Origin of the sequence: Sodalis sp. C49, from assembly GCF_046352915.1 — a bacterium.
Taxonomy (GTDB): domain Bacteria; phylum Pseudomonadota; class Gammaproteobacteria; order Enterobacterales; family Enterobacteriaceae; genus Acerihabitans.
Genome location: NZ_CP163303.1, coordinates 57,672 through 115,342, shown reverse-complemented (window position 1 = coordinate 115,342; position 57,671 = coordinate 57,672). Strand labels below are relative to the sequence as shown.

General features: G+C 59.8%; 48 protein-coding genes and 1 pseudogene (2 of these 49 cut by a window edge). 27 read left to right on the top strand and 22 right to left on the bottom strand.

Annotated elements, in window-relative coordinates:
* Positions 1-744, top strand: the 3' portion of a protein-coding gene (locus tag ABUK12_RS00465; protein WP_410014439.1) for a dihydrodipicolinate synthase family protein. 180 nt of this gene lie to the left of the window's left edge; 744 of the gene's 924 nt are visible here — the last part of the coding sequence; its start codon lies beyond the left edge, outside the window; it ends in the stop codon at positions 742-744.
* Here the strand turns inward: ABUK12_RS00465 and ABUK12_RS00460 are convergent.
* Positions 739-2,052: a glutamine amidotransferase-related protein gene (locus ABUK12_RS00460; protein WP_410014438.1), complete on the bottom strand. Its 1,314-nt coding sequence runs from the start codon at positions 2,050-2,052 to the stop codon at positions 739-741. The genes ABUK12_RS00465 and ABUK12_RS00460 overlap by 6 nt on opposite strands.
* A 129-nt stretch (positions 2,053-2,181) precedes the next feature.
* Between ABUK12_RS00460 and ABUK12_RS00455 the strand changes: the two genes are divergently transcribed.
* Entirely contained in the window at positions 2,182-3,390 is a 1,209-nt protein-coding gene (locus ABUK12_RS00455) for an aminotransferase class I/II-fold pyridoxal phosphate-dependent enzyme (RefSeq protein ID WP_410016779.1), read from the top strand.
* A gap of 86 nt (positions 3,391-3,476) precedes the next feature.
* On the opposite strand, the gene ABUK12_RS00450 is transcribed toward ABUK12_RS00455, so the two are convergent.
* Positions 3,477-4,409 carry a sugar-binding transcriptional regulator gene (locus ABUK12_RS00450; RefSeq protein WP_410014437.1) on the bottom strand — a complete coding sequence of 311 codons (933 nt, stop codon included), beginning with the start codon at positions 4,407-4,409 and terminating at the stop codon, positions 3,477-3,479.
* 234 nt (positions 4,410-4,643) lie between these two features.
* Here ABUK12_RS00450 and ABUK12_RS00445 point away from each other — a divergent pair, with 234 nt between their 5' ends.
* From ABUK12_RS00445 to frdD, 10 genes are all read left to right on the top strand, one after another.
* Positions 4,644-5,588: a tagatose-bisphosphate aldolase gene (locus ABUK12_RS00445; RefSeq protein ID WP_410014436.1), complete on the top strand. Its 945-nt coding sequence runs from the start codon at positions 4,644-4,646 to the stop codon at positions 5,586-5,588.
* Positions 5,589-5,688: 100 nt separating this feature from the next.
* Entirely contained in the window at positions 5,689-6,219 is a 531-nt protein-coding gene (locus ABUK12_RS00440; RefSeq protein WP_410016778.1) for an AAA family ATPase, read from the top strand.
* 233 nt (positions 6,220-6,452) lie between these two features.
* Entirely contained in the window at positions 6,453-6,896 is a 444-nt protein-coding gene (locus ABUK12_RS00435; protein ID WP_410014435.1) for a PTS sugar transporter subunit IIA, read from the top strand.
* 202 nt (positions 6,897-7,098) lie between these two features.
* Positions 7,099-7,398, top strand: a complete 300-nt coding sequence (locus ABUK12_RS00430; protein WP_410014434.1) for a PTS sugar transporter subunit IIB — start codon at positions 7,099-7,101, stop codon at positions 7,396-7,398.
* Between the two features lie 50 nt (positions 7,399-7,448).
* Positions 7,449-8,714 (top strand): PTS sugar transporter subunit IIC, encoded by a 1,266-nt coding sequence (locus ABUK12_RS00425; RefSeq protein ID WP_410014433.1) that lies wholly within the window; start codon positions 7,449-7,451, stop codon positions 8,712-8,714.
* Between the two features lie 17 nt (positions 8,715-8,731).
* The gene (locus ABUK12_RS00420; protein WP_410014432.1) at positions 8,732-9,037 is read left to right on the top strand and encodes a hypothetical protein; all 306 of its coding nucleotides are present in this window, start codon (positions 8,732-8,734) and stop codon (positions 9,035-9,037) included.
* 380 nt (positions 9,038-9,417) lie between these two features.
* On the top strand, positions 9,418-11,223 hold the full coding sequence (gene frdA, locus ABUK12_RS00415) for a fumarate reductase (quinol) flavoprotein subunit (RefSeq protein WP_410014431.1): 1,806 nt from the start codon (positions 9,418-9,420) through the stop codon (positions 11,221-11,223).
* Complete coding sequence (locus tag ABUK12_RS00410) at positions 11,216-11,950, top strand: succinate dehydrogenase/fumarate reductase iron-sulfur subunit (protein ID WP_410014430.1); 735 nt, start codon at positions 11,216-11,218, stop codon at positions 11,948-11,950. The genes frdA and ABUK12_RS00410 overlap by 8 nt, the downstream gene beginning before the upstream one ends.
* Before the next feature lie 16 nt (positions 11,951-11,966).
* The gene (gene frdC / locus ABUK12_RS00405; RefSeq protein WP_410016777.1) at positions 11,967-12,362 is read left to right on the top strand and encodes a fumarate reductase subunit FrdC; all 396 of its coding nucleotides are present in this window, start codon (positions 11,967-11,969) and stop codon (positions 12,360-12,362) included.
* 13 nt (positions 12,363-12,375) lie between these two features.
* Positions 12,376-12,726, top strand: a complete 351-nt coding sequence (gene frdD / locus ABUK12_RS00400) for a fumarate reductase subunit FrdD (protein ID WP_410014429.1) — start codon at positions 12,376-12,378, stop codon at positions 12,724-12,726.
* A gap of 99 nt (positions 12,727-12,825) precedes the next feature.
* Here frdD and hybG read toward each other — a convergent pair whose 3' ends face one another.
* The 8 genes from hybG to hybO are packed head-to-tail and all read right to left on the bottom strand — an operon-like array spanning position 12,826 to position 19,658.
* On the bottom strand, positions 12,826-13,113 hold the full coding sequence (gene hybG / locus ABUK12_RS00395) for a hydrogenase maturation factor HybG (RefSeq protein WP_410014428.1): 288 nt from the start codon (positions 13,111-13,113) through the stop codon (positions 12,826-12,828).
* A 17-nt stretch (positions 13,114-13,130) separates the two neighbouring features.
* Positions 13,131-13,472 carry a hydrogenase maturation nickel metallochaperone HypA gene (gene hypA, locus ABUK12_RS00390; protein WP_410014427.1) on the bottom strand — a complete coding sequence of 114 codons (342 nt, stop codon included), beginning with the start codon at positions 13,470-13,472 and terminating at the stop codon, positions 13,131-13,133.
* Positions 13,465-13,995: a hydrogenase-2 assembly chaperone gene (gene hybE / locus ABUK12_RS00385; protein ID WP_410014426.1), complete on the bottom strand. Its 531-nt coding sequence runs from the start codon at positions 13,993-13,995 to the stop codon at positions 13,465-13,467. The genes hypA and hybE overlap by 8 nt, the downstream gene beginning before the upstream one ends.
* The gene (locus ABUK12_RS00380) at positions 13,982-14,554 is read right to left on the bottom strand and encodes a HyaD/HybD family hydrogenase maturation endopeptidase (RefSeq protein WP_410014425.1); all 573 of its coding nucleotides are present in this window, start codon (positions 14,552-14,554) and stop codon (positions 13,982-13,984) included. Before ABUK12_RS00380 ends, hybE begins: the two co-directional genes overlap by 14 nt.
* Positions 14,554-16,257: a hydrogenase 2 large subunit gene (gene hybC, locus ABUK12_RS00375; RefSeq protein ID WP_410014424.1), complete on the bottom strand. Its 1,704-nt coding sequence runs from the start codon at positions 16,255-16,257 to the stop codon at positions 14,554-14,556. The genes ABUK12_RS00380 and hybC overlap by 1 nt, the downstream gene beginning before the upstream one ends.
* Positions 16,235-17,434, bottom strand: a complete 1,200-nt coding sequence (gene hybB, locus ABUK12_RS00370; protein ID WP_410014423.1) for a Ni/Fe-hydrogenase cytochrome b subunit — start codon at positions 17,432-17,434, stop codon at positions 16,235-16,237. Before hybB ends, hybC begins: the two co-directional genes overlap by 23 nt.
* Positions 17,421-18,527, bottom strand: a complete 1,107-nt coding sequence (hybA, locus tag ABUK12_RS00365) for a hydrogenase 2 operon protein HybA (protein WP_410014422.1) — start codon at positions 18,525-18,527, stop codon at positions 17,421-17,423. Before hybA ends, hybB begins: the two co-directional genes overlap by 14 nt.
* A gap of 3 nt (positions 18,528-18,530) precedes the next feature.
* Positions 18,531-19,658, bottom strand: a complete 1,128-nt coding sequence (gene hybO, locus ABUK12_RS00360) for a hydrogenase 2 small subunit (RefSeq protein WP_410014421.1) — start codon at positions 19,656-19,658, stop codon at positions 18,531-18,533.
* 514 nt (positions 19,659-20,172) lie between these two features.
* Between hybO and ABUK12_RS00355 the strand changes: the two genes are divergently transcribed.
* From ABUK12_RS00355 to ompF (ABUK12_RS00320), 8 genes are all read left to right on the top strand, one after another.
* Positions 20,173-21,786 carry a sensor histidine kinase gene (locus tag ABUK12_RS00355; protein WP_410014420.1) on the top strand — a complete coding sequence of 538 codons (1,614 nt, stop codon included), beginning with the start codon at positions 20,173-20,175 and terminating at the stop codon, positions 21,784-21,786.
* 4 nt (positions 21,787-21,790) lie between these two features.
* Complete coding sequence (gene dcuR / locus ABUK12_RS00350) at positions 21,791-22,513, top strand: two-component system response regulator DcuR (protein WP_410014419.1); 723 nt, start codon at positions 21,791-21,793, stop codon at positions 22,511-22,513.
* 286 nt (positions 22,514-22,799) lie between these two features.
* On the top strand, positions 22,800-24,140 hold the full coding sequence (locus ABUK12_RS00345) for an anaerobic C4-dicarboxylate transporter (protein WP_410014418.1): 1,341 nt from the start codon (positions 22,800-22,802) through the stop codon (positions 24,138-24,140).
* Positions 24,141-24,220: 80 nt separating this feature from the next.
* A complete protein-coding gene (gene fumC, locus ABUK12_RS00340; RefSeq protein WP_410014417.1) occupies positions 24,221-25,618 on the top strand; it encodes a class II fumarate hydratase in 1,398 nt (465 codons plus the stop codon).
* Positions 25,619-27,510: 1,892 nt separating this feature from the next.
* Complete coding sequence (gene glpA, locus ABUK12_RS00335; protein ID WP_410014416.1) at positions 27,511-29,184, top strand: anaerobic glycerol-3-phosphate dehydrogenase subunit A; 1,674 nt, start codon at positions 27,511-27,513, stop codon at positions 29,182-29,184.
* Positions 29,174-30,460: a glycerol-3-phosphate dehydrogenase subunit GlpB gene (gene glpB / locus ABUK12_RS00330; RefSeq protein ID WP_410016776.1), complete on the top strand. Its 1,287-nt coding sequence runs from the start codon at positions 29,174-29,176 to the stop codon at positions 30,458-30,460. The genes glpA and glpB overlap by 11 nt, the downstream gene beginning before the upstream one ends.
* Positions 30,444-31,643, top strand: a complete 1,200-nt coding sequence (gene glpC / locus ABUK12_RS00325; protein ID WP_410014415.1) for an anaerobic glycerol-3-phosphate dehydrogenase subunit GlpC — start codon at positions 30,444-30,446, stop codon at positions 31,641-31,643. The genes glpB and glpC overlap by 17 nt, the downstream gene beginning before the upstream one ends.
* Before the next feature lie 702 nt (positions 31,644-32,345).
* The gene (ompF, locus tag ABUK12_RS00320) at positions 32,346-33,437 is read left to right on the top strand and encodes a porin OmpF (RefSeq protein ID WP_410014414.1); all 1,092 of its coding nucleotides are present in this window, start codon (positions 32,346-32,348) and stop codon (positions 33,435-33,437) included.
* Between the two features lie 26 nt (positions 33,438-33,463).
* Here ompF (ABUK12_RS00320) and robA read toward each other — a convergent pair whose 3' ends face one another.
* A complete protein-coding gene (gene robA / locus ABUK12_RS00315) occupies positions 33,464-34,375 on the bottom strand; it encodes an MDR efflux pump AcrAB transcriptional activator RobA (RefSeq protein WP_410014413.1) in 912 nt (303 codons plus the stop codon).
* Positions 34,376-35,086: 711 nt separating this feature from the next.
* Here robA and ompF (ABUK12_RS00310) point away from each other — a divergent pair.
* On the top strand, positions 35,087-36,178 hold the full coding sequence (gene ompF, locus ABUK12_RS00310; RefSeq protein ID WP_410014412.1) for a porin OmpF: 1,092 nt from the start codon (positions 35,087-35,089) through the stop codon (positions 36,176-36,178).
* Positions 36,179-36,440: 262 nt separating this feature from the next.
* Here ompF (ABUK12_RS00310) and ABUK12_RS00305 read toward each other — a convergent pair whose 3' ends face one another.
* The 8 genes from ABUK12_RS00305 to ABUK12_RS00270 form a co-directional block, all read right to left on the bottom strand.
* Complete coding sequence (locus tag ABUK12_RS00305; RefSeq protein ID WP_410014411.1) at positions 36,441-38,141, bottom strand: EAL domain-containing protein; 1,701 nt, start codon at positions 38,139-38,141, stop codon at positions 36,441-36,443.
* A gap of 200 nt (positions 38,142-38,341) precedes the next feature.
* Positions 38,342-39,877, bottom strand: a complete 1,536-nt coding sequence (locus ABUK12_RS00300; RefSeq protein WP_410014410.1) for an FGGY-family carbohydrate kinase — start codon at positions 39,875-39,877, stop codon at positions 38,342-38,344.
* A 38-nt stretch (positions 39,878-39,915) separates the two neighbouring features.
* Entirely contained in the window at positions 39,916-40,776 is an 861-nt protein-coding gene (locus tag ABUK12_RS00295; protein ID WP_410014409.1) for a class I fructose-bisphosphate aldolase, read from the bottom strand.
* Complete coding sequence (locus ABUK12_RS00290) at positions 40,760-42,571, bottom strand: glycerol-3-phosphate dehydrogenase/oxidase (RefSeq protein ID WP_410014408.1); 1,812 nt, start codon at positions 42,569-42,571, stop codon at positions 40,760-40,762. Before ABUK12_RS00290 ends, ABUK12_RS00295 begins: the two co-directional genes overlap by 17 nt.
* A complete protein-coding gene (locus ABUK12_RS00285) occupies positions 42,565-43,560 on the bottom strand; it encodes a sugar-binding transcriptional regulator (protein WP_410014407.1) in 996 nt (331 codons plus the stop codon). The genes ABUK12_RS00290 and ABUK12_RS00285 overlap by 7 nt, the downstream gene beginning before the upstream one ends.
* Positions 43,561-43,596: 36 nt before the next feature.
* Positions 43,597-44,598 carry an ABC transporter permease gene (locus tag ABUK12_RS00280; protein WP_410014406.1) on the bottom strand — a complete coding sequence of 334 codons (1,002 nt, stop codon included), beginning with the start codon at positions 44,596-44,598 and terminating at the stop codon, positions 43,597-43,599.
* Between the two features lie 35 nt (positions 44,599-44,633).
* Positions 44,634-46,136, bottom strand: a complete 1,503-nt coding sequence (locus tag ABUK12_RS00275; RefSeq protein WP_410014405.1) for a sugar ABC transporter ATP-binding protein — start codon at positions 46,134-46,136, stop codon at positions 44,634-44,636.
* 99 nt (positions 46,137-46,235) lie between these two features.
* Entirely contained in the window at positions 46,236-47,261 is a 1,026-nt protein-coding gene (locus ABUK12_RS00270) for a substrate-binding domain-containing protein (protein ID WP_410014404.1), read from the bottom strand.
* Between the two features lie 486 nt (positions 47,262-47,747).
* Between ABUK12_RS00270 and ABUK12_RS00265 the strand changes: the two genes are divergently transcribed.
* The gene (locus ABUK12_RS00265) at positions 47,748-49,043 is read left to right on the top strand and encodes an NCS2 family permease (RefSeq protein ID WP_410014403.1); all 1,296 of its coding nucleotides are present in this window, start codon (positions 47,748-47,750) and stop codon (positions 49,041-49,043) included.
* Positions 49,044-49,197: 154 nt separating this feature from the next.
* On the opposite strand, the pseudogene ABUK12_RS00260 reads toward ABUK12_RS00265, so the two are convergent.
* A pseudogene (locus ABUK12_RS00260) lies at positions 49,198-49,791 on the bottom strand (DNA-3-methyladenine glycosylase family protein); the annotation flags it as partial.
* A 153-nt stretch (positions 49,792-49,944) separates the two neighbouring features.
* On the opposite strand from ABUK12_RS00260, the gene ABUK12_RS00255 reads away from it, so the two are divergent.
* Entirely contained in the window at positions 49,945-50,895 is a 951-nt protein-coding gene (locus ABUK12_RS00255) for an L-lactate dehydrogenase (RefSeq protein ID WP_410014402.1), read from the top strand.
* A gap of 98 nt (positions 50,896-50,993) precedes the next feature.
* The gene (locus ABUK12_RS00250) at positions 50,994-51,179 is read left to right on the top strand and encodes a hypothetical protein (RefSeq protein ID WP_410014401.1); all 186 of its coding nucleotides are present in this window, start codon (positions 50,994-50,996) and stop codon (positions 51,177-51,179) included.
* Positions 51,180-51,901: 722 nt separating this feature from the next.
* Here the strand turns inward: ABUK12_RS00250 and ABUK12_RS00245 are convergent.
* Together ABUK12_RS00245 and ABUK12_RS00240 are read right to left on the bottom strand one after the other, a co-directional pair.
* Positions 51,902-52,255 (bottom strand): DUF496 family protein, encoded by a 354-nt coding sequence (locus tag ABUK12_RS00245; RefSeq protein ID WP_410014400.1) that lies wholly within the window; start codon positions 52,253-52,255, stop codon positions 51,902-51,904.
* 129 nt (positions 52,256-52,384) lie between these two features.
* Positions 52,385-53,464, bottom strand: a complete 1,080-nt coding sequence (locus ABUK12_RS00240) for an FUSC family protein (protein ID WP_410014399.1) — start codon at positions 53,462-53,464, stop codon at positions 52,385-52,387.
* Between the two features lie 582 nt (positions 53,465-54,046).
* Here ABUK12_RS00240 and ABUK12_RS00235 point away from each other — a divergent pair.
* The 3 genes in view from ABUK12_RS00235 to ABUK12_RS00225 are tightly spaced (at most 7 nt apart) and all read left to right on the top strand, a layout consistent with a single transcriptional unit that may run on beyond the window.
* Complete coding sequence (locus ABUK12_RS00235) at positions 54,047-54,802, top strand: gluconate 2-dehydrogenase subunit 3 family protein (RefSeq protein WP_410014398.1); 756 nt, start codon at positions 54,047-54,049, stop codon at positions 54,800-54,802.
* Positions 54,803-54,809: 7 nt separating this feature from the next.
* A complete protein-coding gene (locus ABUK12_RS00230) occupies positions 54,810-56,576 on the top strand; it encodes a GMC family oxidoreductase (RefSeq protein ID WP_410014397.1) in 1,767 nt (588 codons plus the stop codon).
* Positions 56,573-57,671, top strand: the 5' portion of a protein-coding gene (locus ABUK12_RS00225) for a c-type cytochrome (RefSeq protein WP_410014396.1). 125 nt of this gene lie beyond the right edge of the window; the window shows 1,099 of its 1,224 coding nt (coding positions 1-1,099); it begins with the start codon at positions 56,573-56,575; its stop codon lies off the right edge, out of view. The genes ABUK12_RS00230 and ABUK12_RS00225 overlap by 4 nt, the downstream gene beginning before the upstream one ends.

The following is a 57,671-nucleotide window of genomic DNA, read 5'->3' as shown; positions in this document are numbered from 1 at the left end:
AGCGCCGATGAGCGCGCCCGGTTATTTCGCCACGTCATGGACGTGGTGGGCGACCGGGTGCCGGTGATGCTGTGCAGCGCCGGTTCCGACGCGCGCACGGTGCGCGATTTAACGGCGCTTGCCGGCGAATTGGGCGGCCTGCCGATGGTGACGCCGCCGTTTGTCTCCGAAGTGACCGACGCGCAGATCGTGAGTTTTTTTAAACAAATGGCCCCGCTTTCACGCACCGGCATCCTGGTGTATAACGCGCCGGGCATTGGCATCACGCTGCCGCCGGCGGTACTGGAACAGCTGGCGGATATCGGGGGAGTGGTGGGCATTAAGCAAGGCGATCTGAATCCGACCGCCATCGACCAGATCGCCAACCGCCTCTCCGGCCGCCTGCGGCTGTTCTGCGCCTCCGATCTGGCGTTCCTCGGGCCGATGATGTGCGGCTTCGACGGCATCAGCAGCACCAACAGCTGCGCGCTGCCGGAAATCATTCTGGCCGCCTATCGCGCGCTTGAGCGCGGCGACGCCGCCACCGCCCGCGATCTGCATAGCCTGTGGTATCCCTACCGCGCCCTGGCCCGCCGCCACGGCCAGCCGCAACTGGTTAAGGCCGCCATGAACCTGCGCGGCTTCGACGGCGGCCATGTGCGCGCGCCGCTTCTCGATCTGGAAGCGGACGTCATCGCCCAGGTGGCGGCTGAACTGGCGCGCCTGGCCGCCGACCCGCGCGCCGGCGTATCGCCGGCGTTATAGCCCCGCCTCCCGCCGCCGCGCCGCCGCGGTTAAAAACGCCATCAGCAGCGGATGCGGCCGGCGGCGGGAAGACGAGAGCTCGGGGTGGCCCTGTACCCCCAGATAAAATACATGGCGGGTAAATTCTATACCGTCGGTAATGGCGCCGCTGGCATCGGTGGCGCTGAGGCGCAGGCCGGCGATGTCCAGATCCCGCTTCAGCGCCGGGTTAAGGTGGAAACGGTGGTTATAGCGCAGGGTTGACCGGTCGCCGAGCAACTGCTGCATACGGCTGCCGGGCTCGCTCAGCATCATATGGTCGCCCAGGCGGTGCCGGGGAAGACCGGCCGTTTCCGCCAGCGGAACAAAGGATTTTACCGGCGCCAGGGGATCGGCCTCGGCCAGATTCACCCCGGTGGAGCCCAGCATGCGCTGGGCCACCGCCGTCGCCATGGTTTGCATGCCCAGGCATAAGCCCAGGGTGGGAACAGCGTTATCCAGGGTATAACGCGCCGCGGTTATCTGCCCGGCCACGTTGGCCATGGCGGCGCCGCCGGGCAACAGGACGCCGTGCGCGCGTTTGAGGATTTCGCCGCAAGGCTCCTGCGGCGAGGCAAACAGGATATTAAGCCGCAGCGCCAGGGCGTCGGCGGCATCGCCGAGCGCGGCGACGGCGGCGGGATAGGCCTCCAGCTGATCCCGCCGCGTGCCGAGCAAAACGATGGCCAGCGGCGAAGCGGCGGCCCCGGCCAGGCTGTGGGGCGCGGCGGCGGGAGCATCCCGCCCGTTGCCCAGGCCGGAGTCGACGGCGGGTAACGCCCCGGTTGGGGCCACGCCAGGCACGATCGCGATAGCGTCGTCAGGGGAAGTTTCCCGCCAGCGGCCAAAGCCGTCGCGGCGCCATTGCCCCCAGGCGCTTTCGATGGCGCCGTTGCGGCGAAAAACCAGGCCCTGGGACGACATATCCACCCGGATCAGCTGATAGTCCACGGCAAGACGGCTTAGCGCCCGCAGCCGGCCGGGCAACCCGGCCAGCTGCGCCGGACCGAGCGGGATCACCCAGTCCCGTCCGGCCGGCAGGGCGGCCAGTTCAGACCAGCGCTTCGGCGTATCTATGGTGTCGCCGCTCAGGCGTTCGTGCCATATCAGTCCGCTGGTGACCAGCGCGCCGGCGGCTATCGCGTGCTGGCAGGCGTCGGGATAGAGGGCGGTATCCCATGCAATGGCCAGGTGCGCCAGCGGCAGGCGCAGCCGACGCGCCAGGATGGCGGCCATGGCCCCATAGAGCGCCGGTTCCGGCGTGTCGTGCGCAACAAAGAGCAATGTCATGGCGATAAGTCCTTAATGGTCGGAACACGGCAAAAAAAGTCTGGGCAATCCGCCTGCAGACGTGATAGCTTAAATTGATTTTATTGTATCATATAATACAATTTTATTATTTCATAGATAGGGGAAATGATGTCAGCTGAATTACTTGCGCCTCGCTTACGCCGGGTGAGACCATCGCCGACCGCGGCGATTTCCGATCAGGTCCGCGCGCTAACCGCCGCCGGCGTGGATGTGATTAACCTCGGTGAAGGCGAGCTCGACTTCGATACACCGGCGCACATCAAACAGGCAGGCATAGATGCGATTGTACAAGGTGAAACAAAATACACAGCCGTTCCCGGCACGGCGGCCCTGAAAAAAGCCATCATCGCCAAATTCAGCCGCGAAAACGGCGTCGACTACGCGCCCCAGGAGGTCATCGCGGGCAGCGGCGCCAAGCAGCTGATCTTCAATGCCCTGCTGGCGACGGTCTCGGCCGGCGACGAAGTGATCATCCCCGCCCCTTATTGGGTATCCTATCCGGATATGGTGGCGCTGGCCGAAGGCGAAGCCCGCATCGTACCCTGCGCCGAGGCCCACGGCTGGAAACTGCGCCCGGCCGATCTCGCCGCCGCCATTACGGCCAGGACCCGCTGGCTGATACTGAACTCCCCCAACAACCCCACCGGCGCGGTCTACTCGCGCGCCGAGCTGAAGGCGCTGGCCGCGGTGCTGCTCGACAATCCGCAGGTGCTGATCATGGCCGATGATATCTACGAGCATATCTGCCATGCGGCGGGCGAATTCGTTACCCTGGCGCAGGTAGAGCCCCGGCTGAAAGATCGGGTGCTGACGGTAAACGGCGTATCGAAAGGCTATTCGATGACCGGCTGGCGGCTGGGCTATGCCGGCGGCCCGGACTGGCTGGTGGCGGCCATGCAGATATTGCAATCGCAAAGCACCTCCAATCCCAGCTCCATTTCACAGGCCGCGACGGTGGCGGCGCTGGAGCAGGGCCTGGGATTTATGGACGCCTGGATGGCGACCCTGGCCAGGCGCCGCGCCGTCATCATGGCCTGCGTCAACGCCATCGACGGCCTGGCGGCGGCGGTACCGCCGGGGGCATTCTATGTGTTCGCCAACTGCGCCGGCATGATCGGCAAAAAAACACCGGCGGGCGCCACCCTCGCCAGCGACAGCGATTTTGCCGCCTATCTCCTGGACGCCGGCCATGTCGCTACCCTGCAAGGCTCGGCCTTCGGCGCGTCGCCTTACCTGCGCATCGCCTACGCCATCGACGATAGCCGCCTGAGCGAGGCCTGCGAACGCATTACCCGCGCGTGCCGCGCCTTACGCTGAAGACACGGCGCGTCGTCCTCCTTGCCAGCGCCCCGTTGCGCCGGGCGCTGGCTTTTATCCCCCGTCCCCGTCCCGGCAAAGGCCGGTTAACCCGCCGGCAGCCGGTCCAGTATCGCCTGGGCGGTGTTCACATCGGTCACCAGGGAATTGATCATGCCCGATCGCACCGCGCCGATAATGCCGGCGGCCTTTTCCGGCGTGGCGGCCACGCCGATGGTCAGCGGCGTGCGCCTGAGCTGTTCCGGCGAGGCGGCGATCATGCGCGCCTCCCCTTCCCAGTGCAGCACCTCGCCGGTCTCGGTCACGTAATGACGCAGCACGTCGCCGGCGGCCCGGCTCAGCGTCTTTTCATCGGCGATGGCGGTGGTGGATTCGCCGGGTTTGGGCGCATGGGTCAGACCGATGCCGACAATCGCCACATCCAGCCGATCCCATAACGAGATAATATCCTGCACGCTGCGATCGGCGAGAAACGCGTCGCGCAGTTCGGCGGACGATATATAGGGCGCATGCAGGAAATAGGGCTTGCCTTCCATTTGCTCGGCGGCGCGCCGGACGAACTCCGTAATCTGGAAATGGGGGGCGGCCTGCTGCATACCGCCGTTCAGCGCCACGGTCAGGATGCCCGGCAACCGCGGCATGCCCGTCAGGGTCACCTCCCGCACCGCCCTGCCCCAGCCGATGCCCAGCACCGATCCGGCGCCCAGCCCCGCCTGTTCCAGCAGCGACGCCAGCGGCGCGGCCAGCGAGCCCAGGACATTGGCCGGCGGCGCGTCGACGACAAAGGCCTTTTTTAATCCCAGGCGCTTAATCAGGTCCGCCGTCATATTCTCGGGCGAAGAGAGCGCCACCACCTCGATGCGCACGATGCCGGCGGCGCGCGCCTTGTTCAGCAGCCGCGAAATGGTGGCGGTGGAGACATCGAACTTGCGCGCAATTTCCACCTGGGGCATGTCGGACTCGTAATGCAGCTTCGCCACCATATGCATCATGGCGCGAGTAGCTGCAAGATCTTGCAAAATTGGCTCTTTCAGCTTGAAATTCCTTTCTGTAATGTATTACACTCATCTCTGTCGATGGGGAATTATTGCGCAATATGCGGGAAATTGCAATCGTTCCCCAGGGAGAAACCCCTTATAAACCGCAGCATTGGGACCATTTTCTCCCATTTAATCAAGGACGATGATGACAAAGGGTAACAACGTATCACCGCGTTTTTTGTCTGTAATAAATTTCAGGTAAAGGAGAAATTCATGTCAAAAATGTCCACCTCAGAATTACGCAGCTATCAACAAATCTGTGGCAGCAACGGCGCCATGTTGGTTATCGCCTGCGATCAGCGAGGTGCCATGCGCAGCCTGCTATCCAACGATCCCGCCCGGCAGGCGCAGATTTCCGAACACGAACTGGGACTGATCAAGGCCGATATCACCCGTTACCTGGCAAGCAAGGCGTCATGCGTGCTGGTCGATCCGGTCTGCGCCGTGCCGCAACTGGTGGACGACGGCATCATTGCGCGCGACACGGCGCTGCTGATAGGCCTCGACGCCTCCGGGTTCGACACCACGCCCGAAGGCTACCGGCTGTCGCGGCTGGTTGACCATATCAACGCCCGGCGGGTGCGCGAGCTCGGCGCCACCGGCGGCAAGATCATGGTGTATCTGCGCTCGGATCGCGCCGGGGCGAACCAGCACAATATCGCTATACTGCGCCGATGCATCGAGGATTTCACCCGCGAGGATTTATTGTTGGTGGTTGAGTTCCTGACGTATAAACTCGATGATGAAACGGACGAGGAATATAAGCAGAAAATCCCGGAGCTTATCTATGGCGGCACGAAAATCTGCCTGGAATGCGGGGCCAAGGTGCTGAAATTACCCTATCCCGGTTCGCCGCAGGCCTGTGCGGACATCACCCGGCTTGCCGGCGACGTGCCCTGGGCCGTGCTCTCGGCGGGCGTCGATCACGCCACCTTCCTGACCCAGGTGGCGGACGCCATGAGCAAGGGCGCCTCCGGCGTCATTGCGGGCCGTTCGTTATGGAAAGATTGTATTTCCCTGGACCGTGAGGCCACCCGGCAAAAACTGGAAACGCTGGCTATTCCCCGGCTGAACGAAATTCAGGCCGTGATTAAACAATATTTTCACGCGACCCGGCCGACGAGAGACGCGTTAACGGAGCAGGTAAAACATGTCTGACAAGGGCGCGGCGACCGACAGCATCCGGTTTTCTCCTGCTAATGGCGCCCAGGCGTCGCATCAGGACCGGCCGGAAAGTGACAACGGCAAGCGGATTATCATGATCAACGGTATCCCCGCCTCCGGTAAAAGCACCCTCGCCGCAGGCCTCTCCCGGCAGTCCGGCTGGCTTTCGTTATCCCTGGACGGGATCAAAAACCCGTTTCTGCAGCATCTGGGCGGTGTCGACCGCACGATGAACCGTACCCTTGGCAAAGCCAGTTACCAGGTCATCTGGTCCATCGTGGCGCAGGCCCCGGCGGGAAGCACCTTTATCATAGACGCCTGGTTTGGCTTCCAGCCCCGGGAGCTATTAGCGCATTATCTGGCGCACGCCGGCGTGACGCGCCTGGTCGAAGTGTGGTGCCGGATTTCCGCGCAACTGGCGGCCGCCCGCTATGCCGCGCGCCTGGCGGACAGATTGCCCGGCCATCCCGGCGCGGAATATCTACCCGAACTGCGGGCGCTGGCGGAACGCGCCGGACCGATGGCATTAGGGCCGATCTTTAGCGTCGACCAGGACCAACCGCAGGATACCCGCGTTATTTACGACTGGATAATGCAAACATTGCCGCGCGCCGCGGTGATATAACCACAAACTGTAAGGAGATAACGCACGCCTGGCCGAATATAATAGAACATTGCTGCTTAAAAAGGCCTTCTTCATATATAAAGAAAGCCCGTAATAGTATTTGGCATTATTTTTCAAAACAACTCTTTATTATTATTTACAATATTGTAGAAATAGATAAAGATGGATCACAGTTTTTATAAGGAAACAGAAACATACTAGTATATATCTATACCTAGCTAAAAAGGGTCTTTATGTTAACGGACTGGATTAACGAAAGTAACGTTCGCTTAATTAATCAGGCGAAAGACTGGCAAAGCGCAGTGGCGTTATCGGTGCAGCCGCTTATCGATCAGCATGCGGTTGAGAGCCGTTATCTCCAAGCTATTTACGCCATGCATGAACAAATAGGCCCTTACTATGTCTTGGGCGAAGGCATTGCCATGCCCCATGCCCGGCCGGAGGAAGGGGTAATTAAAACCGCCTTGTCCTTGGTTATCGTTTCGCAAGGCGTGACCTTCGGCAGCGAAGATAACGATCCGGTGTACGTTATTTTTGCCCTGGCGGCCGTCGACAGCCATTCACATATTGAAATGATTGCGAGCCTGTCAAAATTATTTTGCGATGAGGAGGCGGTAAATACCTTAAAACATGCGCGGGATGAACAAGAGATTTTGGCCATACTGCGCCATTTTTAACGTATCACCCTAAGGGGCGATAACCATCAACCCAGGCGGCCATCAACGTCGGTGGGCCAGGCGCATGGCCGGTTAATGGCTATTCAGGATGGGCAGGCCGCAGGCTGTCCGCCGGAAGCGGTATTGAGCTATCGTCATCGGCGTCATGCCGGCCCGATGGCGGCGGTTACCCTACAGATGAATCACTTAAGGAACCTGTATTATGAAAAAATTATCAATTCTGGCGGTATGCGGGGCGGGACTGGGCAGCAGTTTTGCGTGCGAAATGAGTATTGAGGCCGCGTTGAAAGATCTGGGCGTGGATGCCGATTTGTCTCATTGTGATATTTCCAGCGCCACGTCAAGCAGGGCGGATATAATAATGACCGGCGAAAACTTCCGATCACAGTTCCAGCATTATACGATAAATGCCACTATTATTTACCTTAAAAGATTGGTTGATAAAAACGAAATAAAAGAAAAACTAACGCCAGTATTACAGGAAAAAGGCTACCTGGCTTGATATTGATTGATTGATAATCCGATTGTTGCAAACCCTACAGGGGACTTATTATGTCTTTCCTCCATTTTATTGTCAACGATGTGCTCGGCCAGGCGTCGATACTGATATCATTGATCGCCATGATTGGGCTTATCGCGCAAAAAAAGAGCCCCGGACAGGTTATTACCGGCACGCTTAAAACGCTATTAGGATTTTTAGTCCTGCTGTCCGGCGCCAATATTATCGTCAATGCGTTAAACTTCCTCGGCGATGTTTTCCAGAAAGGATTCCATATGCGCGGGGTGGTCACCGACGTGGGTTCCATTGCCGGCATCGCCCAACAAACCCTGGGACGGGAAACCGCCCTGATCATGGTCCTGGCGTTTGTAATTAATATTCTTATCGCCCGTTTCACCCGTTATAAATATATTTTCCTCACCGGCCAGGCCTCGCTCTGGATGGCCACGGTATGCTCGGTTATCGGTTACATGGGCGGGCTGCGGGGGACGGAATTAATCCTTATCGGCGGCGTTATCGCCGGCGTCATGGCGGTCGGCATGCCGGTGCTGGCGCAGCCCATTGTGCGCAAGATAACGGGATCGGACGATATTGCGCTGGGCCATTTCTGCACTATTGGTTATATCGTGCAGGCGGGCGTGGCGAAGCTCACCGGCGATGTCGGCAAAAGTACCGAGGATCTGGAGCTGCCCCAGTCGTTTTCCTTTCTCCAGGATACGTATCTCTCCATGATGGTGGTGATGATCCCGGTCTACCTGATTCCGTCCATCGCCGCGGGCCCCTTGGTGATCGCCCCTTATGCCCACGGCGTTAACTACCTGGTCTATGCCTTCCTGCAATCGGTACAGTTCGTGGTCGGGGTTTATGTCCTGCTGGCGGGCGTCAGGCTGCTGCTGGCGGAAATCGTACCGGCGTTTCGCGGCATCGCGCTGCGCATCGTGCCCAACGCCATTCCGGCGCTGGACTGCCCGGTGCTGTTCCCCTATGCCCCCAACGCGGTGATTATCGGTTTTATTTCCACCACCATCGGCTCGGTTATCGGCATGTTCCTGTTCCCAAGCATGGGACTGGCGATGATCCTGCCGGGCATGCTGACCAATTTTTTTGCCGGCGGCACCGCGGGTATTTTCGGCAATGCCGTCGGCGGACGGCGCGGCGCCATCATCGGCGGCGTGTTCCATGGGTTGTTTATTACCCTGCTGCCCGCGTTGCTATTGCCCCTGCTCGGCCAGTATGGGTTTTCCAACGTCACGTTCAGTGATTCGGATGTCATCAGCGTCGGACTGGTGTTCGGCCATATTCTTAACTTTTTCCATTAACCGTACGCGGAGGATCCATGGTCTCGTCTATTGATACTATCCTGGCGCAGGGGCTGGCGCCGAAAGAATGCGCCAAAGCGCTTAACGAACTGGGCAAGACGCTGTTTGAGCGGCAGGACACGGACGCCGCCATCGCCTGCTGGGAAAAGAGCGTCGCGTGCTACGGCAAGCCCGGCCCCGCCCAGGCGCAGCTGATGAAAGCCTACAACCTGAAACGGCGCCAGTGCTCGGAGCGCGGCGACAGCGCGGGCATCGAGGCGTTTTCCCAGAAAATCGATGCGCTGATGCAGCAAAGCAAGGACGCCATCCGTTATGGTTTTTAACCGCCGGCGGCCCTGACGTCAAAATAACCCTGCCGGGACGGCGGCGCGCCCCGGCGGGCAGTTGCCGTTCCCTGTCCGCGCGCGACATCAATAGCTGAATGCCAATTATTCCGCTTTGCCGTCAATTTAACAAAATGATTTCACTTCTCTTTTTTTTTGTTGATCTACATCATACCTGTATTCATCCACACTCGCATTATTGCCCATACGGAATATATTATTATTATCTGAATGTACGGCATCATTAGAAGAATCAAATTAATTAGTGTGCTTAATTTAGTTAATTAAAAATTTTCAGTTATTTTAATTATTAAAGTCAATTAAATATCCCGCTGCGTTTTGTTGATTTTAATGCAATGTCCGATGAGCAGGAGAATAAAGTGCAAACCTTTAACGCCGATATCGTCATCGTCGGGGCGGGGGGCGCGGGTTTACGCGCCGCCATTGCCGCCGCGCAGGCCCATCCCAACCTGACTATCGCCCTGGTATCGAAAGTATACCCCATGCGCAGCCATACCGTGGCCGCCGAGGGCGGGTCCGCCGCCGTCACCCAGGATCATGACTCTTTTGACTCCCATTTCCACGATACCGTCTCCGGCGGCGACTGGCTGTGCGAGCAGGACGTGGTCGATCATTTTGTCCGCCACTGCCCGGAGGAGATGACCCAGCTTGAACTGTGGGGCTGCCCCTGGAGCCGCAAGCCCGACGGCCGGGTGAACGTCAGGCGTTTCGGCGGGATGAAAATCGAACGTACCTGGTTCGCCGCCGATAAAACCGGTTTCCATATTCTGCATACGCTGTTCCAGACCTCGCTGAAATATCCGCAGATCAAGCGCTTCGACGAGCACTTCGTGCTGGATATCCTGGTGGACGACGGCCAGGCGCGCGGACTGGTGGCCATCAATATGATGGAAGGCACGCGCATCTGCATCCGCGCCAACGCCGTGGTCATGGCCACCGGCGGCGCCGGCCGCGTTTATCGCTATAACACCAACGGCGGCATCGTCACCGGCGACGGTATGGGCATCGCCCTGCGTCACGGCGTGCCGCTGCGCGATATGGAGTTTGTTCAGTACCACCCCACCGGCCTGCCCGGCTCCGGCATCCTGATAACCGAAGGCTGCCGCGGCGAAGGCGGCATCATGGTCAATAAAGACGGCTATCGCTATTTGCAGGACTACGGCATGGGGCCTGAAACGCCGCTGGGCCATCCGGAAAACAAATATATGGAACTGGGTCCGCGCGATAAGCTGTCCCAGGCGTTCTGGCACGAATGGCGCGCCGGGCGCACCATCGCCACGCCGCGCGGCGACGTGGTCTATCTCGACCTGCGCCATTTGGGCGAGAAAAAGCTGTTGGAACGGCTGCCGTTTATCTGTGAACTGTCGAAAGCCTATGTCGGCGTCGATCCGGTGAAGGATCCCATCCCGGTACGCCCCACCGCCCATTACACCATGGGCGGCATTGAAACCGATCAGCAATGCGAAACGCGCATCCGCGGTCTGTTTGCCGTCGGCGAATGCTCCTCGGTGGGCCTGCACGGCGCCAACCGTCTCGGCTCCAATTCCCTGGCCGAGCTGGTGGTGTTCGGCCGCCTGGCGGGCGAACAGGCCGCGGCCAGCGCGGCGGCCGCGCCGGCCGCCAATAACGCCGTCCTCGACGCCCAGGCGCGGGACGTGGAAACCACCCTGCAACGCCTGATGGACCAGCGGGGCAATGAAAAATGGTCGGCCATCCGCGACGAGATGGGCCTGTCGATGGAAGAAGGCTGCGGCATCTACCGTACGCCGGAGCTGATGCAAAAAACCATGGATAAGCTGGCCGAGCTGAAAGAGCGGTTTAAACGGGTTACCATTACCGATACCTCCAGCGTGTTTAATACCGATCTGCTCTACACCATTGAGTTGGGCAACGGACTGGAGGTGGCCGACTGCATGGCGCATTCGGCGTTCCACCGCCGGGAATCGCGCGGCGCCCACCAGCGGCTCGATGAGGGCTGTACCGAGCGCGACGACGTGAATTTCCTCAAGCATACCCTGGCGTTTTATAATCCCGACGGCGCGCCGCGTCTGGAATACAGCGACGTGAAGATCACCACCCTGCCGCCGGCCAAACGGATGTACGGCGGCGAGGGCGCCGCGGCCGCGGTACAGGATAAAAAGGATAAGGAGCAGGCCAATGGCTGAGATGAACACGCTGAAGCTTGAGGTAATGCGTTATAACCCCGAGCAGGATCAGGCCCCCCATCCCGTGGTGTACGACGTGCCTTATGACGCGCAAACCTCGCTGCTGGACGCGCTGGGTTATATCAAGGATAACCTGGAGCCGGACCTGTCCTTCCGCTGGTCGTGCCGGATGGCCATTTGCGGGTCCTGCGGCATGATGGTGGACGATGTGCCGAAGCTGGCCTGTAAAACCTTTTTGCGCGAATATCCCCACGGCATGAAGGTCAAGGCCCTGGGCCACTTCCCCATCGAGCGCGATCTGGTGGTGGACATGACCCATTTTATCGAGAGCCTGGAGGCGATTAAGCCCTATATCATCGGCAATAACCGCCAGCCGTCGGAAGGCACCAACCTGCAGACCCCGGCGCAGATGGCCAAATACCATCAGTTCAGCGGCTGCATCAACTGCGGCTTATGTTATGCCGCCTGTCCGCAGTTCGGGCTGAATCCGGAGTTTATCGGCCCGGCGGCCATTACGCTTGCGCACCGGTACAATCTGGATAACCGCGACCACGGCAAAAAGGAGCGGATGGCGCAGCTGAACGGCGAAAACGGCGTCTGGAGCTGTACGTTTGTCGGCTACTGCTCGGAGGTGTGTCCCAAACATGTGGATCCCGCCGCCGCCATTCAGCAGGGCAAAGTGGCGAGCACCCAGGACTTTATGATCGCCATGCTGAAACCTCGCTAAGGGAGTGATTAACATGATAACAACCAAACGCAAGCCCTACGTTCGCAGCATGCCGGCCAACTGGTGGCAGAAGCTGGGGTTCTACCGTTTTTATATGCTGCGCGAAGGCACCGCCGTACCGGCGGTCTGGTTCAGCCTGGAACTGATCTACGGACTGTATGCGCTGAAGGCCGGCGAGGCGAACTGGGACGGGTTTGTGCATTTCCTGCAAAACCCGGTGGTGCTGGCGCTTAACCTGCTGACGCTGCTGGCGGCGCTGCTGCATACCAAAACCTGGTTTGAGCTGGCGCCCAAGGCCACCGTGCTGGTCGTCAAGGATGAAAAGGTCGGTCCGGCGCCGTTTATCGCCACGCTTTGGGGCGTTACGCTGGTGGTGACGGTGGTGATACTGGCCGTGGCCCTTGTCGTTTAATCAGGAGAACGCTATGAATCAAAATCCGAAACGCGCCGATGAACCGGTTTTCTGGAGCCTGTTCGGCGCCGGCGGCATGTGGAGCGCCATCGTCGCGCCGGTGATAATCCTGCTGGTGGCCTTTTTGCTGCCGCTGGGCTGGTATCCGGGCGAGGCGCTCAGCTATCCGCGGGTGCTCGCGTTCAGCCATACCCTGATAGGCCGCCTGTTCTGGCTGCTGATGATTGTCCTGCCGCTGTGGTGCGGGCTGCATCGCATTTATCACTGCACGCATGACCTGAAAATTCATGTGCCGGCCGGCAAATGGGTGTTTTACGGACTGGCCGCCATCCTGACCGTGGTGACGCTGGTGGGCATTTTTTAACCAGGGCAAGTTAACCTACCCCCTATCCGCACGTTAATCAGCAACGCCCCGCCACCCGTATCCCGGGTGGCGGGGCGTTGCCGTTATCGGGCGTTGTTTTTAGCCCACTACCCGCCGCTTCCCATCCTGTCTCATTTCGTCGAGCTCCAGGCCGACCATTTGCATGGACTGCAATGCCGCCAGCGTCTCGCGCGCCTCCTGCTCATCGAGCAGGCTCATGGCGAATCCCACATGAACCAATACCCACTGGCCGACCAGCGCGGCGGGTTCGCCTTCGCATACCAGGGCGATATTTACCGCGCGCTGCACGCCGCAGACCTCGATACAGGCCGGCTGGTGAATATCGGCCCCCACGGCCACGATCTTACCGGGAATGCCTATGCACATACTCTCTCCAAGGGATATTACTCCAGCTCCAGCTGCCTGACGCGCAGGCTGTCGCCGCCGTTAACCTGCAACGCGTGACCGCCGCAGCGCGGGCAGCCCGCGCCATGGTGCGTTATCTCGACGGCGGCGCCGCATGACCAGCACCAGGCCGGCGCCGGCCGCACGTCAAGGTGCAGCGCGCTGCCTTCGGCCAGCGTGCCGCGGCACGCCGTGCCGAACGAAAAACGCAGGGCGCTTTCCTCGATGCACGACAGCGCGCCCAGTTCCAGCCAGACCCCGGTCACCCGCCGCGCCCCGTGCGAGCGGGCCTGCTGGTCAATCAGCGCCAGCGCCTCGTAGCACAGGGAAAACTCATGCATCCGGGGCGCCGCCCCGGCCGCGGGTGAGCCAGGCGCGGCGATCGGCGTCCGGCGGGCTGTCGCCGTCACGCACCGGCAACGACAACGCCATTTTCACGCAGTGTTCCGCCAGGGCGACCGCCCCGGCGCCGGTCAGCCCGGCATCCAGCGGCGACATCAGGGAACAGGAGAGATACGGCCCCCGTCCCGCCAGCTCGCCGCTGATAAAGGTGACATTGCCGCACGGCAACGCCAGCGCCCGCCGCGCGCCGTTTTCCATCGGCGGCCATTCCTGGCCCGGCCCCGGCAATACCCACAGGCTCAGCATCCAGGGGGTCAGCAGGCATCCCAGCCACTGCTGTTCAAACAGGGTGAAACCGCAGGCGCGCACCGGCACCGCCGGACGGAAAAACGGCAAATCGCGCATGCGCTCATCGGCGATGCGCCGGAACAGCGGCTCCAGCCACGACGCGGGCGCGTCGCCGACGGCAGCCGCGGCCTCATTAGCCCTTGTCCGGGCGGGAGGATCTTCATACCGCGGCATGGGTATCTCCCTTATCAAAAGGGTCATTGTCGTCGGGCCGGGAAAAGGGGCCGGCGTCAGCGCCGGGGGGGGCGTCGCTGGCATCCCGCGCCGACACGGTCACGCCGCTTTGCTCCAGCGCGGCAATCACCTGCCCCAGCGCCGGTTCCACCGCCCGCGCCACGCAATCGGTCAGGCCGATGCGCATGGTCAGCGCTTGCGGCTCCACGCCCACCAGGGTCAGGCGGCGCGGAAACGCGTCCAGCAGGCGCAGCGCCATCAGCGCATCGGCCAGTCCCAGCTGATGCGGCGACAGCTTTTGCGTCAGGAACGCGGGCACCTCATCGTCGCGCAGCACCACCACCGCGCCGGGGGCATGGCCGGCGAGCACCGCGTCGGCCACGATCAGATGATCGCGGCCGGACAGGGTTTCCAGCAGCTCCATGCCCGAGGTGCCGCCGTCCAGGATGTCGATGGCGGGCGTGAACCGGTAACGGCGCGCCAACGCTTCAACGATGCGCACCCCCACCGCTTCATCGCTCAGCAGCAGGTTGCCGACACCCAGCACCAGAATACGCATCACAGCACCTTTACCCGGTTCACTTCCCGGCCGGTCGCGTCCACCAGGTGCACAGCGCATGACATGCAGGGGTCGAAGGAATGGATGGTGCGCACCACTTCCAGCGGCCGGGCGGCGTCGGCCACCGGCGTGCCCACCAGCGACTGCTCGTAAGGCCCCGGCACGTCCTGCCCGTTGCGCGGGCCGGCGTTCCAGGTGGAGGGGACCACCGCCTGGTAATTGGCAATCTTGCCATCCCTGATAACCACCCAGTGCGACAGCATGCCGCGCGGCATTTCGCCGAAGCCTACGCCGCGCAGTTCCTTATCCAGCGGAATGTCCGGCTTGATAAAGGTCTGGTGATCGCCCCGGCCGATATTGTCCACCAGCAGTTGCCACATCACGCTCAGCGAGTCTTTCAGCACGCAGCAGTGCACGGTGCGGCCGATGACCCGCCCCAGGGTGGAATGCAGATCGGCCTCGCGCAACGTGTTGCCGGTAAGATGGCGATAGGCGGCGCCAAGCTGCGAAAAGTGGGTTTGCGCGCCCTCGTGGCCCGCCGCCAGCCCGCACAGCAGCCAGGCCAGCGGACCGACCTCCACCGTCTGGCCGTAGAATATCGGTGATTTTACCCAGGAATATTTACCGTCCTCCTGCCAGCCGGTGTACTGCGGCCGGGTACGGCCCTCCCAGGGGGCCAGCGGCTCGTCGTCCTGGTACCAGGCATGTTTGGCGCTTTCCTGGATGCCGTCCATCAGGAACGGGTCGGTATGGCTGGCAATGGGGCGGAAACGGGCGGCGTCGCCGTCCTCCAGATAACCGCCCGTCAGCCAAAAGGTCTCGCCCTTGCCATCCAGCGGCAGCTCCGGCACGCTCAGGTAATGCCGCGCCCCGCGCCCCAGCGTCAGCCACTGTGGATAGTGGGCGGCGATCACCACGCAGTCGACTTTATACACCTGCTCGATAAAGTCGCCCAGCCGGTCGATAAAGGTTTTGACATACATCAGCCGTTCCAGGTTCAGCACGCTGGGCATATCCGGGTTGATGGCGTTGGCGACGCCGCCGACGGCCAGGTTCTGGATATGCGGCGTTTTGCCGCCCAGCATGGCGACGATGCGGTTGGCGTCGCGCTGGCATTCCAGCGCCTGCAGGTAATGAGCCACCGCAATCAGGTTGACTTCCGGCGGCAGCGCCATGGCCGGATGCCCCCAATAACCGTTGGCGAAAATGCCCAGCTGACCGCTGGCCACCAGATCCTTGATCTTTTGCTGTACCCTGGCGAACTCCGCCGCGCTGTTCAGCGACCAGGTGGACAGGCCTTTGAGTAGCGTTTCGGCTTTCACCGGATCCGCCTTGAGCGCCGAGGTAATATCCACCCAGTCCAGGGCCGACAACTGGTAAAAATGCACGATATGATCGTGGATGCTGTGGGCCGCCAGGATCAGGTTGCGGATATACTGGGCGTTCACCGGCACGCTCATGCCCAGGGCGTGTTCCACCGCGCGAACCGAGGCGATGGCGTGCACCGTGGTGCACACCCCGCAGATACGCTGGACAATCATCCAGGCGTCGCGCGGATCGCGGCCCTGGAGAATTTCTTCCATGCCGCGCCACATGGTGCCCGACGACCAGGCCTTGACCACTTTTCCCTGTTCAATTTCGCAATCAATACGCAGGTGGCCCTCGATACGGGTAACAGGATCAATGGTGATGCGTTGGCTCATGCTCTACCTCAATCGGACGATCGTGATGGCGGTCCGCCGTCCCGGACAGGACCGGCAACAGGCGAATCAACATTATGTAAGCACAGACTTCGATAGCGACGAAGCCCACTGAAATCAGGATTTCACCCACGGCGGGGAAATAGCGGTAACCGCCGCCGGGATTGAAGGCGATCAGGGAATAATCCAGGCGCCACAGCGCCGCGCCCGACAGCATGCACAGCCCGCCGATAAACAGCGCGCGGGCGTCCCGGCGGCAGCGTCGCAGGCAGAGCATCAGCAACGGCGCCAGCATCAGGCCGATTTCCGCCCAGAACAGCGCGGCATAGCGATCGCCCGCCCATAAATAGCCGGTCTTGCCGCGCCAGATCACTTCCGCAAAGCGCAGCAGGATGAAGATCGTCAGGAAAACGGCGATAATGCGCGTCAGGCGCGTGAACAGCGGCGTTTCGTCCGCTCCGCGGCCCGCAAGCCCCGCCCGCACCAGCGAACCTTCAAACACCACCATCGAAAACCCCATGATAAAGGCGGTCAGCAGCGAAAACAGCGGCAGCATTTCGTCGCTTTGCCACAGGGGATGCACCTTGATGCCGGCGGCAATCATCAGCGACCCCATGGAGGATTGATGCATGGTGGGCAGCAGAACGCCCAGCGACAGGATCAGGAACATCCCTTTATCGAGCCATTTGCGCGGGGCGTGCCATCCCCACTTTTCACACAGTACCGGCGCGAACTCGAGCGCCATGATGCCGATGTAGATGGTCATGCATACCGCGGTTTCAAACAATACCGACGAGGTATTGAAATAGCCGGGAAGATAAAAGTACGGCAGGTTCCAGTAGCGGCCGACGTCGATGGTGATGGACAACCCGCCCAGCGAATAGCCGAACAGGCTGGCCAGCAGCGCCGGACGCATCAGCGGGTGGAATTCGCCGCGGTTGAAGACGTAGACCGCCCAGGCCAGCGCCCACCCGCCGCAGGCCAGGCCGGTGCCCACCAGCAGGTCGAAGGCAATCCACAGGCCCCAGGGATAACCGCCGTTCAGGTTGGCCACCGAGCCGATGCCGAACAGCAGTCGCCTGAGGATAAGCCCCGCGCACAGTATCACCAGCGGCGCCAGGTACATAATGGGCCTGGCGAACAGACGTCCGCCCAGCGGGCTGGCCTTATGCATCGTCATGATTATTCTCTCCTGGTGGCGCTACGCGCGTCGTTTTGGCGCCTGACGCCTCCCGCCCGCCCGGCGCATCGTCGCCGGCCGCGCCGGATAGATCAGGCCCGGCGGCCTTATCGTCGCCGTCGTGTCCGTCGCGGGTATTGCGCCGCACCAGCAGCGCCAGCCCGGCAAATACCGCCAGCGGCAATACCATGCCTTTATACAGCGAATGCTGGATATGCTCCGAGCGCGCGCCGGTGGACAACTCCGCCAGCACCGGCAGGTCGAGATTTTGGTACGGCACCCCGGCCAGCACCAGCACCTGGGTGCCGCCTCCTTCTTTCTCGCCGTAGATATGCGGTTCATACCGCGGCAGGGCGCGCGCATAGCGATCCCCATCCCCAAGGGTCTGGCGGGGATACAGATATTCAACGCCCGGGGTCAGCGCCAGACGCTGGCGGGCTTCGGCCAGCAGCGCTTCCCTGGTGCCGAAAATCACCGCGCCGGTGGGACAGACCTCGACGCATCCGGGCAAGCCGCCGTTATCCAGCCGGGCGACGCCGGGCTGGTTGCACAGCTCGCATTTATGGATTTGGCCCAGCGGATTGTCATAATCGTATTTCGGCACGTTAAACGGACAGGCCACCATGCAATAACGGCAGCCGGTGCAAATATCGGCGTTGTAGTGCACCACGCCGGTCGTGGGGTGTTTTTTCAGCGCGGACACCGGACAGACCGATACGCAGTTCGGATCTACGCAGTGCATGCATTGCTTTTTGATATAGGCGTAGCCGTCCTGGGCCTGATCCTTATTTTTGCCGGTGCCGGAGGTCCACACCTGGATAATATTGTTGGTATACGGGCTGAGCTTGTCATTATCCGACCAGGTGGCCGCGCCGCCGGCATAGGTTTTCCCCGCGGCTGGCCTGGGAGAATGATTGACCTGCTGGCATTTTGTCACGCAGGCCTGGCAGCCCACGCAGAGCGTGGAATCGTACAGCATGCCCAGCGCGCCCGGAATGGGCGGTTTATTCTGCGCCTGCGCCAGCGCGGCGGCGGGTACGCCCGCCAGCAAGGCCCCGGCGCAGGTCAGTTTAAAAAAATGACGTCGGTTCACGGCTCACTCCTCCCGGGACGAAGCGTCGGTCCGATCCCGGCGCTGTTTATTCTGCGCCCGGCCCAGTTCACGCACCGTCATCAGGCCGACGCCCGCCACCACCCCCAGCACGCCGCCGATAAGGCCGGTGGCGGTGGCGGAGCGCGGCGCCCCTTCCGGCTGATGGACGGCGGGTTTTTCCGCCCTGGGGGTGGGGTTTTCCACATTTGCCAATTGGAAAATCCCCTTGGTAAAGCCGATGCCCTGCTCATTGCAGCCATAACAGGGATGGCCGATGCCCACCGGCCAGATACCGCCGCCCACATCGCAAAACTCCAGGGTCGGGCAGTTGCCGTAGGTCTCCGGTCCTTTACAGCCCAGATGGTACAGACACCACCCCTGGCGATGCCCCTCGTCGCCGAATTCCCGGGCAAAACGCCCCGCGTCGAAATGCGGCCGCCGCTCACAGTTTTCATGAATCAGACGGCCATAGGCAAAGGTGGGCCGCCCGGCGGCGTCAAGCGCCGGCGCGCGCCCCCAGGTAATGATATGGGCCACCGTCGCCAGGAAATTATGTGGATTGGGCGGGCAGCCCGGGATATTGATAATGGTTTTGCCCGGCAGGGCCTGCTGCAGGCTGACCGCCCCGGTGGGATTGCTGCCCGAGGCCGGCACGCCGCCCCAGGCGGAACAGGACCCGATGGCGATAATGGCGGCGGCGCCCTCGGCGCATTCACGGATATGCTCGACAATAGGTTTGCCGGCCACCATGCAGTACACGCCGCCGTCCTTGAGCGGGATGGAGCCGTCCACCACCAGCACATATTTGCCGCGGTACCGCTCCACCGCGCGCTGCTTATTGTCCTCGGCCTGGGCGCCGAAGGCGGCGGAGAGCACCTCATGGTATTCCAGGGAAATATCGTTAAGCAGCAGGTGTTCCAGCGTCGGATGCGTCGCGCGCAGCAGGGACTCGGTGCAGCCGGTGCATTCCTGGGCGCCGATCCAGATAACCGGCGGCCGCGTCGGCTGCGCCAGGGAGCGGGCCATTTCGCCGGCCGCGCGGCTGCTCAGGCCCATGGTGGCGGCCAGGGCGGCGCACAGTTTTAAAAAGGTACGGCGATCAACCCCCGGGGGAGTAATGCGGGTATTCATAGTGGTTTTGGGCCTCTTACATGGCAACGCTGCTCAAGCACGGCTGCGTCATTGAGACCCTGAAATTATTATGAGAGGGTTAAATTGATCTCTATCAATTTAGGGCCAAATGACAATTTATATTTTTATTATTTGTGACCAAGAACATTTTTAACCAATATTATTTCAAAATGTTTACTCTAAAATTTTACTTTATTTGTTTTTTGTTAGGCTGGACCTCTATGCATTATATTTCCACGACGCACGCCATTAAATAACTATTCTGTTATTTTATTAAGTAAAATAATCCTCTACCGGAGATTATTTTCAGCCACGGCATAATCAGGCGCTGGTTTTATGCGCGCCCGCCACTATTTTTGCCGGGAGTGTGAAGCAGACCCGCGTCAGAAGCAAGCAGAGTCTTTACCATCTTATTCATGGCGCGGCGTAATGATAGCGGCAGCAAAATACCCCTCCTTCAGCCTTATTTTGTCGTATCATCCCGGGCAAGACGATTGGCGAACACGGAGAACACATGGCCAGAGACACCCGCAAAGCGCCGCTGACATTGAGCACCTCCGTCATTCTCATGGTATCGGGTGTCATCGTTTCCGTGCTGGTGGTGGTCCATATGCTGTTTTTCAGCCAGATAAGCGAACTGGCCGAGAACAACGTGCGGGATAAAGCCTTCGCCATCGCCCGCACCCTGGCGCAGGATCCCGAGGTGGTGCAGGGCCTGGGCGGCCAGGGCAATCCGGGCGCCATTCAGCAGGTGGCCGAAGCCGCGCGGATACGCAACGACCTGTTTTTTGTCGTGGTCACCGATATGAACCGGATACGTTATTCGCATCCGAATGCCGAACTGCTGGGTAAACTCTATGTCGGCGACGATATACTGCCGGCGCTCCAGGCGCGGGAACACCAGGCGATTAACCAGGGCACGCTGGGGCGGGCGCTGCGTATCTATACCCCGGTCTATAACGCCGCGCAGCGGCAAATCGGCGTGGTGGCGATTGGCATTTCACTGGATACGGTACAGACCATCGTCAACGGCAACCGCTGGAACCTGCTGTGGACCGCGCTTATCGGCGCCGCCGTGGGCGGTATCGGCACCTGGCTGCTGGTCAAGGCGCTCAAGCGTATCATGCTGGGATTCGAACCCCATGAAATCGCGCAACTGTTCGAGGAGCGCAACGCCATGCTGCAATCGGTCAAGGAAGGGGTGATTGCCGTCAACGCCGACGGCCAGATTACGCTTATCAACGACGAGGCCAAACGGCTGTTCAAACAGCACGGCCCCTGGGAAAACCTGCTGCTGGACGCGGCAAGCAAGAATTGGCCGGCGCAGCTCTATTTACGCAACGTGCTGCAAACCGGCAAGCCCCAGCGCGACCGGGAAAGCCATATCAACGGCAGCGTGCTGCTGACCAATACCGTGCCGGTGATCGTGGGCGAGGACATCGTCGGCGCTATTGCCACGTTTCGCGATAAAACCGAGGTGGCGCGCCTGCTCGAGCGTCTGGACGGCATGTCGGCCTATGCCGATACCCTGCGGGTGCAATCCCACGAATTTATGAACAAGCTGCATGTGATTCTCGGCATGCTGCATTTAAAAAGCTACCAGGCGCTGGAATCCTATATCCTGAAAACGGCCAATAATTATCAAAATGAAATCGGCACCCTGATTCGTATCGTCAAATCGCCGGTGATCGCCGGTTTCCTGCTCGGTAAGATTAACCGCGCCCGCGACCTTGATATCGGCCTGGTGATTACCGAGGACAGCTGGCTGCCCGATACCGATGATAACGACACCACCGCCTGCCTTATCACCGTATTGGGCAATGTGATTGAAAATGCCATGGATGCCCTGTCCGAGAGCGAAAAAGGCACGATCACCGTCAGTTTCCTCTATCGGGATGATATGCTGCTGCAGTGCACGGTGAGCGACGACGGCCCCGGTATCGACCCGGCCGTGGGGAACACGGTCTACCAGCGCGGTTTTTCCACCAAAGGCACCGGCCGCGGCATCGGCCTTTATCTTGCCCGGGAAGGCGTGGAACGGCTGGGCGGATGGATGGAATTTACGTCTGAACCGGGGGTGAGCACCCGCTTCGACATCACTTTGCCATATCGGATAAAAACGGGGTAACCCTATGATAAATACTCTGATTGTCGACGATGACGCCATGGTGGCCGAATTGAACAAATGCTACCTGAGCCAGGTCAGCGGGTTTCAATACCACGCCACCGCCTCCACCCTGCAGCAGGCGCGGTCGCTGCTGATGGCGGCCGGGGATAAAATTGATTTGGTGCTGCTGGATATTTATATGCAGCAGGATAACGGCTTGGATCTGCTGCCCATCATCCGTGAAATCAGCGAGCAAACCGATGTCTTGATTATTTCCTCGGCCACCGATGTCGGCACGGTGAAAAAAGCGTTCAAATACGGCGTGGTGGATTATCTTATCAAGCCCTTTCAGTTCGCCCGTTTTGAACAGGCGCTGGTCAGCTACCGCGAGGAGGTCAATTTACTCGACCTGCGCGAAAACTGCGCGCAGTCCGATATCGACCATTTAATTCACCATAAAACCGCCGACGCCGATCACGGCCATAAAAAATTGCCCAAAGGCCTGACCGTTATTACCCTGCGCACCATCGGCGAGTGGATTGAGCAAAGCAAGGATCGGGAATTCTCCACCGAGATGCTGGCCAACGCCATCAATATCTCCAAGGTCTCCTGCCGCAAATACCTGATATATTTGGCGGAGGCGGATATTCTAACCACCACCATTTTTTACGGCTCCATGGGGCGCCCGGTCTATTTTTATCGCTTATTGCCGGAAAAACTGGAGGCGCTGCGCCAGTGTTTCCAGTAAATGCCGCCCGCCGCATCATACCGGTGCGGCGGCGGCGGGTTTCGCCAGCAATAGTGTTTAATTCCCGCCCTTAAATCAAATTAATTATTTCACATCATAAGCATTAACATCTAAACAACAATATGATTTGCCTAAATAAGATTGGCTATAACATAAAAATATTAAATCATATTATTAACTAAAAAAAGCGTCGGTATGTGATTCAGCACAATCATTGTGGTTTTAAACGGAGTTATTTGTTAAGCAGTGAATTTAAATAAAGTTATTAAACAAAGGAAAAGTACAAATGGCATTTTTTATTCAACTGGCCGTTATTCTGGCCTGTCTGTTATACGGCGCCAGAAAGGGCGGTATCGCCCTCGGCCTCCTGGGCGGTATCGGGCTGGTTATCCTGGTCTTCGTCTTCCATCTCGAACCCGGTAAACCCCCGGTCGACGTCATGCTGGTGATTATCGCCGTGGTCGCCGCCTCCGCCACCCTGCAAGCCTCCGGCGGCCTGGACGTCATGCTGCAAATCGCCGAGCGACTCCTGCGGCGCAACCCCAAATACGTCTCCATCGTCGCCCCCTTCGTCACCTGCTGCCTGACCATCCTCTGCGGCACCGGCCATGTGGTCTACACCATTTTGCCCATCATCTACGACGTGGCGATTAAAAATAATATCCGCCCCGAACGTCCCATGGCCGCCAGCTCCGTCGGCGCCCAGATGGGCATTATCGCCAGCCCCGTGTCGGTCGCGGTGGTCTCCCTGGTGGCCATGCTCGGCAATGTGTCTTTTAACGGCCGCCACCTCGACTTCCTCGACCTGCTGGCCATCACCGTTCCCTCCACCCTGTGCGGCATCCTGGCCATCGGCATTTTCAGCTGGTTTCGCGGCAAGGACCTGGATAAGGACGAGGTGTTCCAGAAATTTATCGCCGACCCCGAAAACCGCCACTATGTCTACGGCGATACCGCCACCCTGCTCAACCAGAAGCTGCCGCGCAGCAACTGGGTGGCGATGTGGATTTTCCTCGCCACCATCGCCGTCGTCGCGCTGCTGGGCGCGATGCCGCAGCTGCTGCCGGTGTTCGGCGGCAAACGGCTGTCGATGGTATTGGTTATCCAGATGTGCATGCTGTTTTCCGGCGCCCTGATTATCATCGCCACCAAGACCAACCCGGCGGCCATCTCGAAAAACGAAGTCTTCCGCTCCGGCATGATTGCCATCGTGGCGGTCTACGGCATCGCCTGGATGGCGGAAACCATCTTCGGCGCGCACCTGGCCGAAATCGAAGCCAGCCTCGGCGCCATTATCAAGGTCCATCCCTGGGCCTACGCGCTGGCGCTGCTGGTGGTCTCGAAGTTCGTCAACTCCCAGGCCGCGGCGCTGGCGGCGATTGTGCCCCTGGCCCTGGCCATCGGCGTCGACCCGGCCTATATCGTCGCCTCGGCGCCCGCCTGCTACGGCTATTATATCCTGCCGACCTATCCCAGCGACCTGGCGGCTATCCAGTTTGACCGTTCCGGCACCACCCATATCGGCAAGTATGTCATCAACCACAGCTTTATCCTGGTGGGCCTGCTTGGCGTGGGCGTCTCCAGCCTTGTCGGCTGGATCCTGGCCGCCGCCTACGGCTTTTTATAAACACGACTCGCATCGCGCGGCGCGGCGGATGGAACACCCGCCGCGCGATTTATTTTTGTTTATCGCATAAGGATCACATTATGGAAAATATCCGCACTGAAAAAGACTCCATGGGCGCCGTCGAAGTGCCCGCCGACCGGCTATGGGGGGCGCAGACCCAGCGCTCGCTGGAGCATTTCCGCATTTCGCAGGAAAAGATGCCGGCGGAGCTTATCGCTGCGCTGGCCATGACCAAACGCGCCGCCGCCCAGGTGAACCTGGACCTGGGCCTGCTGGCCCGCGACAAGGCGCAGGCCATTATCACCGCCGCCGACGAAGTGCTGGCGGGAAAGCATCCGCAGGAGTTTCCGCTGTCCATCTGGCAAACCGGCTCGGGGACCCAGACCAATATGAATATGAACGAGGTGCTGGCCAACCGCGCCAGCGAACTGCTGGGCGGGGAGCGCGGCGATACGCGCCTGGTGCATCCCAATGACGATGTCAATAAAAGCCAGAGCTCGAACGACGTGTTCCCCACCGCGCAGCATGTGGCGGCGGTGATTGCCCTGCGCACTCAATTATTGCCGCAGCTGGCTACGCTGCGGGCGTGCCTGGAACAAAAGGCCGAAGCATTCAGCGACGTGGTGAAAATCGGGCGCACCCATTTGCAGGACGCCACCCCGCTGACCCTGGGACAGGAAATTTCCGGATGGGCGGCAATGCTCGGCCACAGCGCGCGGCATATCGAGGCGACGGCACCGCATCTGAGCGAACTGGCGCTGGGCGGCACGGCGGTGGGCACCGGCCTTAACACCCATCCGGAATATGCCGTACGGGTGGCGAAGGCCCTGGCGGAGCTGACCGGGCAGCCGTTTGTCACCGCACCGAATAAGTTCGAGGCGCTCGGCTCTTGCGACGCCCTGGTACAAGGACACGGGGCGCTCAAAGGACTGGCCGCGTCGCTGTTCAAAATCGCCAACGACGTGCGCTGGCTCGCCTCCGGGCCGCGCTGCGGCATCGGCGAAATCGCCATCCCGGAAAACGAGCCCGGCAGCTCGATTATGCCCGGCAAGGTCAATCCCACCCAATGCGAGGCCATGACCATGCTGTGCGCCCAGGTTATGGCCAATGATGTGGCGGTGAACTTTGGCGGCGCGTCGGGCAATTTTGAACTGAACGTCTTCCGGCCGCTTATCTCGCATAATATGCTGCAATCCATCCGCCTGCTGGCCGACGGCATCAGCAGCTTTACCCGGCACTGCGCCGGCGGCATCGAACCCAATCGGGCACGCATCAGCCAACTGCTGAATGAATCGCTGATGCTGGTCACCGCGCTCAATACCCATATCGGGTATGACAAAGCGGCCGAGATTGCAAAAAAAGCCCATAAAGAGGGGCTGACGCTAAAAGCGTCGGCGCTGAAACTGGGCTATGTCTCAGAGACGGAGTTCGACCAATGGGTACGGCCCGAGGCGATGATCGGCAGCTCCGTTAAATAGGCCCGCGCAACGCGTTCCCCGTAAAGCGTTTAAACTGATGTTTCCGCCGCCCGGCGTCCGGGTGGCGGATCTTCCCCTGATAATGATTAAACCCGCGGAGGGTTGCGCTTGCGGCTGATGCTGCGGGGCATGGGTTTCGCTTGCCGTGCGTTAGGGTGCGCTAGGGCATATGTCGCCTCGGCGAAGGTTTCGCTTGCCGTGCGTTCGGCGCTTATATGGAATGCCGGGCGCCGGCAAGCGACAAGGAGGCCGTACCGCGACGGCCTCCTTGACCTCCGCGCGCCCGGCAGATCGCGCGTCGCTGCGCGATACCTTCCGACGCCCGTTCCCCCTTATGCACCGGCCCGTTATGCGCTCCCGGCGCAACGGGCCTTTCGCCGCTCCCGGCGGCTCATGCCGAGGGCACAGGCGCCGTCAGCGCGCTTTATGCCGGTCCACATGTCGCTGTTCGCACGGCATATTGTGTAGCAATAGCGGCGCTGTTGTTTTGGATAGAATCTGGCGTCGGGATACGGTTAACCTGCTTGCGGGGAGATTTATGTTGCTGCGGCGCGGGTGTCGTTTGTGGCTTGCGGGGAGATTTATGTTGCCGTGGCGTGGGTTTCGCTTGCCGTGCGTTAAGGTGCCATGCGTTAGGGTGCGCCAGGGCATATGCCGCCTCGGCGAAGGTTTCGCTTGCCGTGCGTTCGGCGGCTATATGGAATGCCGGGCGCCGGCAAGCGACAAAGAGGCCGTACCGCGACGGCCTCCTTGACCTCCGCGCGCCCGGCAGATCGCGCGTCGCTGCGCGATGCCTTCCGACGCCAGTTCCCCCGTTATGCACCGGCCCGTTATGCGCTCCCGGCGCAACGGGCCTTTCGCCGCTCCCGGCGGCTCATGCCGGGGGCTCAGGCGCCGTCAGCGCGCTTTATGCCGGTCCACATGTCGCTGTTCGCACGGCATATTGTGTAGCAATAGCGGCGCTGTTGTTTTGGATAAGGTCTGGCGTCGGAATGCGATTGACCGTTATGGAATACACCGGGTATGGAATGTATCTGACACAACGAAAAGTTGGACATATAGTCATACAGTCATGCAGTCATGCAGTCATGCAGTCATGCAGTAAGGCCATCATCATTCATCATTCAACTTTAAGCTTAAGTTATAACAGTAAGCATTACGCTTTCAACCATCAGCCATCAGCCATCAGGCTGTAAACGTTAGCGCAAAATGAATACTGATACCTTTCCCGGTAAGTGCATGCCGCAAGAAACCCAAAAACGCTATTTTACTCACAGGCGATGGTGTTGACCTGGTGCCGGCATAGAGTGCGCCGGCGGCGCACATCGCGGCTGGATGAGCCGCCGGGAGCGGCGAAAGCTAAGGGCCGCGCCGGGAGCGCGTCCCGTGCGGTCCACAAAGCCGGGATGGGTGATGCCGGGCACCGCGCAGCGGCGCACGATCTGCCGGACGCGCGGAGGTCAAGGAGGCCGTCGCGGTACGGCCTCTTTGTCGCTTGCCGGCGCCCGGCACTACATATGAACACCTCACGTACGGCAAGCGAAACCTTCGCCGAGGCGACATATGCCCTAGCGCACCCTAACGCACGGCACGCGAAACCCACGCCACGGCAGCATAAACCGCCCCATAAGCCACAAACGAACCCCACGCCGCAGCCACATAACCGCCCCACAAGCCACAAACGAAACCCCCGCCGCATTGCCCCGCGTCCCTGCTTCCGGCCCGCGCTAAACATCCGCCGACATTGCCGCGAGCCAATAAAGTAAGTAATCGCGCTTTTTATTTTCGTTTATTGTTCGTTATTGTTCTTTATCACACAAATCCTGTCCATTTTATGCGTTAATCCTACTATAACCATCCGCTCATTAGGGGATTAAGCTATGGGAGAGAGTATGAGCAACCGTTATTCCCATGAGGAGACGGACGTCATTATCATCGGCGGCGGCGCCACCGGGGCGGGGATCGCACGCGACTGCGCCCTGCGCGGGCTGCGGTGCCTGTTGCTCGAGCGCGACGATATCGCCGCCGGCGCCACCGGCCACAACCACGGCCTGCTGCACAGCGGCGCGCGTTACGCCGTCACAGACAGCGAATCCGCCCGCGAATGCATCGAAGAAAACCGCATCCTCAAACGTATCGCCCATCACTGCGTCGAGGCCACCGACGGCCTGTTTATCACCCTGCCGCAGGATTCGCTGGCGTATCAGCAACGATTTATCGCCGCCTGCCTGGATGCCGGCATCGAGGCGCAGGCCATCGATCCGCAGCTGGCCCTCAGGCAGGAACCGGCGGTCAATCCGGCGCTTATCGGCGCGGTGCGGGTGCCGGACGGCACCGTCGATCCGTTTCGCCTGACCACCGCCAATATGATCGACGCGCGCGAGCATGGCGCGCGTTTTTTAACCTACCACAGCGTCACGGGGCTTATCCGCCAGGGCGATCGGGTGCGCGGCGTGCGCGCGTTCGACCATGCCTGCGGCCAGACACATGATATTTACGCGCCGGTGGTCGTCAACGCCGCGGGGATCTGGGGACAGCATATCGCCGAATACGCCGACCTGCGCATCCGCATGTTCCCGGCCAAGGGCGCGCTGCTGATTCTCGGACACCGCATCAACAACCTGGTCATTAACCGCTGCCGCGCCCCGGCCGATGCCGATATCCTGGTGCCGGGCGATACCATTTCCCTCATCGGCACCACCTCCACCCGCGTCGATTACGGCGATATCGACCGGCTGACGGTCACCCCCGACGAGGTTGACCTGTTGCTGCGCGAAGGCGCGCTGCTGGCGCCGCGCCTGGCGCACACGCGCGTGCTGCGCGCCTATGCCGGCGTGCGGCCGCTGGTGGCCAGCGACGACGATCCTTCCGGGCGCAACGTCAGCCGCGGCATTGTCCTGCTGGACCATGCCAAACGCGACGGCTTGGAGGGCTTTATCACCATTACCGGCGGCAAGCTGATGACCTATCGCCTGATGGCCGAATGGGCGACGGATACGGTCTGCGCCAAGCTGGGCATCACCGTGCCCTGCACCACGGCGCAGCACGCCCTGCCCGGATCCAGGAAACCGGCGCAAGAGGCCGGGCGCGCCGCCGGCCCGCTGTCCGCCAGCATCTCCGGCTCCGCCGTTTATCGCCACGGCGATCGCGCCAACCAGGTACTGTGGGGCGACCGCCAGGCCAACAGCCTGGTCTGCGAATGCGAGGCGGTCACGGCGGGAGAAGTCCGCTACGCGGTGGAGGCCCTGAACGTCAATAACCTCACCGACCTGCGCCGCCGCACGCGCGTCGGCATGGGCACCTGCCAGGGCGAGCTGTGCGCCTGCCGCGCCGCCGGGCTGTTAACCCGTCTTAACGTCGCCACCCCGCGCCAGTCCATCGGCCAGCTGTCGGCGTTCCTGAATGAGCGCTGGAAAGGCATCAGGCCGGTGGCCTGGGGAGACGCGCTGCGCGAAAGCGAATTTACCAGTTGGGTCTATCGTGGCCTGTGCGGTTTGGACGGCGATGCCCGTCACGCCGCCCGGGACGATAGCCAAAAGAACACGGAGGCCGATGATGGAATTTGATGCCGTGGTAATTGGCGGCGGCCTGGCCGGGCTTAGCTGCGCCGTCAGTCTGGCGGAACAAGGCCACCGTACGGCGGTAGTCAGCGCCGGGCAAAGCGCGCTGTATTTCTCTTCCGGCTCGCTGGATCTGCTGTCGCGCCTGCCGGACGGCACGCCGGTGGCGTCCCCCCCCGACGCGCTGGCGGCGCTGGCGGAACAGGCGCCGCAGCATCCCTATAGCCTGCTGGGCGCGCGCGAGGTCATGGCCCGGGCCGCGGACGCGCAGGCGTTGCTGGCCCGTTGCGACATTGCGCTGACGGGCCGGGCGCAGCATAACCATCAGCGCATTACGCCGCTGGGCACCCGCAAGGCGAGCTGGCTCAGTCCCGAAGAGGTGCCGGTAACGCCCTGGGACGGCATCCTGCCCTGGCAAAGAGTGGCGGTGATAGACATCGAGGGTTTTCTGGATTTCGAGGCCAGCATCGCCGCCGCCTCCCTCGCGGCGGAGCAAGGCATACATGCCGTTGTGGCCTGCCTGCGCCTGCCCGCGCTCGACCGGCTGCGCGCCAATCCCAGTGAATTTCGCGCGGTTAATATCGCCAGGGTACTGGATTTGCCTGAGAATATCCCGGCCCTGGCCGCCGAGCTTGAACGCCTGGCGGGGGACGCGCAATGCCTTATTCTGCCGGCCTGTATCGGACTGGACTCGCCGCAGCCGCTTGAACGGCTGCGCGGACTCGTCAATCGGCCAATCTACCTGCTGCCGACCCTGCCGCCCTCGCTGTTGGGCATCCGGTTGTTCCAGGCGCTGCGCCGGCGCCTTAACCGGCTGGGCGGCGTCTTTATGCCGGGCGACAAGGTATTGAAGGCGCGGTTCGCGGGCCGGCGCATCATCAGCGTTTCCACCCGCAACCACGCCGATATCCCGGTGCGCGCGCGCCAGGTGGTGCTGGCCAGCGGCAGTTTTTTCAGCAATGGACTGGCGTCCACCCATGAGCGGGTCTATGAACCGGTGTTTGGTCTGGACATGTTTGGCGACGGGGAGCGGGATACCTGGAGCCGAGCCGATTTTTTCGCCCCCCAGCCCTATCTGCAGTTCGGGGTTAAAACCGATGACCGCCTGCGGGCGCTGCTTGGCGGTGAACCGCTGGAAAACCTGTATGCCGTCGGCGCGGTGCTAGGCGGCTATGACCCGTTAAGCCAGGGCTGCGGCGCGGGGGTTTCTTTGGTAAGCGCGCTGCACGCCGCGGGAAGGATCGCCGTTACGCTTGAGGAAAATCATGAGCCTGCCCTTTGATAACAGCTTTGAGAGCTGCCTGAAATGTACCGTTTGCACCACCTATTGCCCGGTATCACGGGTCAATCCGCTGTATCCCGGGCCGAAGCAGGCGGGGCCGGACGGCGAACGGCTGCGCCTGAAGGACCCGGCGCTGTACGACGACGCGCTGAAATATTGCTCCAACTGCAAGCGCTGCGAGGTGGCCTGTCCGTCCGAGGTACGCATCGGCGATATTATCCAGCGGGCCAAGGCCCGCTACAGCGCGCGCAAACCCAGCCTGCGCGACGCCATCCTCAGCCATACCGACATCATGGGATCCCTTTCCACCCCCCTGGCGCCGGTGGTGAATATGGCCACCGGACTGAAACCGGTGCGGCGGCTGCTGGATAAAACGTTAAAAATCGACCATCGCCGCCAGTTGCCGACATACTCATTCGGCACCTTCCGCCGCTGGTACCGCCAGGAGGCCGATATCCAGCGGCAGTATGCCGAACGGGTGGCTTTTTTCCACGGCTGTTTCGTCAATTACAACCACCCGCAGCTGGGCAAGGATTTGATCAGGGTGCTGAACGCCATGGATATCGGGGTGCAGCTGTTAAAACGCGAGAAATGCTGCGGCGTGCCGCTTATCGCCAACGGCTTTATCGCCCAGGCGCAAAAACAGGCGCGGGTCAACGCCGCCTCGCTTGAACACGCGGTGCTGGAGCACGGCATGGCGGTGGTGGGCACCTCGTCCAGCTGCATCCATGCCCTGCGCGAGGAGTATCCCCATCTGCTGGACGTGGATACGTCGGCGGTGCGCGAGCGTGTCGAGCTGGCCACCCGCTATATCTACCGCCGGCTCGAGGCGGGCAAAACGCTTGACCTGAAGCCGCTGCGGCTGCGGGTGGCCTATCACACCCCCTGCCATATGGAAAAAATGGGCTGGGCGCTGTATACCCTGGAACTGCTCAGGCGCATCCCCGGCCTCGACCTGGTGGTGCTGGACTCGCAGTGCTGCGGCATCGCCGGCACCTACGGTTTCAAATCGGAGAATTATGCCACCGCGCAGGATATCGGCGCCCCGTTGTTCCAGCAGATCGAACGCAGCGGCGTCGACCTGGTGGTGACCGACTGCGAAACCTGCAAGTGGCAAATCGAGATGTCCACCGGCAAGCCCTGCGAGCATCCGATAACGCTGCTGGCCCGCGCTCTGGCCTGACCTCCCCGGCCGCGCCGGGGATCGGGGGGTTACCGATGGCCGCCCCAACCGATCGCCGCATGCCGGGCGGTTGCGGGCGGCGCCTTCCCGCCTCTGGGCCAGGCGCATATATTCCCGCACCCGGTTGCTGACAATGTCACCGCCGGCCGATTACCGCCGGCTTTGCATCCCATGATTTGATAACACAAGAATATATTCATTAAAAAAAATTGTTATTTAAAATTCATTGCTTGTTTCGGCTTAAGATACCCATGAATAAATGCGTTAAAATTATCCCCCCCGGACCAGGCAGCCTATATCGGCATGCCCGCCGTAAAGTTTTAATACCATTAATAGCGCAATTACAATTGATTACCCTATGGATACCAGTAACTACCTATTCAGTGAAAAAATCTGATTATTGCCGTAATATCCAATACCTTGCTGAATGCCGCTTAAGTTTTTTTTATTAATTTCCTTTAAAGCAGTGAATTATAATATTTATGACGAGATCACAAAACCTAATATTTAACGTTCCGTTTATTAAAAAAAAGGCGTTATTATTTTATCTCCCAATGGTGCTTCCTGTGTCTGCTTGATGCGCTTCCGCCCTGGCCGCGGGATGAAAAAGGCCAGGGCAACACACCCTTATCTCCGGTATGCAGGCAGTGGCGCGGGCTCACGTCCGTATTAAATAAAAATATTTTATAAGGTATCCCTCCGATGAAATATACCCTACTAGCAGTGATGATCCCGGCCCTGCTCGCGTCGGGGGCCGCAAGCGCGGCCGAAGTATTTAACAAAGACGGCAATAAACTGGATATGTACGGTAAAGTCGACGGCCTGCATTATTTCGCCGGTGATGACGGCTATGCATCCGATGGCGATCAGTCCTATGTGCGTTTCGGTTTTAAAGGCGAAACCCAAATCAATGATCAGGTCACCGGCTTTGGCCAATGGGAATATAATATACAAGCTAACAAAACCGAGGGCGGCAATGATGCCACCGACGGCACCAAAACCCGTTTGGGTTTTGCCGGCTTGAAATTTGCCGATTACGGTTCATTTGACTATGGCCGTAATTACGGCGTGGTGTACGATGCCCTGGGCTGGACGGATATGTTGCCGGAGTTCGGCGGTGAAACCGCTTATTCCGATAACTTTATGGTCGGCCGTACCACGGGTGTTGCCACCTACCGTAATACCAATTTCTTCGGCCTGGTCGACGGCCTGGGTTTTGCCCTGCAGTACCAGGGTAAAAACGATCGGTCGGATATCGCCCGCGCGAACGGCGACGGCTACGGCGGTTCAATTTCGTATATGTCGCCCATCGGTGTCGGCATTGTCGGCGCCTACTCCTCCTCGGATCGCACCAATAGCCAGAATCTAGCTCCCTACGGCCAGGGCAAGCGCGCGGAACAGTGGGCGACGTCGCTGAAATATGACGCCAATAATATCTATCTTGCCGCCACCTATGGCGAAACGCGCAGGGCCACCTATATCAACGGCACAACCCCGGCCGGCGTCGGGGTGACGGGTTTTGCCAACCAGACTCAGGATATCCTGCTGGTGGCGCAATATCAGTTCGACTTCGGTCTGCGTCCGTCCATCGGCTATACCAAGTCCAAAGCGAAGGACGTCGAAGGCATCGGCAACGTTGACTTGATTAAATACTATGAAGTCGGCGCCACCTATTACTTCAACAAAAACATGTCGACCTATGTCGATTATATCATCAACCGTATTTACGAGGACAACCAGCTAAGCCGTAACCGCGGCAACGTCGTGGCGCTGGGCTTGGTATATCAGTTCTAGCCGGCCCGTAAGACACGCACATCCGGTTACGCCGCCGGTCCCTGTACTGGCATGACGTCGGCGGCGGCAGTCTGCAGAATGGGGATCAGGTAATCACAGTGGATTTCGCCGCTGCCGTCATCGTTACTGGATGACGGCCAGCGGTGGAAACGTTCGATATCATAGCCGTCGCGCCGCACCATGCGCATCAGCGGCAGGCAGACACTGTAGAGATCCATAATAAATCCCTGCAGCCCCCCCGCCGGCCCCAGGTAGGTAAACAAGGCATAATCGCCGGCGTTCAATGAAAGTTCCTGCAGATTATCGCTTTTGACCGGCAAAAACGCCGGTTCGGCGGCGGTGGTATAAAACACTTCGTTTTCACCGTTCTTGTCAACGGCGGGACGAGAGTAACACAGGCCGTAAACCACCGGCGGGCTGCTTTGCGCCTCTTCCAGGAAAGTGCGCCAGAACTGCGCGCGCAGCTCGGCACGGTGACGGCTTAACTGCTCCAGCGTGCAGGTGTAGCTGCGGGTAATGCCTTCCAGCCTCAGCGCCGGCAGCATAACGATTTCAGCCGGGGCATAGGCGCAGGAGGCGCGGCCTATCGGCGGCTGGATGCCGAAAAAATCCCAGCGCAACGAACGCCGGTAAAAGGCCGGCGTTTGCTGGAACTGCTTTTTAAACGCGCGGGTAAAGGTTTGCTGTGATTCAAAATGATATTGCAGCGCAATGTCCGCCAGCGACCGGCTGGTGAGACGCAGCGCCATGGCGGCATGGGACAGGCGCCGGGCGCGGATATACGCGCCGAGCACCTGGCCCGTCGTCTCTTTGAATTTTCGCTGCAAATGCCATTTGGAATAACCCGACCTGGCGGCTACGTCGTCCAGCGATAGGGGTTTGTCCAACTGCTCTTCCAGCCAGGCCAGCAAATCGCCAATAATCCCGGATCGGTTCATAAAAAACCTTATGCCTCAAAATCTTTATATCGCGGTAGAATCCCCGATAAAAGAGAAATAACTAAAGCGATTATTCCCTGTTTAATCCCAAGATTCTATCTATTATTTTATTCATTAATCATGCTGTTATGACAGTTAATGCTTTTTTTGACGCGACATGCAGCGACTTTACATAAAATGACAATTCTCGCCTGAGATATAAGCAGTGTTAAATCTTCCGCGTGAACTATAAATGCTATTTTTGACCTTAAATGGCAATTGCCATACTATTAGGAATCTTTTTAACATATTGTGCCAAAATTATCCTCTGGTGCCTTTTTTAACGTTTGATGCTATTATCCACATAATAACAAATAGTTACTTTTAATAATATATTGAAAAACCATCCTGTATAAAAATGTCATTTTTAGCCGTAAGTGTTATTTTTGACATTTAGTGTCATATAACTTTTATATATTAATTGCAAACCAACGTCTTTGATTACAATAGTTAAACACCGATCACAAAATTTCATATTTTGCGTTTCGCTTTTTAAATAAATAGCGTTAATATTTCTTCTCCCATTGGTGCTTCCTGTGTCTACTCGATGCGCTTCCGCCTTGGCCACGGGATGAAAAAGGCCAAGGCAACAAATCCTTATCTCCAGTGTTCAGGCAGTGGCGCGGGCACAGGCCCGTATTAAATAAAAATACTTTATAAGGTATCATTTCGATGAAATATAGCATCCTTGCAGTGATGATCCCGGCTTTGTTAGCGTCGGGAGTAGCCAGCGCGGCTGAGGTGTATAATAAAGACGGCAATAAACTGGATTTGTACGGCAAAGTGGACGGTCTGCATTACTTTGCCGATGACGATGGCTACGCGTCCGACGGCGATCAGTCTTATGTGCGTTTCGGCTTCAAAGGCGAGACACAAATCAACGATCAGTTGACCGGCTATGGCCAATGGGAATATAACATCCAGGCTAACAAAACCGAAGGCGGCGACGATGCCACCGACGGCACCAAAACCCGTTTGGGTTTTGCCGGCTTGAAATTTGCCGATTACGGTTCATTTGACTACGGCCGTAATTACGGCGTGGTGTACGATGCCCTGGGCTGGACGGATATGCTGCCGGAGTTCGGTGGTGAAACCGCCTACACCGATAACTTTATGGTCGGCCGTACCACGGGTGTTGCCACCTACCGTAATACCAATTTCTTCGGCCTGGTCGACGGCCTGGGTTTTGCCCTGCAGTACCAGGGTAAAAACGATCGGTCGGATATCGCCCGCTCGAACGGCGACGGCTACGGCGGTTCAATTTCGTATATTTCGCCCATCGGTGTCGGCGTTGTCGGCGCTTACTCTTCCTCGGATCGCACCGATAGCCAGAACCTGGCCACCGTTGGTCAGGGCGACCGTGCCGAACAGTGGGCGACGTCGCTTAAATATGACGCCAACAACCTTTATCTGGCCGCCACTTATGGCGAAACCCGTAACGCCACCTATATCGACGGCACGACCCCGGCCGGCGTCGACGTGGTGGGCTTTGCCAACAAAACCCAGGATTTCCTGCTGGTGGCGCAATATCAGTTCGACTTCGGTCTGCGTCCGTCCATCGGCTATACCCAGTCCAAGGCTAAGGACGTTGAAGGCATCGGCGACGTTGACTTGATTAAATACTACGAAGTCGGCGCCACCTATTACTTCAACAAGAACATGTCGACCTATGTTGATTACATTATCAACCGCATCGACGACGATAACTCCCTTGGCGTCAACAGCGGCGACGTTGTGGCCCTGGGCCTGGTTTATCAGTTCTGATTCAGGTATCGCATTATCGACGGCCCGCATCGCTGCGGGCCGTTTTTTTTCCGCCCGCCCAATAATTATTCTCTCCTGGCGGAGGGTTTGCATCCGCGCGGGCATGGCGGCGGATAACTGGCAAAAGCTGGCCATAAGCCTGGTTTTCGCCGGCCAATACCGCGCCTGGCGCGAATAAAATGCAGGTCGCCGTCATTACGCGGGTGAAGCGCGCCGTGCCCCAGGTACTCGCGTATTGTGGCAATTTCGGCGAGGGCGCATCCTAGCCTTTGATTTCCCGCTCGCTATCCCCGCCCCGTTGGCTGCTGCGGGAAATATCGCCAAGCAGTTGCCCCAGTTTTTCCTCCGACAGCGGTTTGGAAAATAAGAACCCCTGCAGTTGGGTACAGCCGGCGTCCACCAGAAATTGCTGCTGCTCGGGCGTCTCCACCCCTTCGGCAATCACCTCGAGGTTCAGTTTTACCCCCAGGTGGGAGACGGCGGTGACGATGGCGGCGGTGTCCTTTAACTGGGTGACGAACTGCACGAAGGAACGATCGATTTTTACGCTGTCGACGACGATATCTTTCAGCAGGCTGAGGCTGGAATAACCGGTGCCGAAATCATCCAGGGAAATCCGCACCCCCGCCTCGCGCAGCAGGACCAGTTGATGTTTGCTGTTGGCATCGGAATTCATGATGGCCGTTTCGGTAAGTTCCAGCTCCAGGCGTTCCGGCGGGAAACGCAACTCGGCCAGCAGCGCCAGCACCATACGGGCGAATCCGCCGTCGCGCAGCTGAATAGGCGACACGTTGACCGACAGCGATAAATCGCCCCAGCGCAGCATCTCGCGGCACGCCTGGCGCAGAATAAACTTGCCCAGGGGAATAATCAGCCCGGTTTCCTCGGCCAGGGGCACGAACTGCACCGGGGAAATTTCGCCCAGCTCCTCGTCATGCCACCGCGCCAGCGCCTCTACGCCGATAATATGGTTGTCGGCGGCGCGAATCAGCGGTTGGTAGGCGCAGGTAATATCCCGGCCCGACGACAGGGCGTTGGCCAGCGCCTTTTCCATGCGCCGCTTGCTGCTCAGGCTGGCGTCGAGCGACTCGGAATAGAAACAGTGCACGTTTTTACCCTGCCGTTTCGCCTCATACAGGGCGGCGTCCGCCTTGCGCAGCAGTTCGCCGGCGGTGATAACCGCCTCGGTAATCACCGTCACGCCCACCGATACCGTGACAAAAGGCGACGCGCCGGTCAGCGTAAACGGCGTTTGCGTCAGGTTGACGATCCGGCGGCACAATTCTTCCGCCTGGGCGCTCGCGAGGGGGTTATCGGTGAGCAGGGAAAACTCGTCGCCGCCCATCCTGGCGACCAGGCTTGCCTCCGGCGCCACGCCCTGCAGCCGGCGGGCAAATTCGCACAGCACAAAGTCCCCGGCCTGGTGGCCGTAGGTATCGTTAATATTTTTAAAACCGTCGAGATCCATCAGCAGCAGAAGGCCGCCGGCATGCTTGCCGACCCCGGGCACCACCACCTGGTTGAGCTGTTCATAAAGCGCGGTGCGGTTGTGCAGTCCGGTCAGGATATCATGGTAGGCCAGGTAACGGGTCTGGGCCTCGGATTCCCGCAGGATGGTAATATCATTGAGCGAGACCAGCACATAGGGCACGTCATGAAAGATAATGCGCGAGCAGCGCACCATCATCGACGTCTGCCCATTGTTCCGGTTCAGCATCTGATGCTCGTATTCCACATCTTCACCGGTTTCCAGAACGTAACGATCCCGCTCGGTAATGATGTCCACCAGCTTATCGTCAAGGCCGGCCAGCGGAGAATGCCCCAGCATCTCCCCCGGCGATTTACCGAATAATTCGCAGGCTTTGCGATTCAGGAACACCACCCGCTGCTGTTCATCTTTCAGGAATGTGGCGTCAGGCAGCGCGTTCAATACCGCCTGGCAGACTGCAAGATTATTAAACATGGCATGGGCATCCCGTATGAATCGGTACCCCAAGATTAGCAGATTTGTCCCTGCCTGCGCACAAGTTTACCGCCGGTGTCCCCGCGCTCACGAGACGATATGATCGGACGCGCGGTGTCGCCGCCAGGAAAGCGGGCGGCGCTCCCGGCCTGAGCGCGCCCCGGCGACAAACAGCTCCGCCCGATCCGGACGCGTCCGCGTCAGGATGGCGCGGCGGTGGCGGCCGCGGACGGCGTTTCCCGCCCGTCGGCTTCCTCGTCCCACAGATCGCCCATGGCCAGCTCCAGGCGTTTAAACAACCGGTAGCGGGTGGAATGGAAAGCGTGCAAAGCCTCGTCCGGCAGGTAGCCGGTCGGGGTAAGGGTGACCGCGTGGGCCACGCCCGCCGACATATCGGCATAGACTCCCACCCCGACCCCGGCGCAAATCGCCGCGCCCAGCGCGCCGGTTTCGCTACAGTCCGCCACCCGAATCGGGATGCCCAGCACATTGGCGAACATTTGCGGCCAGATGCAGCTGCGCGCCGCGCCGCCCGAGAGGGTCGCCCGCGTAAAGGGGATACCCGCGGCGCGCAGCCGGTCGATATGGGCGCGATGGGCGAAGGTGACGCCTTCAAACAGCGCAAACAGCATATCGGCGCGGGTATGCCAGCCGTTCAGGCCGTAAAAACCGGCTTTCGCCGGGCCGTCCTTGCGCCCGGAGTAGAGATAGGGATGGTATAACGGCAACTGGACGCTGGGCTTGACCGCCGCGACGCTGGCGCTGCAGCGCGCCGCGCCGCCGCCGTCGCGGCCGTCGTCGAACTCGCGGATAAACCAGTCCAGGTTGGCGGCGGAGGTGGCGCTGGCTTCGATGGCCATATAGCGGTCCCGCTCAATAATGGAATTCATAAATACCGGGCGCCGGTAATTTGGCGCGTCCACGACCACCTGGTTGATGCTCCAGGTGCCGGCGACTATGGACGCCTCGCCGGTATGCACCACCCCAGAGCCGATGGCGCTGGCCACCACGTCGAAAATGCCCGCCACCACCGGGATGCCGCGCGGCAGGCCGGTAAGCCGCGCCGCCCGCGCGGTGACATGTCCCCTGATATCGCAGGATTCACGCAGCGCCGGCAGCAGCGGCAGCGCATCGGCCAGATCATAAAGCGCCATCAGTTCGGCATCATATTGGCGGGTGCGGTAATTGAGCAGGCCCGATCCCGCCGCGTCCGAGACCTCGCCCGACGCGACGCCGCTTAAGAAATGGCCGATCACGTCTTTGGCAAACAGCACCGTGCCGATGCGCCGGTACAGATCCGGGGCATGGCGCTTCAGCCAGCTGAGCAGCACCGGCGTGGCCGCGGCCCAGGGCTTTTGCAGGCAGCATTGATAAATGGCCCCGGCAAGGCCCGCCTGTTCCAGTTCCCGCACCAGGCCGGCGGCCCGGCTGTCGATGGACTGAATGCCGATAAGCGGCTCCCCTGCCTGATCCAGCGCATACAGGCCGTTGCCGTGACCCGCCGCGCCCACGGCGATAACCTTACGCGGGTCAACGGCTGCGCGCGCCAGGCAATCGCGGATCGCCTGCGTTGCGCCCTGGTAGATATCCGCCAGCGGACGTTCGGCGTAGCCGGGGCGGGGTTGATGTGTGGCGCCGCCGCGCTCCGCCACCGCCAGCACCCGGCCGCGCAGGTCGAACAGCACGGCTTTGATCATGGTATTACCGGCATCTATACCTAACAGACATGCGTCCATATAACGTCTCCACAGAGAAGGGTACGATGGCGCACGGCTTAAGCGCCGGAACCGGCCTGGCCGCGCCGGTAGATCTCAAACGCGGTGGGACCGTCGGCGCCCTGGTGGATAATGGCCATCAGGGCCCTGACCACCTGGGCGGGATTACTGTGCTGGTACACGTTGCGGCCATAGACCATGCCGCTGGCGCCCTGGGCCATCAGGCCGGCGGTTTTTTCCAGCACCGTCTCCAGCCGGCCCTTGCCGCCGCCGCGAACCAGCGTCGGGCAGCGGGCGGCCTGCACCACGCGGTGGAAATCCTCCACCCGGTCGGTGGGATCGGCCTTGACGATATCGGCCCCCAGTTCCCGGGCCAGGCGCACCAGCGGCACGATTTTCTCCACATCGCCAATCGAGGCGTAGGCGGCGCCCTGCCCGGCCGGGGCCATCACCAGCGGCTCTATCATCAGCGGCATGGCGTATTTATCGCACGCATGGCGCAGGCGGCCGATATTTTCCACGCACTGGCGGAAGATGCCCGGCTCGTCGGGGATCATATACAGGTTAACCACCACCGCCGCCGCGTCCAGTCGCAGCGCGGCCAGGATCGGCTCCTCCGGGTTGTGCAGCACCGCCCACATCTCGCGATGGCGCGCGCTGTTATAGGCGTTGCCCACGTCGGCGCGCATCACCAGCGCCGGCTTGCCGGGCTGGTCGACCCCGGCCAGCAGATCGGCCTGGCCGTAATTAACCTGGATGGCGTCCGGCCCGGCGGCGACCAGGCTGGCCATCACGGCGGGCATATCCTCCAGGCCGACGAGGAAATCCGGCTCGTTGGCGATACCGTGATCGATGGCCACGTCCAGGCAACGCCCCTGGCGGAACAGACGGCTCATGCGGGCTTTAGGATTGAATGACATCGTGCGCTCCTTGGGCGGATGGATGGGGGATGGGTTGCGGCGCGGGCGCTGCCAGCCGCGCCAGGCCGTGACGCCCGGCAAGGCTCTCCAGGGCGGCGGCAAGGCTGGCGCGCCGTTCATCGTCGCTTAAGCCCAGCGCCTGCGCCACGATTTCCGTGACTTCGGCGACAAGCTCAGGAGTCAGTTCGCCGGCGATGGCCATGGCGGTGCGGCGCACCAGCACATCTTCCGGCCTCACCACCTGCTCGCGGGCGATCAGGAAGCGCAGCTCATTGACCGTATAGCCGGGATGATGGCGCAGCGGACGATCGGGCGATCGGGTGACGAAATCCAGCAGCGCGGTCACGCGGCCGCCGTAACGGGATACCCATTGGGCCACCCGCGCCGCATCGCTATGATAATGCGCCGCCAGTTCCCCGATCCAGGCCGGTTGCTCCGCCTGGCCGGGTAAATCCCGGCCGCCGCCGATGGCCAGGTCTTCCGTCGTCACCCGGCGCCGCTCGCCCAGGTGGCGCAGCGCCAGATCCGCCGCCTGGGCGCCGAAGGCGCGGAAAGTGGTCCACTTCCCGCCCACCAGGCACAGGGTGGTAAACGGCCGCCCGGGCGCCGGGGGAATGACCTTAAGCGAGTGATTGCGGGAAATGCGGCCGTTCACGGTGGTATCGCTCACCGGCAGGGGACGGATGCCGCAAAAGGTATACAGGATCTCCTCGTCGGCGATGGCGATACGCGGAAAGACAAAGCGCAGCGAGTCGAGGATATAGCGCTTTTCATCCTCCGCGCAAACCACGTCGTCCGGATCGTCGGTGCGGATATCCGTAGATCCGACCAGCACATTGCCGAAGTAGGGAAACAGAATGCAGACCCGCCCCTCCTGGTTTTCGTAATACACCATGCCGCCGTTTAACGCCGCCAGCAGCCGGGCGTTGCGCACGATAAGATGCGACCCCTTGGTGCCGCCGATAAGCCGCGGCGCCGCGGCCGCGGGGCTCAGTACCCCGTTCAGCCGGTCAATCCAGGCGCCGGTGGCGTTGATCACCAGTTCCGGCGCCAGGGTAAAGGTTTCGCCGCTCTGGCCGTCGCGCAGGGTCACCACGCCGTCGTCCATGCCCGCCAGGCTAAGATAATTGATCGCCAGCGCCTGCGGATTGGCCCGTTCGCTGTCCTCGATAAGTTCGATCCCCAGCCGCTCCGGATAGTTGATCCAGGCGTCATAATAGGTGGCGCTGCATTTGACCCAATCGTTGAATTCCGGCCATTGGCGACGGGTTTCGCCGCCGCCCGTCAGCCGATGGCGTGGCATGGCGCCCTGCGCGCGCGTATACAGATCGTAGAGCGAAAGGCCGGCCTTGATCACCATGGCCCCCCGGCGCGACGGCCGCTCGGTCAGGCCGACAAAGCGCTTGCCGGCGTTCACCAATCCGGAACAGTAAGAATCAATGGGCACAGTGGTGCGCAGCGGCATTACATAGTGCGGGGCGTTTTTCAGCAGCCGGTCGCGCTCGACCACCGATTCCTTGACCAGGGCAAACTCACCGGTCTCAAGATAACGCAGCCCACCGTGGATCATGCGCGACAGCGCTCCGCTGGCCGCCTGGCACCAGTCCCCCTGCTCCACCAGAATGGCGGGTATGCCCTGCAGCGCCAGTTCGCGGAAGGTACTGATGCCGTTAATGCCGCCGCCGACGATCAGCACCGGCGTCGCGCGGCGGCGGCGCAGCTCGGCCAGGCGCCCGGCGCGGTCGGACAGGGTCGCCGCCTGCGGGTCTTCCGTGGAATTCGTGCTGTTTAACATGCTGCCTCCTGTTGATGATCCGGCGACGACAGTTCGATAATGCCCGCGGCGGTGGATTCATCGGTGACGATGCCCTTGAGATAGCGTCCGCGCAGCACGCTGCTGGCCGGTTCGATTTTATCGCTGCCCGCCGCCACGGCAAACGAAAAGGGAATATGCCGCAGTTCTTCCAGGGTCAGGCTCACCAGCCGCTGGTTATCGGCAAAACAGGCGGGCTGTCCCTGCGCGTCCAGCAGATGCGCCAGCACCTCGCTGCGCGCCCCGCTGGTCTCGACGCTGGCTTGAGCATGCCGCACCGATGGGTTTAAATCATAATAACTGGAGCTGGAGGCATGGATCGATCCCAGGCCGACGATGGCGATATCGGCTTCGCGCGCCTGCTGCAACACCTGATGCACCTGGCTGACCTCCATCAGCATTTGCCGCTGCGCGGGCGTATCGGCAAAGAGCGGCGCGTGGATTTGATACGCCTTGCCGCCAAGTTTGGCCGCCAGTTCGGACGCCACATGGTTGACGTCGGTATAGTGTTTGCCCTGCACACAGCCCAGGGCGGGCACCACGTCGACGCGAAACCGGCGCGGCGTGGACAGGGCGTCCACCATGGCGCTGACGCCCTTGCCGCCGGTGAGGGCAATGGTATCGCCGTCCTTGACGCGGCTGAGCAGGAAATCCGCCGCCGCCGCGCCCACCACGTGCAAATCGGCGTCGTCGCCGCCTGTCACGTTGGGCGCCACCACCACATCCTGCAACCCGCCGATGCGCGCCAGATCCCGCTCCAGCTGATGGGCGGAAAGAAACGGCGAGCGGATGGTAATCTCCACCATGCCTGTGTCCCTGCCCTGGCGGATCATCCGGTTAACGGTGGCCACCGATAAATGGGTGTGTTCCGCTATCTCCGACTGCTTTTTACCGTCCAGGTAATACATCACCAGTACCCGGTAGATCTGACGCGTCAGGGTAAACGACGGCGGCTCGATAAAATTATCCATTAACATCACTCCCGGAATCGCGAAGTAGAGAAACGATCAGGCGCTGCGGTATTTATTCATAATATGATCCATTGACACCGCCGCCAGCAATATCAGGCCTTTAATCAAATCCTGGCAGTAAACCGAGACATTGATCAGGATTAACGAACTGGTGACGATGGACAGCAGGGCCACGCCCAACACCGCGCCGAGGATAGAGCCGGTGCCGCCCTTCAGGCTGGCGCCGCCGATCACCGCCGCTGCTATCACGTTCAGCTCCATGCCCACGCCAAAGGTCGGGGTCGCGGAACCCAGGCGCGCCATATAGATAATGCCGGCAAGACCCGCCAAGGTGGAGGTCAGCACCGTCACCAGCAGCTTGATTTTATTCACGCGGATACCGGAATACGCCGCGGCCCGCTCATTGCTGCCGGTATAAAACACCTTGCGGAACGCCGCGGCCTTGCGCAGCAGGAAATCGAACGCCACCACCAGGATAAAGAACAGGATAATCACAAACGGAACGCCCGATACCGTGCCCTGGCCGACAAACTTAAACGTGGCGGGCAGGGTAAACAGCGACAGCGGCGTGCCCTGGGTGATAATCATGCACAGCCCGCGCACGATAACCATGGCGGCCAGCGAGGCGATAAAATGGCTCAGCCCGATCCGCGTGACGGTCAGTCCCATCAGCAGGCCCACCAGCGCCGCCGCGGCGATGCCGGCCAGGCTTGCCGTCCAGGGGTCGAGCCCCGACAGGAACAACTGCCCCGCCACCACCATCGACAGGCAAACCACCGACCCCACGGACAAATCGATGCCGCCGACAATCAGTAGGATGGTCATGCCCACCACCACGATACCCTCGATGGAAAACGACAGCAGCATCGCCTTCATATTGGCCCAGGTCAGAAAATAGGGCGACGTGAAGCTCATAATCATGAAAATCAGCATGATGATTACCGTCAGGCCCACTTCCCGCTGCCGGAAAACCGCGCCGAACCAGCGCAGGGGCGCTTTGACGCCTTTTGCCGATAATAAAAACGTGTTAATGGTCATGGCGTTACCTCTTACGTTACCGCGCTACCCTGTCGTTAAGCCGCCGCGCCGGCGGCGAGACGCATGATATTCTCTTCCGTCAGCATATTGCCCGCGACCTCGCCGCCGATACGGCCCTCATGCACCACCAGCACCCGATCGCACAGCCCGATTAATTCCGGCAGTTCGGATGAAATCACCACCAGCGCCACCCCGCTTTCCGCCAGCAGATGCAAAATCTGGTAAATTTCCGCCTTGGCGCTGATATCCACCCCGCGCGTCGGTTCATCGAGAAACAGAATGGCGGGCTTGACCGACAGCACTTTGGCCAGCGCCACCTTTTGCTGGTTGCCGCCTGAAAGCGAGGACACCGGATCGCCGGGCCGGCCTTTTTTCAGCCACACCTCCCGCCCCAGCCTCTCTGCCTGCCGCCGTTCGGCGTCCCGGCTGAGCAGGCCATAGCGGCCGCAGACGGCGGCGATATCCAGCGATGAAATATTCCAATCGATAGGCATATCGACAAACAATCCCGCCGCTTTGCGGTCTTCCGACAGATAAGCCATGCCCAGGCGCACGGCATCGGCATAATGGCGCAGCCGAACCGCCCCGCCGTTTACCGACACCGTGCCGCGCTTGAGGGCATCGATGGCGCAAATAGCCTGGGCGATTTCGGTGCGCCCGGACCCCATCAGGCCGCCGATGCCCAGGATTTCCCCTGGCCGCAGCTGGAAGGAAATATCAAAGAACCGCCGATCGTCGGAGAGCCCCTCGACCGCCAGCACCGGCGCCAGATGCCGGCAGTCCGCGCGCTTGGGCGGGTACAGGCGGGTCAGTTCGCGCCCCACCAGCCGGGTAATCACCTGGTCCGGCGTCAGCGCGTCGAGGTTTTCACAGCCCACAGTCCGGCCGTCGCGCATAATGGTGACCCGCTGGCACAGCGAGAAGATTTCGGCCATGCGGTGGCTGATGTAAATCACCGCCATGCCCTGCGTGCGCAGTTGGCGAACGATGGCGAACAGCCGCTGCGCCTCGGGCTCGGTCAGCGCCGCGGTCGGTTCGTCCAGAATCAGAATGCGGCAGTCAAGCGTCAGCGCCTTGGCGATTTCCACCAGCTGCTGCTGCGATAAGGGCAGGCTACCGACACGGGCGGTTACCGGGATCGGCGCCAGCCTGTCCATCACCGCCTGGGCCTGGCGGCGCAATGCGCCATGATTGATCCAGGACTTTCCCGACCCGTTGATATGGGCCATATAAATATTTTCATAAATGGAAATATCAGGGCACAGGGCGATTTCCTGGTGAACCAGACCGATGCCCAGCCGCTGGGCGTCGGCGGGAGAGTGGATCGCAACCGGCCGCTCATTCACCCAGATGCGACCGGCATCGGGTTTGATGATGCCGTCGATGATATTCATCAGGGTGGATTTTCCCGCGCCGTTTTCTCCCGCCAGGGCGTGGATTTCCCCGGCCGCCAGGGCAAACTCGACGTTATCCAATGCCTTGACGGGGCCAAAGGATTTGCTGATGCCGCTAAGCCGTAAAGCTAGGGGTGCTGACATGGCCTCTCCCTCAGGGTTAAATGTAATGACATGGCGAACTTCCCGCGCGTGAACGCGTCGCAGACAACCGGCGCGCCACGCGCCGGCGTGGCGGGTACCCTACTCATTAATTCCTTTGGTGCCCCGGCGTTTCAAATAGCCGTCCCAGCGGAAATCATCGGCGTTATCTTTGGTGACCACGGCATAGCCGTTATCCAGCAAGGGGAAGGAAAAGGGGTTGGCGCCGGTGCGTTTGGCATCATTCATCGGATCGATCAGGTCAGGATGCGCCGCCAGGAACAGCGTCATAAATCCCATATAGCCCTGCACCCCCTGGTTGGGATCGATGGCGGCGAACACCTGGCCCGCCTTGATCATATCCAGCACCTTGGCGTTCACGTCCACCGTTATCACCTTAACCTTACCGCCGTTTTCCACCACCGCCTGGGCGGCGCCGATGGCGGAACTGGCTTCCGGCATAAACAGCACCGACAGGTTGGGATGCGCCTGCAGGATAGACAGTACGGCGTTGTAGGCTTTCGATGGATCCTGATTGGTCGCCGCGCGGCCCACCAGTTTGATATCCGGGTAATGGGTTTTCATTTCGTCGATAAAGGCGCTGACCCGCCGGTCGTGATTGTCCTGGCCGGGATTTTCCAGCACCGCGTACTCCCCTTTGCCGTTAATGGCTTTGCCCATCAGGTCGGCGGCGGCGCGGCCTTCGCGAAAGTTATCGGAGGTAATATACGCGACGCGTTTGCTGTTGGGCGAATCGGCGGCAAAGGTCACCACCGGGATGCCGGCCTCCGCCGCCCGGTTAATCGGCTCGATAAAGGGATCGGGGTTCATCGGATGCAAAAAAATGCCGGCCGGTTTTTGCGCCAGTACCTGTTCAAAGCTGGCCAACTGCTGGTTGACGTCATACGCCGGCGTGCCGCCATACACCGTTTTACAGCCCAGCTGGTGCGCCGCCTGTTTGAACATCTCATACACCGGAAACCAATACTCCACGCCGGTGACCATCACATTCATATAATAGGTTTCGCCCGGCTTGCAGCGAAACTGGGGGCCGTCGTCGGCCGCAGCCTGGGCGCCGCCGACCAGGGCGGCAAGAAAAAGGGTCAACGCAAGCAGGTGTTTTATCATGGTATTTCCCCGGAAAACGATGGGTTGGCCTGGCTCAGCCGCGACGGCGAAACAACAACGGAACCACGAGCCCGGGAATCGCTGTAATTTATTTCATAAGAAAGAAATAAATTACACCGCTATGTATAGATAATGTGAAAAAAATGTTCAAGAAAGGGTTGATTTCTGATGCGTGAAGCGTGAGAGAGGTCAAAAAGACGTGTGGAAATGTGATGTCACGCAAGTCTGCCGAGGGTTGCCGCGACCCTGGCGCCACACCGGAGCGGCCGCGCCGCGCACCATAAAGGCGCCCACGCACCTTAATGGTGAGGCGGCGGCACGCTTATGGTGCCGCCGTCCGCGCAACCGATTACGTTTTTGCTGCGGCAAATTTAGAATTACCTATATAATGCGCCTGCTTCACCCATTGCCGCCTTTGGCATGCGGTTGCAATAGTGGCATAGCGATTGCTTTGGCTGTGCAGACAACTTCAATGAGAAAACTCCCATGTTAGAAAAACTATTTCAATTAAAGGCCCATCGTACCAACGTACGAACCGAAATTCTGGCCGGGCTGACCACCTTTTTGGCAATGGCATATATTCTGTTTGTTAACCCGTCGATCCTGAGCGCCACCGGTATGGATAAAGGCTCGGTGTTTGTCGCCACCTGTCTGGCCGCCGCCATCGGTTCGGCGCTGATGGGCTTTATCGCCAACTACCCGATCGCGCTGGCGCCGGGCATGGGGCTAAACGCGTTCTTTACCTATACCGTGGTTTTACATATGGGTTATACCTGGCAGATTGCGCTGGGAGCGGTGTTTTTATCGGCGCTGATTTTCTTCGCGCTGTCGATTTTCAAGATCCGCGAGTGGATCATCACCAGCATTCCGTTGCCGCTGCGCTCGGGCATTGCCGCCGGGATTGGGTTATTCCTGGCCATTATCGCCCTTGAAGGCGCCGGCATCGTGGTCGCCAATCCGGCCACCCTGGTGGGCCTGGGCGATTTAGGCAAAGCGGGTCCGCTGTTCGCCATGTTGGGGTTTGTGCTGATTGTAGTGCTGGAAGCCCGCCGGGTGCCCGGCGCGGTACTGATCGGCATCCTGGCGGTGACGTTCCTGTCCATCGCCATGGGTTACAGCCAATTTTTCGGCGTGATCTCCATGCCGCCGTCCATTGCGCCGACCTTTTTGCAGCTTGATATTCGCGGCGCGCTGAATATTTCCCTGGTAAGCGTGGTGTTCGCGTTCCTGTTCGTGGACGTGTTCGATAATTCCGGTACCCTGATAGGCGTAACCAAACGCGCCGGCCTGACCGACGAGGCGGGCAATATCCCGCGCATGGGCAAAGCGCTCATCGCCGACAGCGCCGCCGCGCTGTTCGGCTCGCTGCTCGGCACCTCCACCACCACCAGTTATATCGAGTCGGCAGCGGGCGTCAGCGCCGGCGGCCGTACCGGCCTGACCGCGATCGTGGTGGGCATCCTGTTTCTGCTCAGCCTGTTCTTCGCGCCGCTGGCCTCCAGCGTGCCGGCATTCGCCACCGCGCCCGCCCTGCTGTTTATCGCGGTGCTGATGACCTCGGGCCTGGCCGAAATCGACTGGAAGGACATCACCGTCGCGGCGCCCGTCACCGTTACCGCGCTGACCATGCCGCTGACCTACTCTATCGCCAACGGCATCGCCTTCGGCTTTATCACCTGGACAGTGGTAAAACTGCTGGCCGGACGCACCCGCGACCTGAACGCGGCGCTGATCGTGCTGTCGATTCTGTTTGTGATTAAGCTGGGCTGGCTCAGCGCCTGATTATCGTCTTCCCTCTCTGCCCCGCCGGCGCCCGCCCGCGGGGTATTTTTTTGCCGTGATTCGGCCCGCCAGGGCATTATTTCGCCGCCGTTGCCGGTTCGGCTCTGCGCGCATCGCCAGGGATAATTGGGGCGTGTATGCTGAACCCGGGCGCCGAACAGGCCCACAGATACAGCGATGCGGTTGTGCCGTATGGCGAATAGCGGCGGCGATAGCGTTCGAAGCGCTCGCGGGGCAGTTCCTTATGGCGGTACAGATTCATCATGCCGCGTCGAATGGCCAGATCGCCCCAGCTCAGGATATCGGGCCTGCCGAGCGCAAAAATCATCAGCATTTCCGCCGTCCAGACCCCGATGCCCGGCAGGCGCGACAGGGTGGCGATCACTTCCGGGTCCGGGCGGGACGGCAGCGCCGCCAGATCCAGCTCGCCGCTCATGGCGGCGGTGGCGGCGCCCTTGATATAGAGCGCTTTTTTCATGGTCATGCCGCAGGACTGGATTTGCTCCGCGGTCAGGCTTTCCATGGCGGCGGGGGTAATGGCGCCCGCCAGCAGCGCCAGGCGGGCGTTGACCGTCAGGCCGGCCTTGGTGGAAATCTGCTGGTCGACAATATTCCTGACCAGGGCCGCGAACAGGTCCGGCATCAGGGGCCGCTCAATCATCCCGATGCGCTCGATGGCCTGCGCCATGCGTTTATCCCTTTTTGCCAGCCAGGACAGCTCTTTGGTGCCGTATTCAAATTTGTACATAACGTCGCTCAATAGGTCTGGGTGAGGGAAACAGGGTCGCGTATAAGAATACCATTTTGTTAATCAGGCCATAATTCATTTAAAATTGTTAAACTGCGGCGGCATCGAGGCCGTGTGCCGGGTCACGTAACCCTTTTTCTCGAGGTAAAATGCATGAAACCACGTAAGGTGATGATTATCGGCGCGGGCAATGTCGGCTCTTCCGCTGCATATGCCCTGCTCAACCAGCAGTTTTGCGAGGAGATCATCCTGGTGGATTTAAACCAACAGCTCCTTGAGGGTCATCGCAAGGATCTGGCGGATGCGGCGGCATATATGCCCAGCCGTATCGTTATCAGCACCCGGCCGGCAACCGACTGCGCGGATGTCGATATCGCGGTGATTACCGTGTCCGGCGGCGGCCTGAAACCGGGGCAAACGCGGCTGGACGAGCTGGACGGCACCGCGCGCATCGTCGGCAACATCGTGCCGGAGATGATGCGCAACGGCTTCAAGGGAATTTTCCTCATCGCCACCAACCCGTGCGATATCATTACCTATCAGGTGTGGAAGCTGTCCGGCTTGCCGCGGCATCAGGTGCTGGGCACCGGCGTTTGGCTGGACACCACGCGTTTACGGCGCATCCTGGCGGAACAACTGGATATCGCCGCGCAAAGCGTGGACGCCTTTATCCTTGGCGAGCATGGCGATACGCAATTCCCGGTGTGGTCGCACTGCTCGGTATACGGCATGCCGCTTAATGAATACAGCCGGTTGAAAACCGGTCATGAGCTGGATTTCCCGGCGCTCGGCGAGCGGACGCGTCAGTTGGGTTTTGAAATCTATGCCCAAAAGGGCTGCACCGAATATGGCGTCGCCGGCACCATTACCGAAATTTGCCGCAACGTATTCACCAGCAGCCATCGCGCCCTGACGGTTTCCTGCGTGCTTGACGGCGAATATGGCAAGCAGGGCCTGGCGATCGGCGTACCAGCGGTATTGGCGCAGCGCGGTGTGGCGCAGATTATCGAGCTGGATTTAAATGAAGTGGAGCAGCGTCAGTTTGATGATTCGGCGGCGGCGATCAAAAAGAATATCCAGCGGCTGGCGGTGGTGCACCATTGACGGGGCGCGCCCTGCCACACGCCGGCCTAAAACCTGGCGATGGCGGGCGCGCCCCGTGCGCTTGCCTTGCAACGCGGCTTTGGGCGCGGCGTTTATTTTTGGCCCAGGCGCAGCAAGCGCCTGATTGCCCGCTTTACCCGTTGTTTTATATCGCTCTTGATAAAGCGGTAAACGCTGCGATCGCCCGGCTCCTGACGTTGGCACAGTTTATCCTTGTTTACCGCCCTGATATTGCCGGCGCCAAAAGCGTGCTGATGATACGCACAGGGACATTGCACGGCTAAACCGCTCGTGGCGCAATCCGGGACCGGGCAAAACGGATTCGCCGTCTGCGCCGCCGGGGACCATGGCCCTTGGTAATAAACAGGTAAAACGGGTTGGATCAGCGGTGCTGATTTCCTGGCATTCTCCATGGATTGAAATAATATTATTATTGTAAATAATAATAAAATCGGGCGAATAATAATACCGATTTGATATTTCCTGATAGTCATGAAATAACTTACCTGCGTTTTGCGTATGCCGTTGTCGGCTCCCTTTCCGTCAGAAACAGGCTCTGATTGCGGGAGATGCTTCTTCCATCCTTTGCTGGTAAATAGCTCGCCACTGTTAATGGATCATAATTAACTATCATTAAGTAACCATCATTAAGTAACTATCATTAAGCATACGGTCTTTATAATAAAACAAGGTCAATCATACACACCATAACCATTGTATATATGATTATGTTTAATCTGTTATACTATTATCCCGTTAATCTACAATATTATTCAGGCTAGGGGAACCTTGCAATGGTGAAGCGGCGCATTTCCTCAGCGACAATCATAAAATTGAGCGTATGTTATCATTATATTTTTTATTCTTAGGAATTTTATTTATTGAACGAGGATTATTATTTTTTATTGAATGAATACGTTGTTTCAATTTTTTATTGCCGGCGGTAAAAAAAGCCGGTCCGCCGGCGGCGATTCAGGTTGCCACGGGCGGACCGGCATCAGAACGATCAGATGTGTTTACCCGCCTCAGGGGCGCCTGCGGCCATAGCCTTGACTTCGCCGATGGCTTTTAATTTTTTGGACAGTTCGCGACGCTCTTTCGACAGCTCGGCGTTTTTGATGATGTAATCATCCACGCGATCCTCATAGTCGGTGCGCATGCTGGCGATGATGGCCTGCACTTCCTCGATGGTCATGCCCGGCTTGAGATAGTCGCTCAGATTGTCCAGCAGCAGGACACGCTTCTGGTTATCGCGGATTTTTTTCTCGTTATCGGCTATTTCACGCTGCAACTTGTTTTTACGGCGAAACATTCGCACAAACTCCAGGACATCCTGGAATGAAGGCTTGATGTGATCCATGTCAATTTCCTTGCTGAAGTCATAGGTTGAAAACGGTGCGCAAACGCATAGTCATTACCTTACAGAGTAGCAGCTATCCGGTGCAATGGCATTTCACTATGTTACCCGTTTTTACCGCCGGGCCATAATTCATTCTTCCTGTTGCGGCAATGGCTTACGCAACGCCTGACACAGCAGCCGCGCCAACTGCTCCAGCTGTTGCGTCAGCTTCAGGCTCAGCCAGACGTAACCGAATATCGGCGCCTCCACCTCGTTACGCTGGCTGGCCTGCTCCATTAATAATTTGAGCTCGGCGGCGATGACCGCCAGTTCGCCGCTATTGGCGACAATCGGCGCCGGATTGCCCTGGCGCAGCGCGTCGGCGAGGGTCACCAGCGCGCGCAGGGTTACCCTTTGCGTACTGCGCAGGGTGGTGGCGTTGAGCAGGATAAAGTGGCTCTCGCGCGAGGCCCACCAGGCGTCGATTTGCAGTTCCAGTACGCAGACGATATTACGGCTGAGATCCTGGATGGCGTCGAACACGTCTTTGGCTACCGCGCTTTCCTTGCTGGCCGGCGTCACCAGGGTGCCCGTTTTGCTGACATCGGCCAGCAGTTTTTTCAGGCGCCCGTCCAGGCGGGGGCGTTCGATGATATTGGGCGAAAGGTAGGCGGCGTAGATTTTGCTGAGGGCAATCAGGCCGAAACTCATCTTCATGCGCCAGTGAATAAACGCCCGCTGCGGGTAGATGCTGGTAAACAACAGCGCCAGCAGCGAACCGATAATCACATCCCCGCTGCGCCACAAGGCGGTTTGCATATCCCCCGCCCCGGCGCCGCATACCACCGCCAGGGTGATGCCGATAAGCAACGCCAGGTAGGGACGCTTGCCAAGCGTCAGGTAACCGCAGATAAACATCACCAGGCCGCACCATATCAGCATCAGCGGCAGGGAATACAGCTCCAGCCGCAGGCCGATAAGCCCCGACGCGGCGCCAAAAACGGTGCCGATAATGCGCTGAACCGCCCGCTGCAGGACATTGCCCCAAAAGGAAATCGGCCCCATTACCACCACCAGCGTGATCAGCGGCCAGGTGCCCTCCGGAATATCCAGCAGACGGATAATCATAAAGGTCAGCACAAAAGCCAGGCCGATGCGCAGGCCGTGGGCAATGCGGTAATGCTGGTAAATGGTATGTTCTAGTGAGGAAATCTGTCTGTCCAAACGCACGGGAAATCGACCTGGCAAAAACGAAGCGGGATAGGTAGTTTAATGAAATTAACTACTTTTCACATCAATAATTAGTCTTCCATATTTCAAATTGTAACCATAGCGCTATAAACAACTCTTTTCTCTAAGGGTAGGGTTATCCCGCTATAATGCTACATAACATAAAAATATTATTAATCATAAGGTTCGTCTCGACGCGCGCCGTTTGGCGAGCGGTTTTGCAGACGCCCCCGGCATCCGGTCAGGCCGCCAGGTAAAACCCGCGGCGTCAAGGAGCCTGTCTAATTCACTTACATCTTTTTACCGGGGGGCTAAACGCATCCCGTCGGATTTTGATGCGTTAATTCAAGCAGATAAATCTAATGCTCACATTGCTGCTCCGCAGCCGGCCTGTGTTGCCGGAGCGGTAGGAACCGGTACCATTGCAAAGTTACGTAATTGTTAGCAACATATTCATAATTTGCTAGTAGGAAGAATCCTTTATAGTTATGGGGTTTACGACCCCGGCTTAGCCGGTCGTTTACCGCAGATAACAGTGCGGAGCCTGCACAGGCACGCCACAATAAGAAACGGGAAGCACATATGCGCAAAAGAAAAAAAACGCTGCCGGGGGTAACCCGCAGGCAGCTTCTTTCCTATTCCGCCGCGACCTTGGCTATCGGCGCGGGCGTAAGCGCCAAGGCGGCCACCCTCGCCGGCGCGCCGGGCTGGCAGCCCTTCGCGCACAACCCGACGGAAACCTTTGCCGACCAGGGCTGGCTGTTTTTTAACGATAAGGAAGTGGCGACGCTTGAAGCCATGGTCGAGCGGTTTATCCCCGCCGATGAGCTCAGCGTCAGCGGCAAAGACGCCGGATGCGTGGTATTCATCGACCGTCAGATGAAAGGGTTTTACGGCACCTTCTCCCGGCTTTACCGTGAAGGCCCTTTTCAGGAGGGCACCCCCGAGCAGGGCGACCAATCCCCCCTGGTGCCCCAGCAGCGTTACCGCATCGGCCTGGCCGATTTGGATGAGTATTGCCGCAGCACCTTTCAGAAAGCCTTTCACGAACTTCCGCCCGAACAGCGCGATAACATTCTGACCGGTCTGGAAAAAGGGGATATCAAACTGGCCAATATCGACGCCAAACTGTTTTTCAAACAGGTGCTGGACAACACCATGGAAGGCTTTTTCGCCGACCCGATGTACGGCGGCAACCGCGATATGGTGTCATGGAAAATGATTGGTTTTCCGGGCGCGCGGTACGACTACCGCGATCTTATCGAACAGCATAATCAGGATCTTCATTTAACGCCGGTAAGCATTGGCGGCAGTGAGCAATGGAAAACCAAGGGATAACACCATTATGGCAAAGAAACTCCCCAAAACCGATGTGGTGGTGATTGGTCTGGGCTGGGCGGGGGCGATTATCGCCAATGAACTGACCGACGCCGGCCTGGAAGTCATTGCCATCGAACGCGGCCCGTGGCGCGATACCGCGCGGGATTTTAACGTCGCCTCGGTGACCGACGAACTGCGCTATAACCGCAGCCAGGAACTGATGCTGCGCACCAAACAAAATACCATTACCGTACGCAACGATCCGTCGCAAACCGCCCTGCCCATGCGCAGTTGGGGATCGTTTCATCCTGGTAACGGCACCGGCGGCGCAGGCAACCATTGGGCGGGCATCACATTCCGCTTCCAGCCGGAAGAATTCCGCCTGAAAAGCCATCTGCTGGAACGCTACGGCGCCGACGCCATGCCAAAAGAACTGACCCTGCAGGACTGGGGCACCGATTGGCAGGAGATGGAGCCGTTTTATATGCAATTCGAGCGGCTGGCGGGCACCTCGGGCTATGCGTCCAATGTCAATGGCACCCGGCGCGACGGCGGCAACCCCTATGAGGGCATGCGCTCCGGCGAGTATCCCACGCCGCCGATGAAGCAGCCCTACGGCCCGACGCTGTTTGCCGAAGCCGCCCGAAACCTGGGCTATAAAGCCTTTCCGGTTCCCTCCTCCCTGGTATCGCAGGCGTATACCAACCCCCTGGGCGTGACCATGGGCCCCTGCACCTACTGCGGTTTTTGCACCAACTACGGCTGCGCCAACTATTCCAAGGCCAGCGCCATAACCACCGTGCTGCCGGTACTGGTGCGCAAAGACAATTTCTCCGCCCTGACCAACAGCGAAGTCATGAAAGTCACCCTCGACTCCACGGGCAAACGTGCCACCGGCGTGGTCTATATTGATTCCTCCGGCGATGAATGGGAACAACCCGCCGACCTGGTCATCGTCACGGCATTTACCTTTGAAAACGTGCGCCTGATGTTGTTATCCGGCGTGGGAAAACCCTACGATCCGGTGACCAATACCGGCACCACCGGCCGCAACTACGCCTACCAAACCGCCAATTCGGTACAGCTGTTTTTTGATAATAAAAACTTTAATCCGTTTATCGGCGCCGGGGCGGTCGGCATGGGCATCGATGATTTCAATAACGACAATTTCGATCATACCGGCCTGGGCTTTTTCGGCGGCGGCAGCATCCGCGTCACGCCCATCGGCGCCGCGCCGATCGCCTATCACCCCACCCCGCCCAGCGCGCCGACCTGGGGCAGCGAGTTCAAGCGCCAGGTCAAGAAAAACTACCTGAGCAGCATGAGCATTGGCTGCGAGGCCAGCAGCTACAGCACGCGCACCAATTACCTGTCCCTGGATCCCAATTATAAAGATCCTCTGGGCCGGCCCTTGCTGCGCGTGACTTTCGATTTCTCCCCCAACGATCTGAAGATGGCCGCGTATTGCACCGGCAAAGTCGGCGAGATCGCCAAGGCGATGAATCCACGGGAATACTATATGCGCCCAATGAAGGGCCACTGGAATTCGGCGCCCTATCAGTCATCCCATATCGTCGGCGGCTTTGTTATGGGAAGCGATCCCGCCAACAGCTCGGTAAACAAACACCTGCAGGTCTGGGATGTGCCCAACCTGTTTGTGGTCGGCGCTTCCGCCTTCCCGCAGAATCCCGGCTATAACCCCACCGGCACCGTGGGGGCGCTGGCCTTCAAGGCCGCCTACGCCATTCGCCACTACTACCTGCAACGCCCCGGGGAGATGATCACCGCATGAAAAAGCTGATTTCATTTTACGCCGGCCTGCTGGCGCTGGCCGCCTGGACGGGACATGCCCAGGCGCAGCCGGAGTATGATCAGGTGGAAAAGGGCCGCTACCTGGCGGTGGTGGGCGATTGTACCGCCTGCCATACCACGGATGCCGCCAAACCCTTTGCCGGCGGATTCCGTATCGACACGCCATTCGGCGCCCTGCTGGGCGCCAATATCACGCCGGATGTGGAAACCGGCATCGGCAAATGGACGTTTGATGATTTCCAGCGGGCCATGTCGGAAGGGATAGGCCATGGCGGCAAACGTCTCTACGGCGCGATGCCGTTTACCGCCTATACCAAAATGAGCCGCGAGGACAATCAGGCGCTGTGGGCCTACCTGCAAACCCTCCAGCCCATTTACCACCCCGTGGAAACCAATCAGCTGCCGTTTCCGTTTAACATTCGCACCAGCCTGATTGCCTGGAACTGGCTGAATTTCACTAAGGGCGTCTACACCCCCGACCCGACCCAATCCGCCGAATGGAATCGCGGCGCCTATCTGGTGGAAGGCCCCGGTCACTGCGGCACCTGCCATACGCCCAAGAACCTGCTGGGCGGCGACAAGAACGACAATTTCCTGCAGGGCAACAGCCTGGGGGCATGGTGGGCCCCCGATATTACCAATAACGCGCATACCGGCATCGGCGCATGGAGCGAAGAGGATCTGATAGCCTACCTGCGCACCGGCGTCAACCGTTTCGATATCGCCTCCGGCCCGATGGCGGAAGAGGTGGAACACTCTTCCCAGCATTGGCATGACGCGGACCTCAAGGCGGTGGCGGTCTACCTGAAGGCGGGCAAGGCCTCAACGGACAAGGCGCCCGCGGCCCTGGCCGCCGATGACAGCCGGATGGTGGCGGGCAAGGCCATTTATTTCGATCGCTGCTCGGCCTGCCATAACTCCGCCGGCACCGGCGAGGCCAATATTTTCCCGCGCCTGGCCGACAATCCGCTCATCCGCGCGCCCAACGCCGCTTCGCTGATAAACGTGGTGCTGGCCGGCAGCCGCGCGGGCGCCACCGACAGCCGTCCCACCGCGCCCGCCATGCCCAGCTTCG

Coding starts and splice junctions, on each gene's coding strand:
- ABUK12_RS00435 (WP_410014435.1), top strand. CDS start 6,453: ATGTTAACGGACTGGATTAACGAAAGTAACGTTCGCTTAATTAATCAG.
- ABUK12_RS00255 (WP_410014402.1), top strand. CDS start 49,945: ATGAAACCACGTAAGGTGATGATTATCGGCGCGGGCAATGTCGGCTCT.
- ompF (WP_410014412.1), top strand. CDS start 35,087: ATGAAATATAGCATCCTTGCAGTGATGATCCCGGCTTTGTTAGCGTCG.
- ABUK12_RS00275 (WP_410014405.1), bottom strand. CDS start 46,136: ATGTCAGCACCCCTAGCTTTACGGCTTAGCGGCATCAGCAAATCCTTT.
- ABUK12_RS00355 (WP_410014420.1), top strand. CDS start 20,173: ATGGCCAGAGACACCCGCAAAGCGCCGCTGACATTGAGCACCTCCGTC.
- ABUK12_RS00440 (WP_410016778.1), top strand. CDS start 5,689: ATGATCAACGGTATCCCCGCCTCCGGTAAAAGCACCCTCGCCGCAGGC.
- ABUK12_RS00345 (WP_410014418.1), top strand. CDS start 22,800: ATGGCATTTTTTATTCAACTGGCCGTTATTCTGGCCTGTCTGTTATAC.
- glpA (WP_410014416.1), top strand. CDS start 27,511: ATGAGCAACCGTTATTCCCATGAGGAGACGGACGTCATTATCATCGGC.
- ABUK12_RS00455 (WP_410016779.1), top strand. CDS start 2,182: ATGTCAGCTGAATTACTTGCGCCTCGCTTACGCCGGGTGAGACCATCG.
- ABUK12_RS00380 (WP_410014425.1), bottom strand. CDS start 14,554: ATGCGTATTCTGGTGCTGGGTGTCGGCAACCTGCTGCTGAGCGATGAA.
- hybO (WP_410014421.1), bottom strand. CDS start 19,658: ATGAATACCCGCATTACTCCCCCGGGGGTTGATCGCCGTACCTTTTTA.
- glpB (WP_410016776.1), top strand. CDS start 29,174: ATGGAATTTGATGCCGTGGTAATTGGCGGCGGCCTGGCCGGGCTTAGC.
- robA (WP_410014413.1), bottom strand. CDS start 34,375: ATGAACCGATCCGGGATTATTGGCGATTTGCTGGCCTGGCTGGAAGAG.
- ABUK12_RS00265 (WP_410014403.1), top strand. CDS start 47,748: ATGTTAGAAAAACTATTTCAATTAAAGGCCCATCGTACCAACGTACGA.
- ABUK12_RS00270 (WP_410014404.1), bottom strand. CDS start 47,261: ATGATAAAACACCTGCTTGCGTTGACCCTTTTTCTTGCCGCCCTGGTC.
- ABUK12_RS00230 (WP_410014397.1), top strand. CDS start 54,810: ATGGCAAAGAAACTCCCCAAAACCGATGTGGTGGTGATTGGTCTGGGC.
- frdD (WP_410014429.1), top strand. CDS start 12,376: ATGAATCAAAATCCGAAACGCGCCGATGAACCGGTTTTCTGGAGCCTG.
- glpC (WP_410014415.1), top strand. CDS start 30,444: ATGAGCCTGCCCTTTGATAACAGCTTTGAGAGCTGCCTGAAATGTACC.
- ABUK12_RS00235 (WP_410014398.1), top strand. CDS start 54,047: ATGCGCAAAAGAAAAAAAACGCTGCCGGGGGTAACCCGCAGGCAGCTT.
- dcuR (WP_410014419.1), top strand. CDS start 21,791: ATGATAAATACTCTGATTGTCGACGATGACGCCATGGTGGCCGAATTG.
- ABUK12_RS00425 (WP_410014433.1), top strand. CDS start 7,449: ATGTCTTTCCTCCATTTTATTGTCAACGATGTGCTCGGCCAGGCGTCG.
- fumC (WP_410014417.1), top strand. CDS start 24,221: ATGGAAAATATCCGCACTGAAAAAGACTCCATGGGCGCCGTCGAAGTG.
- ABUK12_RS00420 (WP_410014432.1), top strand. CDS start 8,732: ATGGTCTCGTCTATTGATACTATCCTGGCGCAGGGGCTGGCGCCGAAA.
- ABUK12_RS00290 (WP_410014408.1), bottom strand. CDS start 42,571: ATGTTAAACAGCACGAATTCCACGGAAGACCCGCAGGCGGCGACCCTG.
- ABUK12_RS00245 (WP_410014400.1), bottom strand. CDS start 52,255: ATGGATCACATCAAGCCTTCATTCCAGGATGTCCTGGAGTTTGTGCGA.
- hybB (WP_410014423.1), bottom strand. CDS start 17,434: ATGACGATGCATAAGGCCAGCCCGCTGGGCGGACGTCTGTTCGCCAGG.
- ABUK12_RS00410 (WP_410014430.1), top strand. CDS start 11,216: ATGGCTGAGATGAACACGCTGAAGCTTGAGGTAATGCGTTATAACCCC.
- hybC (WP_410014424.1), bottom strand. CDS start 16,257: ATGAGCCAACGCATCACCATTGATCCTGTTACCCGTATCGAGGGCCAC.
- ABUK12_RS00280 (WP_410014406.1), bottom strand. CDS start 44,598: ATGACCATTAACACGTTTTTATTATCGGCAAAAGGCGTCAAAGCGCCC.
- ABUK12_RS00430 (WP_410014434.1), top strand. CDS start 7,099: ATGAAAAAATTATCAATTCTGGCGGTATGCGGGGCGGGACTGGGCAGC.
- ABUK12_RS00445 (WP_410014436.1), top strand. CDS start 4,644: ATGTCAAAAATGTCCACCTCAGAATTACGCAGCTATCAACAAATCTGT.
- hybG (WP_410014428.1), bottom strand. CDS start 13,113: ATGTGCATAGGCATTCCCGGTAAGATCGTGGCCGTGGGGGCCGATATT.
- hybE (WP_410014426.1), bottom strand. CDS start 13,995: ATGCCGCGGTATGAAGATCCTCCCGCCCGGACAAGGGCTAATGAGGCC.
- hypA (WP_410014427.1), bottom strand. CDS start 13,472: ATGCATGAGTTTTCCCTGTGCTACGAGGCGCTGGCGCTGATTGACCAG.
- ABUK12_RS00295 (WP_410014409.1), bottom strand. CDS start 40,776: ATGTCATTCAATCCTAAAGCCCGCATGAGCCGTCTGTTCCGCCAGGGG.
- ABUK12_RS00300 (WP_410014410.1), bottom strand. CDS start 39,877: ATGGACGCATGTCTGTTAGGTATAGATGCCGGTAATACCATGATCAAA.
- ABUK12_RS00305 (WP_410014411.1), bottom strand. CDS start 38,141: ATGTTTAATAATCTTGCAGTCTGCCAGGCGGTATTGAACGCGCTGCCT.
- ompF (WP_410014414.1), top strand. CDS start 32,346: ATGAAATATACCCTACTAGCAGTGATGATCCCGGCCCTGCTCGCGTCG.
- ABUK12_RS00460 (WP_410014438.1), bottom strand. CDS start 2,052: ATGACATTGCTCTTTGTTGCGCACGACACGCCGGAACCGGCGCTCTAT.
- ABUK12_RS00285 (WP_410014407.1), bottom strand. CDS start 43,560: ATGGATAATTTTATCGAGCCGCCGTCGTTTACCCTGACGCGTCAGATC.